The 41,037-nt window shown below is 46.0% G+C and carries 36 protein-coding genes, 4 tRNA genes and 1 pseudogene; 20 read left to right on the plus strand and 21 right to left on the minus strand.

Translation table 11 applies throughout. The annotated features are described in order from the left end of the window. Positions 1-63: 63 nt before the first annotated feature. Positions 64-414: an IS630 transposase-related protein gene (locus W234_RS14780; protein WP_025643618.1), complete on the plus strand. Its 351-nt coding sequence runs from the start codon at positions 64-66 to the stop codon at positions 412-414. Beyond that, positions 341-907 (plus strand): IS630 family transposase, encoded by a 567-nt coding sequence (locus tag W234_RS14490; protein ID WP_227501901.1) that lies wholly within the window; start codon positions 341-343, stop codon positions 905-907. The genes W234_RS14780 and W234_RS14490 overlap by 74 nt, the downstream gene beginning before the upstream one ends. Here W234_RS14490 and W234_RS14495 read toward each other — a convergent pair. Then, positions 894-1,070 carry a hypothetical protein gene (locus W234_RS14495; protein WP_156923955.1) on the minus strand — a complete coding sequence of 59 codons (177 nt, stop codon included), beginning with the start codon at positions 1,068-1,070 and terminating at the stop codon, positions 894-896. The two genes, W234_RS14490 and W234_RS14495, sit on opposite strands and share 14 nt — an antisense overlap. A gap of 79 nt (positions 1,071-1,149) precedes the next feature. Here W234_RS14495 and W234_RS0105370 point away from each other — a divergent pair, with 79 nt between their 5' ends. Further along, positions 1,150-2,184 carry a lipoate--protein ligase gene (locus W234_RS0105370; RefSeq protein ID WP_025645467.1) on the plus strand — a complete coding sequence of 345 codons (1,035 nt, stop codon included), beginning with the start codon at positions 1,150-1,152 and terminating at the stop codon, positions 2,182-2,184. Between the two features lie 47 nt (positions 2,185-2,231). Here W234_RS0105370 and W234_RS0105375 read toward each other — a convergent pair whose 3' ends face one another. Both W234_RS0105375 and W234_RS0105380 read right to left on the minus strand, forming a co-directional pair. Next, entirely contained in the window at positions 2,232-3,431 is a 1,200-nt protein-coding gene (locus tag W234_RS0105375; protein ID WP_025645469.1) for a serine hydrolase domain-containing protein, read from the minus strand. A 382-nt stretch (positions 3,432-3,813) separates the two neighbouring features. Beyond that, positions 3,814-5,970 carry an NADPH-dependent 2,4-dienoyl-CoA reductase gene (locus W234_RS0105380; protein ID WP_025645471.1) on the minus strand — a complete coding sequence of 719 codons (2,157 nt, stop codon included), beginning with the start codon at positions 5,968-5,970 and terminating at the stop codon, positions 3,814-3,816. A 328-nt stretch (positions 5,971-6,298) separates the two neighbouring features. On the opposite strand from W234_RS0105380, the gene W234_RS0105385 reads away from it, so the two are divergent. Further along, positions 6,299-7,963, plus strand: a complete 1,665-nt coding sequence (locus W234_RS0105385; RefSeq protein ID WP_025645473.1) for an AMP-binding protein — start codon at positions 6,299-6,301, stop codon at positions 7,961-7,963. 285 nt (positions 7,964-8,248) lie between these two features. On the opposite strand, the gene W234_RS0105390 is transcribed toward W234_RS0105385, so the two are convergent. From W234_RS0105390 to hemA, 4 genes are all read right to left on the minus strand, one after another. Continuing rightward, entirely contained in the window at positions 8,249-8,668 is a 420-nt protein-coding gene (locus tag W234_RS0105390; protein ID WP_025645477.1) for a DUF6691 family protein, read from the minus strand. Positions 8,669-8,724: 56 nt separating this feature from the next. After that, positions 8,725-9,162: a YeeE/YedE family protein gene (locus tag W234_RS0105395; RefSeq protein WP_037059074.1), complete on the minus strand. Its 438-nt coding sequence runs from the start codon at positions 9,160-9,162 to the stop codon at positions 8,725-8,727. Between the two features lie 172 nt (positions 9,163-9,334). Further along, positions 9,335-10,477: an aminotransferase class V-fold PLP-dependent enzyme gene (locus W234_RS0105400; protein WP_025645481.1), complete on the minus strand. Its 1,143-nt coding sequence runs from the start codon at positions 10,475-10,477 to the stop codon at positions 9,335-9,337. 462 nt (positions 10,478-10,939) lie between these two features. After that, positions 10,940-12,355 carry a glutamyl-tRNA reductase gene (gene hemA, locus W234_RS0105405; RefSeq protein WP_025645483.1) on the minus strand — a complete coding sequence of 472 codons (1,416 nt, stop codon included), beginning with the start codon at positions 12,353-12,355 and terminating at the stop codon, positions 10,940-10,942. A gap of 614 nt (positions 12,356-12,969) precedes the next feature. On the opposite strand from hemA, the gene W234_RS0105410 reads away from it, so the two are divergent. The 10 genes from W234_RS0105410 to W234_RS0105455 all read left to right on the plus strand — a co-directional run bounded on the left by W234_RS0105410 (position 12,970) and on the right by W234_RS0105455 (position 21,917). Beyond that, entirely contained in the window at positions 12,970-14,892 is a 1,923-nt protein-coding gene (locus W234_RS0105410; protein WP_025645485.1) for a tetratricopeptide repeat protein, read from the plus strand. Between the two features lie 97 nt (positions 14,893-14,989). Continuing rightward, on the plus strand, positions 14,990-15,655 hold the full coding sequence (gene lolB / locus W234_RS0105415; RefSeq protein ID WP_025645487.1) for a lipoprotein insertase outer membrane protein LolB: 666 nt from the start codon (positions 14,990-14,992) through the stop codon (positions 15,653-15,655). A gap of 16 nt (positions 15,656-15,671) precedes the next feature. Next, on the plus strand, positions 15,672-16,658 hold the full coding sequence (gene ispE / locus W234_RS0105420) for a 4-(cytidine 5'-diphospho)-2-C-methyl-D-erythritol kinase (RefSeq protein ID WP_025645489.1): 987 nt from the start codon (positions 15,672-15,674) through the stop codon (positions 16,656-16,658). A 275-nt stretch (positions 16,659-16,933) separates the two neighbouring features. After that, positions 16,934-17,009 (plus strand) — tRNA-Gln (locus W234_RS0105425). A 223-nt stretch (positions 17,010-17,232) separates the two neighbouring features. After that, positions 17,233-17,308 (plus strand) — tRNA-Gln (locus W234_RS0105430). 118 nt (positions 17,309-17,426) lie between these two features. Then, positions 17,427-18,374 carry a ribose-phosphate pyrophosphokinase gene (locus W234_RS0105435; RefSeq protein WP_025645491.1) on the plus strand — a complete coding sequence of 316 codons (948 nt, stop codon included), beginning with the start codon at positions 17,427-17,429 and terminating at the stop codon, positions 18,372-18,374. Between the two features lie 373 nt (positions 18,375-18,747). After that, on the plus strand, positions 18,748-19,455 hold the full coding sequence (locus W234_RS0105440) for a 50S ribosomal protein L25/general stress protein Ctc (RefSeq protein WP_025645492.1): 708 nt from the start codon (positions 18,748-18,750) through the stop codon (positions 19,453-19,455). Positions 19,456-19,645: 190 nt separating this feature from the next. Beyond that, positions 19,646-20,227 carry an aminoacyl-tRNA hydrolase gene (pth, locus tag W234_RS0105445; protein WP_025645494.1) on the plus strand — a complete coding sequence of 194 codons (582 nt, stop codon included), beginning with the start codon at positions 19,646-19,648 and terminating at the stop codon, positions 20,225-20,227. Between the two features lie 127 nt (positions 20,228-20,354). Next, positions 20,355-20,735 (plus strand): aspartate 1-decarboxylase, encoded by a 381-nt coding sequence (gene panD / locus W234_RS0105450; RefSeq protein WP_010196068.1) that lies wholly within the window; start codon positions 20,355-20,357, stop codon positions 20,733-20,735. Positions 20,736-20,948: 213 nt separating this feature from the next. Further along, positions 20,949-21,917: a calcium/sodium antiporter gene (locus W234_RS0105455; RefSeq protein WP_025645500.1), complete on the plus strand. Its 969-nt coding sequence runs from the start codon at positions 20,949-20,951 to the stop codon at positions 21,915-21,917. A 63-nt stretch (positions 21,918-21,980) separates the two neighbouring features. On the opposite strand, the gene W234_RS0105460 is transcribed toward W234_RS0105455, so the two are convergent. The 3 genes from W234_RS0105460 to W234_RS0105470 form a co-directional block, all read right to left on the minus strand. After that, the gene (locus tag W234_RS0105460) at positions 21,981-22,562 is read right to left on the minus strand and encodes an RDD family protein (protein ID WP_227501935.1); all 582 of its coding nucleotides are present in this window, start codon (positions 22,560-22,562) and stop codon (positions 21,981-21,983) included. A 256-nt stretch (positions 22,563-22,818) separates the two neighbouring features. Then, a tRNA-Arg gene (locus tag W234_RS0105465) sits at positions 22,819-22,895 on the minus strand. Between the two features lie 152 nt (positions 22,896-23,047). Then, positions 23,048-23,137, minus strand: a tRNA-Ser gene (locus W234_RS0105470). A gap of 174 nt (positions 23,138-23,311) precedes the next feature. Here W234_RS0105470 and W234_RS0105475 point away from each other — a divergent pair. Further along, positions 23,312-24,112: a hydroxymethylpyrimidine/phosphomethylpyrimidine kinase gene (locus W234_RS0105475; protein ID WP_025645504.1), complete on the plus strand. Its 801-nt coding sequence runs from the start codon at positions 23,312-23,314 to the stop codon at positions 24,110-24,112. Between the two features lie 99 nt (positions 24,113-24,211). Here the strand turns inward: W234_RS0105475 and W234_RS0105480 are convergent, their stop codons facing one another. The 5 genes from W234_RS0105480 to ppx all read right to left on the minus strand — a co-directional run bounded on the left by W234_RS0105480 (position 24,212) and on the right by ppx (position 30,518). Beyond that, entirely contained in the window at positions 24,212-24,781 is a 570-nt protein-coding gene (locus W234_RS0105480) for a YggT family protein (protein ID WP_025645506.1), read from the minus strand. 43 nt (positions 24,782-24,824) lie between these two features. Next, positions 24,825-25,673, minus strand: a complete 849-nt coding sequence (proC, locus tag W234_RS0105485) for a pyrroline-5-carboxylate reductase (protein ID WP_025645508.1) — start codon at positions 25,671-25,673, stop codon at positions 24,825-24,827. A gap of 128 nt (positions 25,674-25,801) precedes the next feature. Then, a complete protein-coding gene (tilS, locus tag W234_RS0105490) occupies positions 25,802-27,385 on the minus strand; it encodes a tRNA lysidine(34) synthetase TilS (protein WP_025645511.1) in 1,584 nt (527 codons plus the stop codon). A 536-nt stretch (positions 27,386-27,921) separates the two neighbouring features. Beyond that, positions 27,922-28,725: an acetyl-CoA carboxylase carboxyltransferase subunit alpha gene (locus W234_RS0105495; protein WP_025645513.1), complete on the minus strand. Its 804-nt coding sequence runs from the start codon at positions 28,723-28,725 to the stop codon at positions 27,922-27,924. 266 nt (positions 28,726-28,991) lie between these two features. Further along, complete coding sequence (gene ppx, locus W234_RS0105500) at positions 28,992-30,518, minus strand: exopolyphosphatase (protein WP_025645515.1); 1,527 nt, start codon at positions 30,516-30,518, stop codon at positions 28,992-28,994. Between the two features lie 465 nt (positions 30,519-30,983). Between ppx and W234_RS13705 the strand changes: the two genes are divergently transcribed. Next, positions 30,984-31,322 carry an Mpo1-like protein gene (locus tag W234_RS13705; RefSeq protein WP_051397448.1) on the plus strand — a complete coding sequence of 113 codons (339 nt, stop codon included), beginning with the start codon at positions 30,984-30,986 and terminating at the stop codon, positions 31,320-31,322. Positions 31,323-31,409: 87 nt separating this feature from the next. Here the strand turns inward: W234_RS13705 and hemL are convergent, their stop codons facing one another. Further along, positions 31,410-32,711 (minus strand): glutamate-1-semialdehyde 2,1-aminomutase, encoded by a 1,302-nt coding sequence (gene hemL, locus W234_RS0105510; RefSeq protein WP_025645520.1) that lies wholly within the window; start codon positions 32,709-32,711, stop codon positions 31,410-31,412. Between the two features lie 192 nt (positions 32,712-32,903). Here hemL and W234_RS14500 point away from each other — a divergent pair, with 192 nt between their 5' ends. After that, on the plus strand, positions 32,904-33,056 hold the full coding sequence (locus W234_RS14500) for a hypothetical protein (RefSeq protein ID WP_156923956.1): 153 nt from the start codon (positions 32,904-32,906) through the stop codon (positions 33,054-33,056). Between the two features lie 25 nt (positions 33,057-33,081). Here the strand turns inward: W234_RS14500 and W234_RS0105520 are convergent, their stop codons facing one another. After that, the gene (locus tag W234_RS0105520; protein ID WP_025645522.1) at positions 33,082-33,438 is read right to left on the minus strand and encodes a zinc ribbon domain-containing protein YjdM; all 357 of its coding nucleotides are present in this window, start codon (positions 33,436-33,438) and stop codon (positions 33,082-33,084) included. A gap of 285 nt (positions 33,439-33,723) precedes the next feature. Between W234_RS0105520 and W234_RS0105525 the strand changes: the two genes are divergently transcribed. Both W234_RS0105525 and W234_RS0105530 read left to right on the plus strand, forming a co-directional pair. Next, the gene (locus W234_RS0105525) at positions 33,724-34,488 is read left to right on the plus strand and encodes a YgfZ/GcvT domain-containing protein (protein WP_051397447.1); all 765 of its coding nucleotides are present in this window, start codon (positions 33,724-33,726) and stop codon (positions 34,486-34,488) included. A gap of 136 nt (positions 34,489-34,624) precedes the next feature. After that, entirely contained in the window at positions 34,625-35,950 is a 1,326-nt protein-coding gene (locus tag W234_RS0105530; protein ID WP_025645526.1) for a D-amino acid dehydrogenase, read from the plus strand. 147 nt (positions 35,951-36,097) lie between these two features. Here the strand turns inward: W234_RS0105530 and W234_RS0105535 are convergent, their stop codons facing one another. Then, positions 36,098-38,311, minus strand: a complete 2,214-nt coding sequence (locus tag W234_RS0105535) for a molybdopterin oxidoreductase family protein (RefSeq protein WP_025645528.1) — start codon at positions 38,309-38,311, stop codon at positions 36,098-36,100. 141 nt (positions 38,312-38,452) lie between these two features. Further along, entirely contained in the window at positions 38,453-39,241 is a 789-nt protein-coding gene (locus tag W234_RS0105540; RefSeq protein ID WP_156923957.1) for a TetR/AcrR family transcriptional regulator, read from the minus strand. A 582-nt stretch (positions 39,242-39,823) separates the two neighbouring features. On the opposite strand from W234_RS0105540, the gene W234_RS0105545 reads away from it, so the two are divergent. Continuing rightward, positions 39,824-40,027 (plus strand): CsbD family protein, encoded by a 204-nt coding sequence (locus W234_RS0105545; protein WP_025645532.1) that lies wholly within the window; start codon positions 39,824-39,826, stop codon positions 40,025-40,027. A 111-nt stretch (positions 40,028-40,138) separates the two neighbouring features. On the opposite strand, the pseudogene W234_RS0105550 reads toward W234_RS0105545, so the two are convergent. Together W234_RS0105550 and W234_RS0105555 are read right to left on the minus strand one after the other, a co-directional pair. Then, positions 40,139-40,522: pseudogene (locus tag W234_RS0105550) on the minus strand (transposase family protein); the annotation flags it as partial. An 8-nt stretch (positions 40,523-40,530) separates the two neighbouring features. Further along, entirely contained in the window at positions 40,531-40,971 is a 441-nt protein-coding gene (locus tag W234_RS0105555; RefSeq protein ID WP_025643546.1) for a transposase family protein, read from the minus strand. Positions 40,972-41,037: the final 66 nt, after the last annotated feature.

The following is a 41,037-nucleotide window of genomic DNA, read 5'->3' on the forward strand; positions in this document are numbered from 1 at the left end:
TATAGTCTAATCCAAATAAAACCGATACAATATTTATAACAATCTTAATTAATGAAATAAACAATGACTTATTCAATAGACTATCGCAAACAGGTACTTTCTAGCATCGCTGATGGCATGACCATACGAGAAGCTGCGCTGTTTTATGGACTTAGCACCAGCACCATTCACAGCTGGCAGCAGAACCTAACTCCTAAAACAACCAGAAATAAAGCACCAACTAAAATACCTGATGACGCATTGATTGAAGACGTAAAAACATATCCAGATGATTATAACTATGAAAGAGCTCGTCGCTTGAACTGTAGTAAGACTGGCATCTTTAATGCTTTAAAGCGTCTTGGTATCAGTCAAAAAAAAGACCTTAGAACATCCAAAAGCGTGTCCGATAAAAAGAGCAGTATTCCAGAATAAGCTTGATAGCTTTACGCAGCAAGGCTACCCCATTGTCTATATGGATGAAAGCGGCTTTGAGGCTGAAACCATTCGTTCTCATGGCTATGCACCGATTGGTACACCCTGTATCGATAGCTACAACTGGCAAGCAAAAAAGCGAACCAACGTCATCGGAGCTCTCTATGAAAAAATGCTTTTTGCGCTTGATTACTTTGAGCAGAACATCAATGGCACCATATTCTACGACTGGTGCAAACACACTTTAATTCCAAGTCTCAAGACTAAATGCGTGATTGTCATGGATAACGCTCGGTTTCATAAAAGCAAACGCATTCAAAAACTATTAAACAGACATGGCCATCGTATTCTTTGGCTGCCGCCGTACAGCCCTGATCTGAACCCTATTGAGAAAAAATGGGCACAGGCTAAGTTTCTGCGCCAAGGGTGGATGGAGAATAATCTCCCTAAACTGTTTTATGATATGGGCTGTATCGATTTTATAAAGACTTAACTATAGTGTCTTTTATCTTTTCATTATTCTCTAATGAATAATTTATTTGATTCAATATTGAGTTAATACCTCTTATCCAATTATTCTCATTCTCTTGAATTAGAATATCTCGTATTTGAGTAAAAAGGTCAGCTAATCTTGCTAATTTATCTAAGTCGCTCATGTTAGAATTCCTATAGATATTGAATAATATGTAAACATTATATGTGAAAGCCTACTACACATAATAAAAAGGACAAATAATGAAACTACGCATCCTAAAATCCGCCGTCACCAACCCGTGGTTTAACCTCGCCACCGAAGACTGGATATTTAATACCCTTAATCCTGAGTCGCACACGCTTTTCCTATGGCGCAATAGCGAGACCGTGGTCATCGGACGCTCGCAAAATCCGTGGGTAGAATGCAAAATCGATAAGATGGAAGCAGACGAGGTGTTTTTGGCACGGCGGCAAAGCGGCGGCGGCGCGGTGTTTCATGACTTAGGTAATACCAACTTTACCTTTTTGTCACCCAAGGCCGACTACGACCAAGATGCTAACTTCACTATTATCGTCAATGCGCTAAAAAAACTCGGTATCGATGCTGAGCAGTCCGGACGTAATGATATGCAAGTCGGCGATAAGAAAATATCGGGCAGCGCCTTTAAGCATGCATCTGACCGTAGCTTTCATCATGGGACACTACTCGTGAACGCTAACATGCAAAAACTCGGCGATTATCTCAATCCGCATCCGCTCAAATTGCAAGCCAAAGGCATTAAATCTGTTCGTGCGCGCGTGGCCAATCTGGTTGAGTTTAATGAAGATATCAATCACGAAACTTTATCCGATGCCATTATCGAAGCGTTCTGCGAATACTATCAAGACACTGATCATGGTGATACTGATTATAGTGGAACTGTGCCCGTAGAGGAATTAGACAGAGACACCCTAGCAAAAGAACCTTCGTTAAACGCCTATTACGAGCAGATGGCGGACTGGAACTGGCGCTTTGGTAAGACGCCGCAGTTTAGTCATCATATCGAGACCCGTTTTGACTGGGGTATTGTTGATTTGCATATGGATGTTCAGCAAGCTGTCATTACCGATGTCGTCATCTTCTCTGATGCGCTAAATGTGGAGCTGATCGACTTGTTGAAGCAGACTTTAACGGGCACTAAATACAATCGTAGTGAGGTAAAAGCTAAGCTTGCTGAGCTAGCCCAAGCACATGATGAATTAGCCGCGCAAGTTGGTGATGTGTCTGAGTGGTTGCTTGACGAAATGGAAGGCTAAAGGTGCTTCGGCTGTAAGCAAGACATAGTCTTGCAACCGCTGCTACTTTATTCTAAACCATCCAAAAAAGCCTTCACCTCCGTTACATACTGACCCAAATCAGGCTCCAAATTGAACCCCTTAATTGGCGTAGGTAAGCCTTTTTGCTTGCCAAGTCGTATGATAATCGCGTCCTCCTCGGGTAGCACGAGCACACGCTGACCTAAGTGTCCAAGCATCGCGTAATAAGGAATCGGGCTGTCCATATCCGTCCACACTGAATGCCCATATATTGGCGCTTGCCCTGCGGCAAAGGCATCGACATTGGGCGTAATCATGAGATCAACATGCGCTTTACTCAGTAGCTGCTCGCCCTGCCACGCGCCGCCATTTAGTAAGAGTTGCCCAAACTTAGCAAAATCGAGCGCGCTGGCGTTCAAGCAACAGTAGACTTTTTCTATATTTGCTGCACCATCGAGCGACCAGTAGGCATCGCCCTGCATACCTAAAGGCTGCCAAAACTTTTCCTCAAGATAGCTCGATACGGTATAGCCGTGAGGCTCTAGCGCTCGCGCCAAAGCAATGCCTAGCATTTGCGTATCGCCGGAGGAATATTCAAAATTTCCGCCGCACGGTTCGACAAAGTCGCGATTGACCATCTGCTTGACAAGATCATGACCGTAGTAGGACTCAGCGGTTGGGTTAATCGGAAAGTAATAATCCTCAGTCCAATCATAGCCTGAGGTCATCGCGGATAAATCTGCCAGCGTACAGTTTTGTGCATACTCGTTATTCGCGTATTCTGGCAGCCATGTGGTAATCGGCTCATTGACGCTATCGATATAGCCATCCTCCACCGCTTTGAGATAGAGCATAGTAGCGACGGTTTTTGCCATCGAAAAGCTATTGGTATGCGAGTCGCTTCCGTAGTCTTGCCAGTAGTTCTCATAGACCAGCTTACCATCTTTGATAATGGCGAAGGCGACAGTTTCATCGGTGTCTAAGGCATTTTGTAGGGTCGGCGTGAGGACAACTTGATCAAAATCAGGATGCTTTTGCCAAGTGATAGGCTCGCCTGCGCGAATGGTACGATTATCAAAATCGACATAATCATCGATATTAGCCGTGGCTTCACCTTTTAAATAAGTGAGCTGTAGACCGCGAAAAATATAGGCATTGCCGGTCACGACCAAGCCTAAACTGATAATAATCAGTAGCGCGATGATAGGTAAAACAATCCATTTAAATAGAGTCTTTAACACTACCATTATAAAATCCTTTTTCATGGCGTGGTTGGTGAATACGATTGCGTATCGTTGATAGGGTTTAATTTAGCATGGATGTGAAATTTTGGGAGGTGGATTTTTGAGTGGTGAGTTTAGAGTGTAGGCTACTTATGACATTTGAAAACAATATTAACTACGACCAATACTTGCAAGAAAACAGATCTTACCGCTAGCCCTGACAGACGCGGTATCCTGTCGTAGATGATGGTGCTGCGGACTCTGGCTAGGGGCGGTATCGAGGTAACAGGAGCGTCACTAGACAGATTAGTCCGCACGCCATCAGCAAGGCAGATACAAGCAGACGGCAGGAAATTGCTCCCCTACCGTCCTTTCAATTTAAAACTTTAATTCAAAAATTAAACTTTTAAATACTCGCCGCAACCTCAGCGCCATCACGAATGGCGCGTTTGGCGTCCAGCTCAGCAGCCAGCTTCGCCCCACCAATCAGATGATACTGTGCGTCTGGCGCATCACCAACGTTTGGCATCAGACTGGCGACCGACTCTTGACCGGCACAGACGACCACGCTATCGACACGGAGCAGCTGGCTTTGGCCTTGCGGATTGGTGACCCAAATGCCCTCGTTAGTGATTTTTTCGTACTGAACGCCTGCCACTTGAATGACGCCGTGTGATTTGATATGGGCGCGATGCACCCAGCCAGAGGTTTTATTGAGGCCTGCGCCTAAGCGGCCTTTGGTGCGCTGCATCAGATACACTTGGCGAATCGGCTTGATGCCTTCAGGACGGATTAAACCGCCATCGCTTTGATAGTTAGTATCGTTAGTGACGCCCCACTCCTCGCGCCACTCGCTAACAGACTGCGGCTCAGGGCGGTAGCTTGGGTCTTTTAAGGTCTCAGGGCCGAGCTCATCAAGCGGCTGACCATGGCGCGCGGTTAGATATTCGCTGACATCAAAGCCTATACCGCCAGCGCCGATGACTGCCACCGTCTCGCCGACTGATTTTTCACCAGAGAGTAATTCTGTGTAGCTGATCACTTGCGGTAGATCCGCGCCTTCTAACTTGCCTTCAAGGCTTCTTGGCACCACGCCTGTCGCGACAACCACATGCTGGAATTTCCCATCTTCAAGCATCGCTTTATCGACTTTGGTATTGAGTTTAATCTCAACGCCTAGGTGCTCAAGCTCATTGATATAGTAGCGAATGGTCTCAAAGAACTCTTCTTTACCTGGGATGACTTTGGCATAGTTGAACTGACCGCCTAAGATATCGCGCGCTTCAAATAGCGTGACCTCATGACCACGTAAGGCTGCGACATGAGCCGCTGACATACCAGCAACACCGCCGCCGATGACTGCGACTTTTTGTGGATTTTTGGTCTTTTTGTAGACCAGCTCAGTCTCGTAGCAGGCTTGCGGATTAACAAGGCAAGTCGAGCGTTTATTCTCAAAAGTATGATCAAGACAAGCTTGGTTACAGGCAATACACGTATTGATGCGATCGGCTTGACCTTTTTCGGCCTTGTTGACCCAGTGCGCGTCAGCGAGGAACGGACGCGCCATTTGGATCAGATCCGCTTGACCATTAGCGACGATATCCTCTGCCGTATCCGGCATATTGATACGGTTGGCCGCCATCATCGGGATACTGATATGTTTTTTGATCTCAGCGGTAAAGTCGACAAAAGCGGCGCGCGGTACGCTGGTGACAATCGTCGGGACGCGTGCTTCATGCCAGCCAATGCCAGTATTCATAATGGTCACGCCCGCTTCTTCTAACGCTTTGGCGACAGTGATGACCTCGTCCATAACATTGCCATCTTTGACCAAATCGATGACCGATAGACGGAACACAATAATAAAGTCTTCGCCAACGGCTTTGCGTACGGCTTTGACCACATCGACGGCAAACTTCATCCGGCCATTGATATCACCGCCGTATTGATCGCTGCGCTGATTGACATGGCGCGATAAAAACTGATTGAGTAAGTAGCCCTCAGAGCCCATGATCTCAACGCCATCATAACCCGCTTGCTTGGCCAGTTTGGCAGAGCGTGCGTAGTCCTCGACCGTCTGCTCAATATTTTTGATAGTCATTTTGCGCGGTTTAAACGGGGTAATCGGTGATTTGATTGGGCTTGAGGAGACGATAAACGGATGGTAGCCATAGCGACCACTATGCAAGATTTGCATGATGATTTTGCTATCGTGTTTGTGTACGGCGCGGGTGACGCGTTGATGGTTGATAACGTCCATTTTAGTATTCATGGTACCGCCAGCAGGGAGCAACCAGCCTTCGCGGTTAGGTGAGATGCCGCCGGTGATCATCATCGCCGCGCCGCCTTTGGCACGCTCTGCAAAATAAGCAGCAAGCTTGCCATAATTATAAAAACGGTCTTCAAGGCCGGTATGCATAGAGCCCATGACTAAGCGGTTTTTGAGTGTGGTAAAGCCTAAGTCTAGCGGCTCAAAAAGATGCGGGTAGTGCTCATTGCTTTGAGCAGTATTGATGGTGTTATTGCTACTGGCTTTGCGATTCTCAGTGCTGCTAGCGCTCATGTGACGATCCTTGTAAATTCAGGTTAATGAGGGGTTCATAGTGCAAAATAGCTAAACCTTATATGGCTGCTATCGTAACACAACCGCTTTGTCGTCAGCTATGCAGACAAACGACTGATGAGTGAACACAAGCTATTTATCATTTATATTTAACTCTATTCAGCGTTTCTCTTAAACGACTCTTACAAATACGACCGACTTTTGCGCTGTCTTTGGCTATAATGAATACGCTTTTAATTGAAATATTTGCTGAATTGGTAAAGCAAAACTATCATCAAAGTGTATTTAAATTATAGTAAAACCCGAAATAAGATAAAGGACTATCACTATGACTGATTTCCATACTGGCCTTGGTAAGAATCCTGCTAACTATCAACCACTTACCCCTATCGACTTTATCATTCGTAGCGCGCAAGTGTATCCTAACAAAGCCGCCATTATCTACGATGATCTTCAGCATAATAATCTCATCCAGAGTTGGAGCAAAACTTTTGAACGTTGCCGTCAGTTATCACATGGCCTGCGCAAACTGGGTATCGATAAAAACGACACCGTAGCCGTCATGCTGCCTAATACCCCTGCTATGGTCGAATGCGCCTTTGGGGTGCCGATGTCGGGCGGTGTGCTTTGTACGTTGAATACTCGGCTCGATATCAATGCCTTAACCTTTTGCGTGCAGCATTCTGAGGCCAAAGTGCTGATTATGGATAGCGAATTTGCGGATTTGGCGGAGATTATCGACGAGACTTTTCCTAATCTGATCGTCATTCATGCCACAGATGCAGCCATTGAGGTAGAAGATTTTGGCAAAATGACTTACGAGGAATTGATTGCCAGCTCAGATGATTTGGATAATTGGGAAAAACCTGAGGATGAATGGGAAGCTATCGCGCTCAACTATACTTCTGGCACGACTGGTAAGCCAAAGGGCGTGGTCTACCATCATCGCGGCGCGACGCTAAATGCACTATCTAATATCTTAGACTGGGATATGCCTAAGCATCCGACCTACTTGTGGACGCTGCCGCTATTTCATTGTAATGGCTGGTGCTTTCCGTGGACGATCGCCGAGCGCGCAGGCGTCAATGTCTGCTTACGCCAGATTGATGCCGAGCTGATTTTGCAATTAATCGCTAAGCACAAGGTCACTCATTACTGCGCGGCGCCTGTGGTGCATAATATGATAGCGGGCGGTAAACAAGAGTACAAAGACGCGATTGATCATAAGGTCAAAGGCTGGGTCGCTGGCGCGCCGCCATCAGAGACGATGCTGACGGCAATGGAGGCGATGGATTTTGATATCACCCATGTTTATGGCTTGACCGAAGTCTATGGACCCGTCACCGTCTGCGCTGAGCAGCCCGAATGGCAAGACATGGACGTCGCTGAACGCGCGCAAAAAAAATCGCGTCAAGGCGTGGTTTCACACTTAATGACAGGCTTTGAGGTCTTTAAACAAGGCACGACTCAGCCGGTTGAAGCCAATGGCGAGGAGATGGGCGAGTTGGCGCTGCGCGGTAACATGGTAATGAAAGGCTATCTAAAAAGCCGTAAAGCCACTGATGAAGCGCTAAAAGATGGCTGGTTTCGCACCGGTGACTTGGGGATCAAATACCCTGATGGCTATATCAAGATTATGGATAGGCTAAAAGACATCATCATCTCAGGCGGCGAGAATATCTCAAGTATCGAGGTCGAAAACGTCTTATACAAACTACCTGCCGTCCAAAGCTGCGCCGTCGTTGCCGCACCGCACGACAAATGGGGCGAAGTGCCCGTGGCCTTTATCGAGATTCACGAGGGCAGCACCTTACAGCGCGACACTGTCATGGCACACTGCAAGCAGCATTTAGCAGGCTTTAAAGTGCCCAAGTACATTATCTTTGCTGAAATTCCGAAGACCAGTACCGGTAAAATACAAAAGTTTGAGCTACGTCAAGCGGCCAAGTCATTAGCCCATGAGACACCAAAAGTCACCGCTAGCTCCGAGTAGCGCTATGCAGAATACTTATTGATGCTAAGTATTTATTAGTAATAAGTATTTATTAGGGCGTGTCCCTATTTTAAAAATGGTGATAAAAATGAGATAAATCGCAGGCAAACAAGGAAAATAGCGCAGGTAATATCAAGATATTGGCCAGCTATTTGACACCGTTTGCCAAAGATTTAGCCATTTTTAGCCCATTTAGTCATAAACGCTTGAATTAGGGACACGCCCTAATTGTCTTAGGCTGAGCTTTTTACTATCAACAGATTGCGATATTACCAAGCGCAACTATCAATTCATCTTTGGCTCAAGCCACTGAAATACCAGCATCCCAACTAGCATCGCAGGAATAAACACATAGGCCTGCCATTGCCCCATGCCTAATAGTACGACACCGGGCCCAGGACAAATACCGACAAGGCCCCAACCGATACCAAACAGCATCGCGCCGATGACAAGCTTGCTGGTAACCTTTGTTTTGGTCGGCATCTCAATCTCATCGCCTACCCAGCTCTTTCGCTGCCGCCGAGCCCATTGCACCCCAACGATAGCGACAGCAAGGCCGCCGCCCATCACTAAGGCCAGTGAGATATCCCACGCGCCAAAGACGTCTAAAAACCCTTGCACCTTAACCGGATCGGTCATACCCGATATCAGCAGTCCTAAGCCAAACAGCAGTCCTGTTAGTAAGCCGATGATATTTTTTAGCATAGTTCATTCTCACTATTTACTTTCTTTTTCTCAAAACCTCTAGCCATAACAGCCATTTAAATCAAGCCCAATACTTGCCGGCCGATAAACACGGTGATGATGCCAAACGCCATAAAAGTCGCTGTGGCTACCATTGAGCGCGGCGACAAGCGCGCATTACCGCAGATGCCGTGACCACTCGTGCAACCTGAGCCTAAGCGCGTACCAAAGCCGACCAACAACCCTGCTGCAATCAGCAGCGGTAAAGAGGTCGTAACCTCTATATCAGGTAGCGGTCTGAACACACTATAGAGTAAAGGCGAGAGAACTAAACCTGCAATAAACAGTACTTGCCACATCTCGACGCGCTTTGGCTTTAGCAGGCTTGAAGTAATACCGCTGATACCGGCTATACGGCCAATACCTAAGAGTAAGATAACCGTCGCTACGCCTAATATGAGGCCGCCTACCAATGAAATAGGCGTGAAAACTTGCCAATCTATTTGTATACCCATAATGAGAGATCCAAAAGCTACTTTGTTTTATATAAAAACATTATATATTAAAATATAATAAATAGCTAAAAAAATACTGAGCGACTGCATTAACAGGCTCAGTATATTTAAATGCTTGGGTTGTTGACGGTTATATTCTCCAATATGAAGCCTGTAAGCGCCAAAGTAGCTATTAAGCAGACTGCTCTGCTAATACTTGCTCAAGAGCGCTTTCAAAACGCTGAACCGCACCGTCGATATCAGTCAATTTATCCAGACCAAACAGACCTAAGCGGAAGGTTTTAAAATTGTCAGGCTCGCCAACTTTGAGCGGCACACCAGCGGCAATCTGTACGCCAGCCGCCGCAAACGCCGCACCTTTATGCATATCATCACGGTCGGTGTAGCATACCACCACGCCTGGTGCTTGGTAGCCTTCAGCTGCGACACTCTCGATGCCTTTAGCTTGTAGTACTTCGCGGACACGGTTACCTAGCTGCCACTGCGCATCGCATAGTTTATCAAAACCGATCTTTTTAGACTCTGTAATAGTATCGCGGAACTGGCGCAAGCTATCGGTTGGCATTGTCGCATGATAAGCGTGACCACCATTCTCATAAGCGCGCATAATCTCTAACCACTTCTTTAAGTCCAGACTAAAGCTATTAGATTCTGTATTTTCTACGCGCTGGACGGCCGCATCGCTCATCATCACAAGCCCGGCGCAAGGCGTACTACTCCAGCCTTTTTGCGGCGCACTGATCAACACGTCGATACCAAGCGCTTTCATATCGAGCCAGACACAACCTGAGGCGATACAGTCAATGACCAATAAGCCGCCAACGCTATGAGTGGCCTCGCTCAAAGCTTTGATATAGTCATTAGGCAAGATCATACCGGCTGAGGTTTCAACGTGCGGGGCAAATACCATGGCAGGCTTGGTCTCTTTAATTTTAGCGACCGCTTCATCGATATCGACCGGTGAAAAAGGCTTTAGCGCGTCGCTATCTTCGCGCTGGGCGTTTAATACCGTAGAGGATTTGGCAAGATTGCTTTTTTCTAAAATTTGCGTCCAGCGATAACTAAACATACCGTTGCGAATGATTAAGCAGTCTTGATCTTTGGCCAGCTGATTGGCTACCGCTTCCATGCCATAAGTACCCGAACCTGGAACAATAGCGACGGCGTCAGCGTTATAGACAGATTTTAGGTCGCTCGATAAGTCATTCATCACTTGCTGAAAGACTTCTGACATATGGTTAAGGGCACGGTCAGTATAGACCACTGAATACTCTAATAGACCGTTTGGATCGATATCTTGGCGTAATGCAGGCATGAGACACTCCTTGTTTTTAGATTATTTAGATTGTGTGGTTGAGATAACTGCGTTAATGAGACAGTCATTTAGACACTAATAAGGGCTGAGACGGTTAGGTTTCAACTCATAAAAGAGACAATTTAGAATAGACGATATAGCGCTTTATCCTAGCGCTATTGCCGTTGGTAGATATTACCAGAGGACTACAGGCCCAAGACACTACAGGTGAGCTATCTGGGTTTATGCAGGGCTTACTGTCATGTACAGAGCGCAAGCATAATATAGGCGATATCATTTGATATTATCACTGTTATGCCACACTGGCAATAGTCTGCTAGCGGTTCTATTGAGGGCTTACGTTAGCGTTTGTTCGCTTATTTCGCCCTAGTATTTCACTACAGTATTTCGCCCTAGTATTTAAGCTTAACATCTAGCCTTAACATCTAGCCTTAACTTATAGCCTTAGTATCTTGACCCTGTTTAGCCCTTATCGCGATAGGCATCATGTAACCCTGAGACCACAAAATCTAACAACTCGCTATCACCTTCACTGGCCGCTTTGCGCATTAATTTTGAGGGCGCATGAGACAATGTCTGCGTAAGGCGTCTGGAGAGCTCCGTGATGACTTCTTCAGCATTAACCTCACCATTCTCTAATCTAGCGATGGACTCAGAGAGGATTTTATCGACTTGCGTGTGCGTGCGATTACGATACTGTTCGATGTCACGGCCGACTTTGCGCACCGCAAAGCTCTGCTCCATCTCCACCACCAGCTGGCTGACGAGTAGCTCTGCATCGACGGCCGCTTGCCTACGCTGCTCAAGGTTACCGGCGATGACGTGCTGCAGATCATCGACAGAGTATAAATAGATATCATCCATCTGACTGATAGTAGAATCGATATCACGCGGTACGGCTAAGTCGATCATCAGCATCGGCTGATAACGGCGACGCTTAAGCGCCTGCATCGTCATGGTTTTATCAATCAGCACACTCATGCTGCCGCTACAGCTACTGACAATATCCGCCTCGCTGAGCAGCTGCGGTAAAGCGTCTAAGGGCTGTACCTCAACGCTACGCCCCGGCTGCTGCAGCTCGGCAGCTAAGGCCTCGGCGCGTTCTGGACTACGGTTACAGATAATGATGCGCCCAACCCCAAGCCCTGCGATATGCGTCGCGACTAAGCGATTCATCTCGCCTGCCGCCACGACTAACAGCGTGCGTTTCGCAAAATCATCAAATATCTGAGTGACTAATTTGGCTGCCGCAAAACCAAGCGACACCGCTTGCGCGCCAACATGAGTCTCGTTACGTACGCGTTTGGCCGCTGCAAATACTTGATCGACTATCCAGCCTAGCTCAGTATTGAGTACTTTTTCGTTTTGCGCGAGATGTACCGCTTGTTTTATTTGGCCTAATATTTGCGGCTCGCCCAATATCATCGAGTCAAGCCCCGCCGCGACTCTGAGCCAATGGGTTAAAGCGTGGACATCACGGTGCACATAAAGGTAGGGATCCACCTCGCTCAGCGGTAATTGTTTAAACTCAGCGAGCCAGTTTTTGATCTTTAGAATATGAGCGCTGACAGCCGCTGGTGAGACGCTAGCGCTACTAGTGTGAGACGCTTTACTGGTAGCAGCGACGCTCGCAGAAGCGCTCGTTGGCGTGACGTTTTTGATATTTGATGAAGTGGCTGGCGTGACTGTTTGCGGAATTGTCTGAGGAACTAGCGCATAGATTTCCGTGCGATTGCAGGTGGAGACAATAATGCTGCCATCAGTGAACTGCTCTAATTGCTCAAGCGCCGTATTTACATCAGCGCCCACAAGTGCCAAGCGCTCACGCAAAGCGACTGGTGCAGTTTTGTGATTGACCCCAATGACCACTAATCTCATTATTGATTGACCATAAGCATAACGTTTACTGACTGAGCTCAAACCAGTGAGTGGCGTCATGATAAAAAAGCAAAAGCAAGCCCATCACGCTTGGATATAAGCGCAGACTGGGAGGCCGCGTTGTTGATTTAAGCCAATTACCGAGCAGCCCGTAGCCGCTCACTGTAATGGTGATAATACAAAGCTAGCTATTGTACCATTGTTATCCGTTTTATTTAATACTACCCCATCATTACTCCGTTACTGCTCGGGCAGCTTATACTCTATCTGGGCTTATCAGAAAAATTCAACTCGGCAGCATACGTTATCCCTAGTCCTAATAATCAACAGTTTAGTTAATCAATAGCTCCGACAATAACGAGCCCTAACGCCTGCTATGATCCGCCTCTACTGCGATCCGTCGTCAATAACGATTTAAAGATTTATAACCTTAAAATGAATAAGTTAACGCGCGCGGCAGCTTAGGCGACGAGTTACTTTTTATTTGAGGGTTTGTGGTATTCTTATCATCAACATTCTATATATACGATAACAAGAGTACTATTGTTTAGGGTGAATCTAGGCTCGTATAATGTTTCGATAATGCGCGAACTTATAGGTAATGATCATCAGCTATGATGTTTTTTGGATTAGTATCACAAGCAAAACCTGAGCCGGACGCTGCTTTAAGTCTTGACTATCGAGAGCAGTCTCGTATTCATGTATTACTGCGCAGGGCGATGAGACGTCTGTGGCAACACCGAAAGCTTGCTTTAATGCTGGCGACTGGTTTGTGCCTGTCTACTTATACTCAAGCAAAAGTGCTCGATCCATTATTGAAGCTTTGGCAGCCTTATCAGACAACATTAGCATCCGTCGCTTCTGAGCCAGTCAGCGATAACGACCGCACTACTGAACGTCCTCAATCTCATGATGAGAGCGATTTTAAGAACACAGACAACATCAATGATGAGCCCAGTCTCTACGCTTTATTAGAGGCTGAATTTGCCGCCGATCGCAGCGATATTGAGCGGGGATTGAGCCTTTATAAGCAGCAAGCCTTTAAAAGAGATGCGACCGCAGTTTTCGAACGTGCCTTGAGTCTGTCATTGGCTTATGAAGCGGTTGATGAATCCTTAGTGTTTGCTAAAAGTTGGCAAGATCAGAACCCAGATCATGTGCCGGCTTGGTTTTATGTGGCGCATTTGGCGCTAAAAGCTCATGATTATGCGCTTGCAAGTGAGACTTTGAACCGTATTCTTCGCTATGACCCTCGTGCTGATTTAAGCGAGATCCTCATCGGTATTTATCCGAGTACCGATGAGGATCGGCGTGAGCTATTAGCCGCCTTGCAGCCTATCGACAGCGCGCAAAACGCTTCAATCTCTGTTCTAAAAGCTGGCCTACTTTATCAATTTGACGAACCCAGAGCCGCGCTTATTCATATCGAGCGCGCGCTGGCCAGCCAGCCTGACTACGTGCCTTATATCACCCTAAAAGCAGATATCTTACGCAAGATTGAACCGGCGCAAACGGTAGTCAATTACGTCAGCCAAGCGCGTTTACGCAATCCTGATAGCAAGAGTCTGTATCTCTATGAGATTCGCTACTTGTTAGACTTAAAACAAAGCGTATCGGCTTGGGAGCTACTGTTAGCGGCGCATGAGCGCTTCACCGAGGACCCTGAGATTACCTTACTGGCCGCGTTGGTCAGCTTAGATATTCAAGAATATTCCAGCGCCGATCAGCTTCTGAACACTTTAGCAAAAAGTCCGACTTATTTGGATCAAGCCTATTATTATTTAGGCATCAGTGCTGAGCGCCAACAGCGTTTTGAGCAAGCAAAAAGCTATCTAAAAAGTGTCATGCAAGAAGACTTAGTGCTGGCCGCACGTAAAAAAGTGGTGGAGCTTGAGCTATTAGCCGATAATAGCGAAGCCGCGATAGCCACCTTACGCAATCTGCGTGAGGATTTTGAGGTCTTCGCGCCTGATACCTTTGTGCTACAAGCAGATATTTTGTGGCAGCAAGGTAAAGCTGACGAAGCACTAGAGCTGTTGAGCCGTGCCAGTCGCAAGCATCCAAATAGCGAGGCGATACTATTTGCGCGGGTACAATTGCTCGATGATCGCAATGACTATGTGGTGAAGCGCACCTTGCTCAATCATTTGCAAAACCTCAATCCGGATAATTTATCGTACCAGCTTAGCTACGCACAGCTGTTATTAGCCAATGATCGCAACTCCACTCAAGGCTTAGAGCTGGCGCAAACGATTATTCAAATTCGCTATGATGATCCGCGTTATGATAATGAGCTGCACTTGCAAGCGCTGAATGTATTGGCTAGTAATGCCTTAGCCAATGATAACTTCACGCAAGTTATCGACTATCTACAAACACCTTATGAGGTACTGCCAACACTACGCTCAGGCGTGCTGTTGCTACGAGCCTATCAGGGGCTTGAGAATAACGAAAAGGTCGCCGAGCTGTTAGCCGATTTGCAACAGCGCTTTGCTTTTGGTCAACAAAACGTCAATGACCGTATTCAACTTTATTAGAGAACTCCATATTTGAGTAACATTCAAAGTTTAGACTGATAGCTCATTATTGTATTTTAAGCGACTCTCTTTGAGTTGCTTTTTTAAGGGAAAATTTATGTCGACATTTTTATCTACAGCGTTATCCATTCATAATAAAAATTCAAAAAAATCAGCCTTATTAGCGACCCTAGTTAGTGGCGCGTTATTGAGCACTGGCTGTCAGTCGATACCTAGCTCACAAGCTGACGCTACTACCACCCCTACCCTGCAAGCGCAGAAGCTTGAGAGTTTCACTATCAATGGTAAAATCGGTGTGACAATACCAACTGGGCCTTCTGCTTCTTCGGCTGATGGCAGCAATGCAAGCAAGCAAGGCGGTAGCGCTTTTTATACTTGGGGACAAGAAGATAATCGCTTCGCTATTGAGCTGATGGGTGCGTTAGGCATTGGCAAAACCAACATCGAATATGACGGCCAAACGGCAACTTTAGTCAGTGAAAAAACCGGCAGCCTGAGCGCCGAGGATCCAGAAGCATTACTGCAAAAAGCCACTGGCTGGCAAGCACCTATCTCGCAAATGCCTTACTGGATATCAGGACGCTCCGCACCCTCGGACACCGCGCCACAAGTTGATAGTCAAAACCGCCTTATAAGCTCAGTCAATGGCAACTGGAGCGCTAAGTTCGCCTATGACGGTAATAACAAGCTACCGAACAAAATTATCGCCACTCAGCCGCAAGGTCAAAAAGTAGTCATGACCATTAACCATCTAAATCAGTAATAAAATAGACGCTCCAATGACCCAGACCGTTACTAACTGCTCGCTAGCTGATAATAATAGCCTTACGCGCTTGTCACCGGCAAAAATTAATCTGTTTTTGCACATCACAGGTAAGCGGGCTGATGGCTATCATAATCTGCAAACTGTTTTTCGCTTGCTCGATTGGGGCGATTATTTGCAGTTTACTTTGACTGACATGATAGATACTCCTAACGCTGCGCAAGTGAATACAAGTATTGATCAGCAAGCGGCGGCGCTTACTCAGCAGTTAATCAGCCTTAAGGGCGCAGCTAGCATTACTGATAATGTAGCAGATAACCTAATCTTTAAAGCGGCAAAAGCGCTACTAGCTTATGTGATTTCGATAGCACAACTGCCTCACTCCTTGCACGCTATCAGCATTACCCTAGATAAGCACCTACCAATGGGCGCAGGATTAGGCGGTGGCTCTTCCAATGCTGCCACCACCCTACTCGCCTTAAACGAGCTTTGGCAACTTAACCTAAATCAAGATGAGCTGATTACAATAGCGACGACTATTGGCGCTGATGTACCGATATTTATCTTTGGGCAAGATGCTATCGCCATGGGCATTGGCGAAGAATTAACCAGCATTGACTTGCCAAATCAGCATTATCTGATTTTGACGCCAAACGCTCATGTCAATACTGCTGAGCTATTCGCTCATCCTAAGCTCAATCGTGATATCGCGCCTTTGTCTACCAAGACTATTACCCATCAAAGTCGTGATTATCTGTCAAACCTAAATTCGCCTTACCAGAATGTCTTTACGCCAGTAGTGATAAGTCTGGCTCCTGCGGTCGAAGAAGCTTTGAGTTATTTACAAGGCTTGGAGGCAGACACATTGGGCACAGCAAGGATGACCGGCTCAGGCAGCGCAGTGTTTTTACCTTTAGATGCAAGTGTGGCGGCTGATAAAGCGCTATTGAATCAATGGATTGCAAATGCGCCTTGTGCAGGTTATGTGGTTGAGAGTCTATAATTAAAAACAGCACAAAAAAATCAAGACATACGTAGGCTGCTGTTTTAACCCTAAAAAGCATTCAAAATCGTACTAGAGTTTTAACTTTTGAGTGAAACTTCTTAAATAGAACTTCGATATTTACTAAATTTGGACCACGATGGCTTGAGTTGCAGCACTATTAGTTGTTCGGAGTCTGTCATTATCTGCTAAGCTTTACTATTATAAATAATCCAAAGAAAAAGGCGAAAAGCCTTGCAAAATTTAAAAATTTACTTATAATAGGTCGCCACAATAGGGGTATAGCCAAGTTGGTAAGGCATCAGGTTTTGATCCTGACATCCGTTGGTTCGAGTCCAGCTACCCCTGCCATTTTTTGTTTGTCTTCATTGTTTATCATACGAGTACAGCATTGATACTCAGTCCTGGTCGCTAATGTGATCTTGATTTTAGTGATAGCAATTGACAACACCTTCGTATTTTCGGTATAGTTCGCAACGAACACCGTAAATCTCGGTCGTCACAAAGAGTGCAAGCTCGTAGCGATGACACGTTAGGTAAGCGTAGCGATAACAGCTACGATACCGAGCATTACAGGGGTATAGCCAAGTTGGTAAGGCATCAGGTTTTGATCCTGACATCCGTTGGTTCGAGTCCAGCTACCCCTGCCATTTTCTGTAATTGCGTTGTTTCATCTTCTGTAAATTTTTGATACCCACTCTTTTCTATATTTGAGCAGTTTGACACTGCTTAGCGGTCACTGCTTGAGTCACTCAATAGGACTTTGTCATGCCTTATTTGGCGATTTTTACGGGTAATGCCCACCCTGAACTTGCGAAAACCGTAGCCGACCATCTCCATATCCCTCTTGGGAAAGCTGACATCACCCGTTTTTCTGATGGCGAAATCGCTGTAGAGGTTAAAGAACACGTACGTGGTAAAGACGTGTTTATCATGCAGCCCACTTGCGCGCCGACCAATGACAATTTGATGGAAATCATGATGATGGCTGATGCACTGCGCCGCTCTAGTGCTGGCCGTATCACTGCTGTCATGCCCTACTTTGGTTATGCCCGTCAAGACCGTCGTCCACGCTCAGCCCGCGTGCCAATCTCAGCCAAAGTCGTCGCCGATATGCTCAACATCGTCAGCATTGATCGTGTCATGACAGTCGATTTGCACTCCGATCAAATTCAGGGTTTCTTTGATATTCCTGTCGATAATATCTACGGTACGCCAGTATTGTTGAACGAGTTACTCAAGCACGATTACGATAATATCATGGTGGTTTCACCCGACGTCGGCGGCGTCGTCCGTGCTCGCGCGATGGCGAAGCAATTAGGCGATGCTGATTTAGCGATTATCGATAAGCGCCGTGCCCGTGCTAACGAATCACAAGTGATGCATATCATCGGTGATGTCCGTGACCGTGACTGCGTCATCGTTGATGATATGGTCGATACCGCAGGTACGTTGTGCAAAGCGGCCGCTGCCCTCAAAGAAAGCGGCGCGCGCCGAGTGCTCGCTTATATCACGCATCCTGTCTTATCCGGTAATGCCTTGAAGAACATCAGCGATTCAGAGCTCGACGAGATCGTCGTGACCGACACTATCCCATTATCAGATGCGGCAAAAGCTTGCACTAAGATTCGTCAAGTCTCTATCGCGCCGATGCTTGCTGAGAGTCTGCGCCGTATCAATAACGAAGAGTCTATCAGCGCCATGTTTGATGCTTAAGACGGCTCGTTAGTTAGACTGGATTACTGATATCAAAGATTAGCGCTAAAGTAACCCTTTAGCGCTTTTTTTTGCTCTAAAATTACTATTCGTGACCTTCTGCCAAGGTTTTGAGATCTCAAGTGGAGCAGATCATCTTCTACTCTTTGCTTATCAATTTTTATAATCTTTTCAACCCTTTATTATTGCAGCAAAAACACGTATAATGCGCGCCTGTGCTGCTCATTGCTTATTATCTATAGTGTTACAGATTTACATGATAGATATAGGCAGTTCACTCAGCACTTTTTAGAGTATCCATTATCCAGTAGTAGACTGGTCGCAAGTTTTGACGCTGGTAGATACTTCACATACACTCTATAGGATTATATCCATGGCTATTGATCATTTTGCAATTAACGCGGTTGACCGCTCTGCTGAACAACAAGGTAAAGGTGCGAGCCGCCGCCTTCGTAAGCAGAACCTAGTACCTGCTATCATTTATGGTGGTAATGAGGAGCCAACGGCTATCTCTATCAAACTAAACGAGATGGTAAAGTCGCTTGAATACGAAGCGTTTTTCTCACAAGTTTTGACTATTACTACCGATAAAGGCGATGAGCACCAAGTCGTTATTAAAGACTTGCAGCGTCATCCTGCTAAAGGCTTTCCAATGCATGCTGACTTCCAGCGCATTGTTAAAGGCCAGAAAATCAACATGAATGTCCCTGTACATTTCTCAGGCCGTGAAGACGCACCTGGTACCAAAGAAGGCGGTATTCTATCAACGCTTGTCTCTGATATCGAAATCGTTGCGCTACCTTCACAGCTTCCTGAATACCTCGAAGTTGATGTATCAGGTATGGAGATCGGCGATCTGTTCCGTCTATCAGATATCGATCTGCCTGAAGGCGTGATCATCTTTGATCTTGATATGGAAGATGCACACGATCGCACTATCGTTAACATGTTGCCACCAACGCTTGAAGAAGTGGACGAAGATGCAGACGAAGTGGATGCTGATGAAGTACCAGCCACTGAGCAAGGCGGCGAAGGCGCTGAAGGCGAAGCGCAAGACGGCGACGATCAAGACGCTGAGTAATTATCCTTTTGTAAACCCCTACTTTGGTGATACGACGAGTAGGGTTGTTGCATAAAAAACAGCAGGCGATTAAGATCTCCTGCTGTTTTTGTGAGTATTATTTGAAAAGCGAGTAGTGCGTTATTCAAATAGTATTTGTTGTTAGGCTCTTTATATCGAGCTTATTTCTCTTTTTTAGGCAGAGTATGTTATGGCGATAAAACTCATCGTTGGTCTTGGCAATCCTGGTGAGCAGTATATGCTCACGCGGCATAATGCTGGGTTCTGGTTTGTGCAGCATATTGCTCATCAGTTCAATATTACTCTGAGTCCGGATAAGAAGTTCCATGGCATCACTGGCCGCGGGCAAGTGCACGGTCATGATGTACGTTTGCTACTGCCCCTCACCTTTATGAATAAATCGGGTCAATCGGTCGTACCGATGGTCAACTACTATAATATTGCCAATGACGAGCTACTTATCGCTCATGACGAGCTCGATATCGATGCCGGTAGCATTAAGCTCAAGACCGCTGGCGGCCATGGTGGACATAATGGCCTGCGTGATATTACCCCGCATATCGGTAACGACTTTCATCGTTTGCGCGTTGGTATTGGTCATCCGGGCCATAAGTCAAAAGTGACAGGGCATGTGCTCTCAAAGCCCGCTGCCAATGAGCAAATCGCTATTGAGAGTGCGTTAACCGCGGCTTTTGAAGCACTACCTTTACTGTTGGATGGCGATATCGAAAAGGCGCGCTCGCAAATCAATAGCTTTAAATTACCAGAATAATACTATAAAATTGCGCCAGCCTTTTATTTTGGCAAAATCATCCCCATTAACCTTTTGATTTCGCTCATTTAATCTGTTTTTAATATTCGTTTCGTTTTTAATATTCGTTTCACTAAGGAAGCACCTTATGCTACTTAATATGCTCAAATGCAAACTGCACCGTGCCCGTGTTACCCATGCCGAGCTACACTATGAAGGCTCATGTGGTATCGATGGCGACTTATTAGATCTTGCAGGCTTGCGCGAGAATGAATCGATTGATATCTATAATGTCACTAACGGTAAGCGCTTTCGCACTTATGCGATTCGCGCGGAAGCAGGCTCTGGTATCATCTCTTTGAATGGGGCCGCAGCGCACATGGCCGACTTAGGCGATATCGTCATCATCTGTGCCTACGCGCATTTTGATGAAGTAGAAGCGTCTACTTATCAGCCCAAGCTTGTGTACTGCAACGAAGATAACACCGTTAAAGACACTGCAAATATCATTCCGGTGCAAGTCGCTTAACGCGTCCGATACTATTAGATATTAGAGTCGATGTTATGGCAACTATCGATAATTTGTTGTTTCGCTTTATTGCTAGCTGACTATAATTAAAAACTGAGTCCCTTGAGGCTTAGTTTTTTTATGCGCTTTTGTTAGGGTAAGACACTGTGCAGCGCTGTTTTTAAGATAAAATACTTACCCTTAAAAGTTGACTCTATTTAAAGGATGACCCTAATGTGGTTGGCAATTGTTGCAGTAATCGTGGGCTTGGCTATTTTGGTTTGGAGCGCGGACGTTTTTATTGATGGCGCGGTGGTATTGGCCAATAAATTAAATGTGCCGAGCTTTTTGATCGGGGTGGTGATATTAGGCTTAGGAACCTCAGCTCCTGAGATGGTGGTCTCAGTATTAGCGGCGCTAGAAGGTAGCCCTGAGCTGGCTTTAGGTAATGCTTATGGCTCTAATATTATTAATATTGCGCTAGTGCTTGGCGCGACAGTACTTATAAGCCCAATCATTATCCGTAGCAGCATCATCAAACGAGATATGCCACTATTATTACTAGTGACAGCAGTGGCCGCGTGGCAGCTCAGTGATGGCGTCTTAGGTCATACCGACGGTCTGGTGCTCATTGTGCTGCTAGTGATGATATTGGCTATTCAGATCGTCTTAAGCCTACGAGAAGGCAATCATGAGCACGAAGACGATCCGACGCTAGAGAGCAGCGAGGAGACTAGCGCTATCCGCGGTATCGGTACGCTATTTTTAGGCCTGCTAGTACTGATATTGAGCTCACGTGCTATTGTGTGGGGCGCGGTAGAGCTGGCGACGTTTTGGGGCCTCAGTGAGCTGATTATTGGTCTGACGATTGTCGCTGTTGGCACATCCCTACCAGAGCTTGTTGCAAGCTTGTCAGCGGCGCGTAAGGGCGAGCACGATATGGCTTTGGGCAATATTATCGGCTCTAATATTTTTAATACCTTAGCCGTCGTCGGACTTGCTGCGCTTATTGCGCCAATCACTCCGAATGCCATTATCTTGTCACGCGATATATTGGCAATGGGACTGCTTACTATCTTGCTATTTGCAATGTGCTTATTTGCTTTTACCACTAAGCGCAATTTTGGCCGCAGCTCTGGCGCGACTTTAGTCTTATTCTTTATCGGCTATACTTTTTGGCTCATACAAACGGTTTCTGTCTAAGCGGTGACTATCAAAGCGGCTAATAAACCACTGCAAAAATGGGCATGAGCCATGAGCATAGTGCTAATTTTTACGATTTCTAATCACCCGCCATAAGCTCTCATTTTCAGTCTTTGGCATCTTTAAGGTGACAGTATTAGAGATCATATCTTGCACAGCCAGACCGCGGCGATTGAACAGACAAAAAGCATAGTTGAACACCAGTCCCAAAAAAGCGCTAGTCAGGATGATAGCGCGTGACCCGCCGATTAAGCTGCCGATAACGCCGAAGACGAGCGGCATTAAACTTGCCGCCATGATCCGCTTAAAAGACTGTCCCCAAGTGAGCAGATGGCCTGAGTCATTGACCGTTTTTAGTCGCCAAGTCTGCATCCCTAAAGTCTGACCACCGCGCCGCCAAAACAAACCATAAAAACCCACTAAGGTTAAGATAAACGATGGCGTCATCACTATATTTTGATACCAAACGGGTAGCGAGCGGGCTTGTGCGGACTCTGTACCCGTCTGCATAGTCAGTAGCGTGCCTATTACCGTCAGTACCGTGCCTACTAAGAAGAGCAAAGCCAGTATAAGCATGCCATCATAAACGATAGCGGCAAGCCTAGTGGTTGGTTTGGCGATAGTAGGCTCTTCCACTGCTGGCATAGCCGTAGTCGCTTGGCGGCGTGGCTTTTTTGTTTTGACAGTGGCTCTTTTTTTACTCTTTGGCATAGCTTAAGCTCATAGCAGACATCAAATGATAGCCTATTGTACCGTAATTAAAGGGTTTATCATAAAACTATGAGAGATATTAAGAACCATAGCGATAGAATCAACAAGCGCAAAAAAACCGCCAAATGTCAGAAGACAGGCGATTGATTTAGGATGTTCTTTATTACTTTTAATACATTGATAATGCAAATGGTGCGCCTGGAGAGATTCGAACTCCCGACCCCTTAGTTCGTAGCCAAGTGCTCTATCCAACTGAGCTACAGGCGCTTATTGCACATCATCTACTACGCAGTATATAACTTTTGTAGCAAATTAGGTTGGTCATTATATAGATAATTTTGACGTTGTCAATAACTTTGCTCATTTAAACAAGATTATTTTCACATTCAATCGATGTTATCTACAACAAACCGAATAAATGGCGGTGAAGGAGGGATTCGAACCCTCGATACGCTTACACGTATGGTTCCTTAGCAGGGAACTGGTTTCAGCCACTCACCCACTTCACCGGACAAGATAAGACTTCTATAAGATAGAATACAGTATCGATACTAACGATACGTCTTATGCTGTGGGCGAGTATTATAACAAAGCCAAAACGAATTGCAAGCCTTGCGGCCGTATTTGCTATAATTTAATTTTTATCTTATGGATTACTACACCAATAACTCTAAGGAAACCTTATGCGTCCAGTCGTCCTTTGTTTTTCAGGTTTAGACCCTTCTGGCGGAGCAGGCTTGCAAGCCGACATCGAAGCCATCGGGCAAGCAGGCGCTCATGCCACTGTCGCTTGCACCGCTATTACCGTCCAAAGCTCGCAGCAAGTCTTAGGCTTTGAGCCTTGTAACTCCGAATTAGTCAGAGATCAAGCGATGGCAGTGCTCAACGATTTGCCAGTTACAGCGATCAAATCCGGCATGCTTGGCACAACGGATAATATAAAAATGCTGACTCGGTTATTCGCTAATAAGGTGGTTAAAAAAAACATCCCCTTCGTGCTTGATCCAGTACTCGTCGCCAATAGTGGTGGCAGCTTAGGTGATGAGGCGACTTTGGTAGCGGCCTTTGAGCAGCTCCTACCCTACGCGACTTTAATTACGCCAAATACTCATGAGCTGCGCGCTTTAAGCGGTGAGCAGGACTTACATACCGGTGCAAAAAAACTCTGTGATAACGGCACGCATGCTGTACTCGTCAAAACCTCACATGACTTCGACAGCGGTGATATTGAACAGTATCTATATATAGCAGGTGAGATGGTACATAAAAGCGTGCTACCGCGCTTAGACGGTGAGTTTCATGGTTCTGGCTGCTCACTTGCCAGCTATATAGCTGGGCGCTTAGCGATGGGCGATGAGATAGTGGAAGCGGTAAAAGCGGCTGATACTTGGATTACTCAGACTTTAAAAGCGGCGGATGACCCTCATCCCGATAATGTGCAAGCGCAGCTGATACCTAATCGCTTTGTGAAAGCTGAAAGTTGACAGGTGCATAAATCTTGACTCTAATGATGACACAGCAAAAAGCCCTACACTCATGACAGATGATGTAGGGCTTTTAATATATTAAGGCATATTAGAAACTTAGCCTAGCATCGGCATCAAGCTCGCTGCGAGGGCTCCGACCATTATCTCCATCAAATAAATAGCAAAAAAAGCAATGATAGGTGATAGGTCAAGCATACCTAAATTCGGTGTAATACGGCGAAATGGTGCTAATATTGGCTCAGCCAAACGCATGATAATACCGATAATCGGATGCGAGGATTGGGTAAAGACTACAATCCAGCTAACCACAATAGAACCGATAATGAGATAACGACTCAATCTTAAAAAGTCTAAAATCAGACTGAGTGTACCCTGAAAAAATAGCGGAATCGGTGCAATCCCTCTTTGCATCAAGGCCGCCTTACCAGAGATGTCAATCAATCGAATCAAAAACATCAACACGATGGCGGCAACACTGATGCGTCCGCCCCCTAAAGTCGGAAAGATACGGCCAAACACATCAACGATATGGGTGGCTCTATAAGCCGGCGCAATCATAGGATCGCGCGCATCCATCCCCGCAAACTGTAGCATAAAGCGGATAAAGATCAGCAGCATCGCAAAGGTGGTGACCAAATCAAAAATCTGTAATAGTACGTTGTTCATTAAAGGCTACTCAAAGTGTCGACATAAAAATACTAGCGCGGTTTTATTTCATCTCTTCGCTAAGCGCTTGACTGCGATCATAACAAGCTTGCATCGCCTCGCCTATCTGACGACCGACCTCATCAGCTTGCATAGACTCAATCGCCGCTTGCGTAGTGCCATTTGGTGAAGTCACTTTGCGACGTAGCTCGGCCGGGGTGTCATCGCTACCCATCGCCATCTTCGCCGCGCCTAGCATCGTTTGCATAGCAAGGCTTGAGGCTTGTTCGTTATCTAGACCTAGCGCCACGCCGCGATCGATCATTGACTCTAGGAAGTAGAACATATAAGCAGGCGCTGAACCCGACACCGCTGTCACCGCATGTAGATGCTCTTCATCTTCCACCCACATAACCAGACCTGAGGCCTCCATAGCCGCTGTGGCCAGCTGCTTTTGCGGCTCACTGATGCTATCAGTTGCATATAGACCGGTTGCGCCCATCTGTATCATCGCCGGCGTATTAGGCATAGCACGGATGATATTTTGGTAGCCGCCAAGCATATTCGCTAAAAGCTCTGTTGATAGACCCGCAGCTACTGACATAACCAATTGCTTATCGAGCACATCAGTGAAGCCGCTAACGACCGCTTTCATCACTTGCGGCTTTACTGCAAGGACGACTAGATCCGCGTCTTTTACTGCAGTGGTAGCATCAGCGGTTGGATCGACTGTTTTAAGACCTTTTGCGCCCAGCTGCTGACGGATATCAGCGCTTGGGTCGGCAACAGTAATCATCTCAGGCTTGACACCGCAGCCAACCAGACCACTGATTAGCGCCTGCGCCATATTACCGCCACCGATAAAGCTTATTTTTTTATTATTGAGAACTGAGTTATTATTTTGTTGTGACATCATAGTCTCCTAATAGCAATTTCTAATATAACTTTGTTAGAAATAGTCAAAAGTATTCAAAGTGATAGCGCTAAAATGGGGTCTAGTTTAGCATACTGCCATTATTGTCGTTTGATAAATTCGCAGGCTTAGGGTTTGCGCACTTTTTGCAAAGCATTAACACAAGCTTCGCTTAACAAAGTTAATGTATCGGCAAGGTTGTTAGAAGATAAATCGCTTTTTAACGTCCAGCTCTGAAACGGTGACAAAAGCAGCAATGGCACCTCTACTTTTGTATCAGCACTATTCTCATTGCTCATATCCGTATCTGTTACAACTGCACTGACCACCACTAAGCTACTGCGCAGCCATACAGGAATGGCCAGCGTTTGATAGAGCTTCTTACCCGCTTGTGCTCGGCCCATTGTCGTGGTTTGTACTTTACGCAGTCGATCTAATGGCGTTATCTTAAGACTGGTTTCATTATCTATAAGCTCTTGGTATAGCTCCCTATCCGCCCTAATATCCGCTTTAGTCAGATCAATTTGTAGCTGCCAAAGATAGCCTGTATCTCTACTTTTACGAATATCAACAGCTAAACTTTTTGACAAATCATAGCGGTGCTCAAGCGTCGCTGATGCCAGCCAATCGACAAAGTCGCGGCTTAAACGATACAGCTGCTGACGAAAGCGATAGATGCGGTAGTGTTGCAAGTGTGCGTGCCAGTCAAGCTCGGTTTGATGATCGTTATCTTGCCGCTGAGTAAGCGCATAGACATCATCGATTAACTGCTTGCTCGGCGGTAGCGGCTCATCTTGCGCTAGCCAATAGTACAGTAGCTGCTTTTGTCTTGGCGTCGATAAGTCATGCAGCTTATCGATAGCTAATACCCGCTGAGCGCTAGCAAACTCAAGCGACTTAATAGCTGTCGTCTGCAGATCTTGCTCAGCTTGCGCCTCTACTATCGCTTGCGCTTCACTAAGCAGTTGCGCGCTACGAGCAACGTTGCCTATGACATTCGCATTATAACTAACAAGTTTGGGCATAATATCACGGCGTAAACCGCTACGCACATTATCACCGCTCGCGTTGGTCGGATCGTCGATATAAGGCAGCTGCAGCTGCTTAGCATAATCGCTAATCGCAGCGCGCGTCACCGTCAGCCAAGGCCGCCATAGTGCATAATGCTGGCCTTGCCGGCTTTGATGTTGATGTAGGTGCTCGCGCCAAGGCTGCATGGCAGCTAGACCTTTAATCCCTGCGCCTTGAATCAGGCGCATCAGTACGGTCTCCGCTTGGTCATCAGCATGATGCGCGAGCATTAACACGTCACCTTGATTGATATACTCTCGCATGACGCGATAGCGAGCTTGCCGCGCGGCTTGTTCATCTTGGCCTTGCACTTGAGCCTTTAAAATAGTACAAGAAAGCTGCTGAGCGGCGGCCCAATCAGCAACATGGCTGGCCCAAATTGAACTATCAACTTGCAAGCCATGATCGACATGTAACAGCTGCGGCAAAAAAGGCAGCCTGTCTTGCTGATAAAGCTGTACACATAGCGCAGCTAGGGCCAAAGAATCGCGGCCACCGCTACACGCGAGCCAAATTCGCCGGCCCAGTAGCTGATGATGATAATCCGCTAGACTCCTTAACACTGCCGCTGCCAACTGCGCATCGATAGCTAAGTCGGCTATAGGTTTGATTGGATAAGGCTTAATAGCGCTATTAGTCATAGTTATTCTTACTATAGTCAATCAATATTAAAAGTGGTACAAGGCAGACGAGTGCAAGTACTACAGTAGTAGGCTAAACGAGTCTAACGCTGTAACACTTTAATAGTGGTTCGACTATATCTATCGTCTGAAACTCGCCCTGACTATAATAATCAGGCAGCAAAAAAAACGCACTAATAATTAGTACGTTTTAGTTTATGGCGTGTTGAACATTCACAAATGCGCACTGCTGATCGCTAAAATAGTTCTAGTCGTCGTTAAAATTGCAGGTAATGCTTATTGCATTGGCTAGATTTTCACAACGACTAGGGCGATTTTAGCATCAGCCTTCACGACAACAACAGGGACAGGACTATTTTTTGCCGCTTTATTGATAAAAATAGACGCTTAGAACGACTAAACTTACCATTTTTATCTGCAAATCGCCTAAAAAATAGTCTCTGTCAGTGCCATGGTCGAATGTTCAACACGCCCTCGCATTAAGTCAGTTTATTAAGCTAAAAGCGCACTGCTCATCAAAGCCTTTTAGAACAAAACTAGCCAGGCAACATCACTTCTGAATCAAATGATTTTAGCTTTTGATAACGCTGCTCACAGCGCTCATCAGCATCCATATCAACTATCTCAGCCAGTTGCTCTTCTAACAACGTCTTTAACGCCTCCATTACCGGCTGCGGCTGCACATGCGCGCCCTCGCCTTCATCGATGACAGCATCAATCAAGCCCATTTGGTAAAGATTAACGGCGTTTAGTTTTAAGGCTTCGCTGGCATCTTGCGCTTTTTCAGCGGTTTTCCAAAGAATAGAAGCACAGCCTTCAGGAGAGATGACTGAATAGATACTGTTTTGTAGCATATTGACTCTATCGCCAACCCCAATCGCTAGTGCCCCGCCTGAACCACCCTCGCCTATAATAGTGACGATGATAGGTGCTTTGAGGCTAGTAAACACAGCGATACTCTCAGCGATCGCTTGCGCTTGGCCGCGCTCCTCAGCGCCGATACCAGGGTACGCGCCTTGGGTATCGACAAAGCTCATAAGCGGAATGTTAAAGCGCTCAGCCATCTTTGCCAACCGAATCATCTTGCGATAACCCTCAGGATTGGCCATACCGAAGTTATGAGCAATGCGCTCGCGGGTACTACGGCCCCGGTGCTGACCGATGACCATCACAGGCTGACCATTAAAACGGGCCAAACCGCCCAAAATCGCTTTGTCATCGGCAAAAGCGCGGTCACCATGCAGCTCATCAAACTCTGTAAATAGCTGATTGACATAGTCCATAAACAGTGGACGTTTTGCGTGTCGTGCCAGCTGTACGCTGTCCCAAACAGTACTCATAGACTTATCCTTATGGGTTTTATAAAAAATATCAGTACAAGTGTAAACTCAATTAAACTATAGTAGCACACCTTGAGCGTTATGGCAGTGTCGATATAGTCGATTCGCTCTAAAAATAGTGTAGCGCTGCTGGGATGCTCTTTTTAAAACATAAGTTGCGCAGCATCGAAGGAACGCAGCACGCAAGTAAAATTTATACCAGTAGCGTCTCTAAATTTATAACACTTTTATTTCGAACTGACTGTATCTTTGCTTTTTAGATAAAATTAGTTTTCGATCACGCTCAGCTCAATACCCCATTTTGCGAACTGCTCGATATCAGCATGAAGATCAGAGTACAAAAAGGCATAATGCTTTTTATCAGTGCTCACAGTGATCTGCCAATGTGTATCATCTAGAATGACCAGCTCCATCAAAGGTAGCTCATACTCGCTGCGGCTATGATGCGCAGAGACAGCAAGCCTCAAGAGCAAACACAAATACAGCAGCTGCTCGCCGCCAAGTTGGCAAGTCTGCTCAAGCATATCACTTTTTAGCTTACGTCTATGACTGAGCACCAGCTGCGCCATCCGTTTTTGATCGACCTGTGAGAAACCCGGAATGTCAGAGTTCCCCAACAGATAGGCACTGTGGCGATGATAGTTGCTATGACTAATCGCCAGTCCTATCTCATGTAAGTAGGCCGCACGTCTTAGCAGATCACCGTCATCATTGCTGAGCTGCAAGTCATCTTGCACTTGCCTGAAGAGATGACGACTGGTTCTGACCACTTGCCGGGCTTGTTTCTTGTCCACTGAATAGCGCTTAATCAAGGCCAGTACGCTACGGTCACGCACATCTTCGCTTGCAAAGCGGCCGAGCATATCGTACATGACGCCCTCACGCAGCGCCCCATCAGAGTATGCCAGAGTCTCTATGCCGAGCACTTTCATTAAGGCTCGCAGTACCGCGACCCCAGCTGGAAACACCGCTTTTCGGTGCTCTTTAACGCCCTCAAGCTCAATATCTTTGACATCGCCAATAGAGATCAGTAGTTTTTCTAATTTTTTGACCCCTTCGTAAGTGATGCACTCTTGCTCATTGGCCCAGCCTTTGGACACTAAGACATTACGCACCGCCTTGATGGTACCACTTGAGCCGATAACGCTCGTCCATCCTGCCTTTTGGTATTGACCGCTGATAGCGAGCACTTCCTTGCGCGCCGCTGCGATAGCAGTCGTAAAAGCTTTATCCGTGATTTGTCCATCAGCGAAGAATTTTTTGGTAAAGGCCACACAGCCCATCTGCAAACTCTCTGTCAATAACGGCTCAAACCCTGTACCGATAATAAATTCAGTCGAGCCGCCGCCAATATCTATCACTAAGCGTTTATCGCTACTAGCATTAGTGTGCGACACGCCTAAATGAATCAGCCGCGCCTCTTCACGTCCGGCGATAATCTCAATGGGATTGGGCAAAATCTCATTGGCGCGAGCAATGAAGTCATCGGCATTTTTGGCTTGGCGCAGAGCGTTGGTCGCGACAATACGCACTCGCTCTGGCGATACCGAGTCTAAGCGCGCGGTAAAACGGCTCAGACAATCAAGTCCTCGGCGCACCGCTTCGGCGCTGAGGATGTTATGCTCATCGAGTCCCGCTGCCAGCTGCACTTTTTCAGACATAGAGACGACTTTACGTACCTCGCCATGATCGAGCCGGCCAATAGCTAAGTGAAAACTATTGGAACCGATATCTATCGCTGCCATAAGCTCGTTTTCGGCAAGGGGCGGGTTTTCAAGGTAATTAGTGGGCATAAAGTGGCGTTACCGTAACTGTGGATGAAATAAAAAGTTTGAGATAAGTGCTAATATTAAGTTAGCATCATAAAGATTAGCAAACGCTAAATAGCGCTATCAGTAAAAGTGCTTATTAAAGCATTTATGCCAAATCCTAGCAAACAACGTGAGCCTTTACCGAAAGGTTGTGTAAAACTGACTTTTAAGTAATCCGTGATGCTAGTATTGCGGAGCACAGCTTGCTACATTAAAACTTAGTAATATTTTTTATAAAACAAGGACTTAAGCACAACTACTCATGTTTATAGGCTATTAAATAAAGCCCAAATCAAGATTGTAGTTCAGATAATTTTAGCAAAGGAAGCTACTATGACTATTCGACATAATACCCAAAACGATACCCAAACTACTACTGCGCAAACTACTCATGATAGTAACGCCGCTCGCACTGATCAGCATCTAGCTAATCAAAATCGTCAAGAAATGACAGAAACTAAGCAAAAGGCGCAACAAAACTTCTATGACTTTTATTTAGAAGAGCATCAAAACATGGCCTGTCGCCGTCTGCACTTTGCAGGTAGTAGTTTTGGTCTATTAGGGCTAGCAAAGTCTATCCAAACCCGCTCGCCCAAACCTTTACTCAAAGGTATTGCTGCAGGCTACGGCTGCGCTTGGGTCGGTCATTTTTTCTTTGAAAAAAACAAACCGGCCTCTTTTAAGTTTCCGCTAAAAAGCTTTGTCAGCGATTTTCGTATGTATACTGACGTCTTGCGCGGCAATCTAAGTTTAAGGGATATTAAGTACGATAAACGCGCAAAGTAGCTACTGCAGTTAGCATCATATATGAGACATAAAAAAAGCCAACACTTTTGACGATGTTGGCTTTTTCTTAGCTTTAAGATATTGCGTTTAGGCCTTTGCTATCTCTGCAAAGATCTCATCGGCCGCCTGTATCGATTTATCCAAATCATCGCTGCTATGCTTAATCGACATAAACCCTGCTTCATACGCAGAAGGCGCTAAGTAGATACCGCGATCGAGCATACCGTGGAAGAAAGTATTGAATTTATCCATATCGCAAGCGGTCACATCATCAAAATTGTGCGGCGTTGGGGTCTGACTGTCTTTAACAAAGAAAATACCGAACATGCCGCCTAGCTTGTTAGTACGCAAGTGTATACCGTGCTTATCAGCTGCCGCTTGAATACCATCGACTAGCTTATCAACTTTAGCCGCGAGCTCATCATAAAATCCAGCAACCGTCAAATCTTCAAACATAGCGATACCCGCGCGCATCGCTAGCGGATTACCTGATAACGTACCCGCTTGATAGACACCGCCCATCGGCGCGATACATTCCATAATCTCACGCTTACCGCCAAAAGCGCCAACAGGCAAGCCTGCACCAATGATTTTACCAAAGCATGTCAAATCAGGCTGAATGTTAAAGTGCCCTTGCGCACCGCCAAGACCAACGCGAAAGCCGGTCATGACTTCATCAAAGATCAGCACCGCGCCATGAGCCGTGCACTCTTGGCGTAGAGTATCGTGGAAGGCTTGCTCAGGGATGACCATATTCATATTGCCTGCGATCGGCTCCACGATAACGCATGCAATAGTGTCGCCCCACTTCTCAAAGCAGGCTTTGATCGCTTGTGGATCATTATAAGGCAAAGTAATCGTGTGCTTAGCAAAGTCAGCAGGTACGCCCTTTGAGGTTGGCTCACCGATATCGAGCATACCAGAGCCGGCCTTGACCAATAAGCTATCAGAGTGGCCGTGATAGCAGCCCTCGAACTTAACGATATTGTCACGGCCCGTATAGCCGCGTGCTAGGCGAATAGCGCTCATCGTCGCCTCAGTACCAGAGCTGGTCATACGTACCATCTCAACACTTGGCACGATCTCGCAGATTTTATCAGCAACCGTCGTCTCAAACGGAGTTGGCGTCCCAAAGCTTAGCCCATCATCGGCGGCTTTTTTGACCGCGTCAATCACTTTAGGATGCGCATGCCCTAAAATCATTGGCCCCCATGAGCCAATATAATCGATATAAGCGTTATCTTCAGTGTCATAAATCTTGCTGCCAGAGGCCTTGTGCATAAACACTGGCGTACCGCCCACCCCAGCAAAAGCGCGAACCGGCGAGTTGACGCCGCCTGGAATGTGCTTGCGGGCTTGGGCAAAGAGTTGTTCGTTTTTAGTACTCATAATTTTAGTACTCATAATTAGTCTCTATTATTGTATTGAAGTTTATTTTTAGTCTTGCTTGGTTTTGGCTTACTTAAAACAGTCGAACGAAAAGATTTTAGATAAAAGGTTTTAGATAATTTATTTCCTATCAGACTCGCTAACAGGAAGTATAAATAAATGTAAACATAAATCGATAATGGGTTGGGCGCTATGTCTGCCAATGCCGGAACGCCTTGGAGCGATGATGAGGATCAGCAGTTAGCCAAATCTTTCGATAACGGCAGCTCTATCAGCGTACTAATGACAGAGCATGGGCGCACTAGAGACTCAATTAACTCGCGACTAGTGAGCTTGGGAAAGTAACCGGCTAGCTGACTTTATATTCGCCTTAAGCTTTTTTCACCACTGACGATTTGAGCTTCATTTGCCCAAAGCCATCCACTTTACAGTCAATATCGTGACCATCTACCGGATCATCAAGCAAGCGAATACTTTTGACTTTTGTGCCGACTTTAATGGAGGTTGACGCGCCTTTGACTTTTAAATCACGAATGACCGTTACCGCATCACCATCTTGCAGCTCATTACCGACAGCGTCACGTACGATGCTGTCTTCCTCAGCTTGATTCTGAGCCGCATCCGCTTCGGCGGCTGTCCACTCATGAGCGCACATCGGGCACACCAGTAGCGCGCCATCTTCGTAGGTATAATCTGCATCACATTTGGGGCAATTGGGTAAGCTCATAGTTGTCTCATTAGTCATTATTATTGGCGATATGACCGCCACTATACTGGGCGTATTATCAATAAAGTATAAAACCATCTCTGTATTGCTCATTGTAGCGTAAGTCGCTATCTTTGACCAATGAGCGCCTGTATTGCTTTGGCTTGAAAATCACTAATAACACCCAATGTAAAAGATAATCATGATGTTTTTTGCGCTCAGTTTTATGCTACTCTGCTGAGACCTTTTAGCTGTTCATTAGAATAATTCAAACCTCATCAATCAAAAACTATAATAGGAATACCAATGAGTGACGCAACGTCCATATCTGATCAAAATCAGCTGCCCGCCTTTGTCCAACTGACCCTGCAAGGTGAAGATGCAGAAAAGTTTTTGCAAGGCCAGATTACCTCTGATGTGACTAAGCTTGGGCTAAGCTTCCAGCCGACCGCACTGAGTAATTTAAAAGGACGTATAGAGTTCGGGCTTTGGATAAAAAAACAGGACGAAAATCAGTTTGATGTCGTTCTAAGTAGCGACTGCGCTGAAGCCTTGCAAACTCATCTCAATAAGTTTGGTGCTTTTTCTAAATTTGAGACCAGTGCACCAACGCCGATTTATCCTTGCATAGTGGCGGATGAGCCTACCTTTAGTCATAAAGACGAGCATAATACTGCCGAGGAGACGCAAGCTTGGATGCAGACCAGCATCGCTACAGGTAACTACTGGATAGTAGCGGCGACGCAAGGTCAATTCCAACCCCAAGAGCTGCGCCTACATCAGCGCGGCGGTATGGACTATGATAAAGGCTGCTATTTGGGTCAAGAAGTTATCGCGCGTATTTACTTTAAAGCAGCGCCAAAAGCTTTTCTGCATTATGTAAAAGGTACAGGCGATACGCCAGCAGCAGGTGAAAAGCTGGGTAAGATACAAGTCGTTAATGCGATAGCGGCAGGCGATAATGGTTTTGAAGCTTTGGTCGTTGCGCGTCCAGAGCAGTTAGCAGATAGTGAGATGACTATTTTGGATCTGCCAGCTGCCTTGCAGGCTGATGTGGCGCGTCCGCAGTAGCTGACTTTGTAGCCGGCTTTCAATAGACCCGACTTACAGTCGATCTGCTATAAAACGTCGCGCCTTATTTTTAGTGACTACTATACTTTTATACTCTGATATACTCTGACGACAGTCGACTAGAGACTTTTTACTTATGAGCCATATTGCGGTACTCGGAGCAGGCGTAGTAGGCGTGACAACTGCTTGGTATTTACAAAAGGCGGGCTATCAAGTTACCGTTATTGAGCGCGAGTCGGCCGCTGGGATGCAGACGTCATTTGCCAATGGCGGGCAAATCTCAGTTTCTCACGCCACCCCTTGGGCTAACCCTAAAACGCCAATCAAGGCACTCAAATGGTTGTTTCGTGAAGATGCGCCACTTCTTTATCGTCTGCGTGCGGATAAAGCGCAGCTAAAATGGGCGATGCAGTTCTTAAAGGAGTGCCGCGCGGATCGCGCCGATGCCAATCTAGTGCAAATGCTCCATCTAGGGCTTTATTCACGCGCAGCGCTACAGCAACTCAGACGTAGCATCGATATCGAATACGAGCAGCAAACACGCGGTATCATGCACTTTTATACGAGCCAAGCAGAGTTCGATGCCGCCGTTGCACCGACCGAACGTATGCAAGAGCTTGGCTGCGAGCGTCATTTTATCGATGTCAATACTGCTGCAAGCCTAGAGCCTGCGCTATACCCTATCGCGCACAAGCTCATTGGCGCAACTTATACTAGCCGTGATGAGTCTGGTAATGCCCATCTATTTACTCAGCGATTAGCGGCCAAGTGTAAGCAAGCAGGCGTCAGCTTTCTATACGATACTGATATTGTGGCTTTGAATACCAATGCGCACTCGCCTCGTCCTCATGTGCATAGTATTACTATTCGTCCTGCCGGCCAGAACGCGCAGACTTTTAGCGCCGATAGCTTCGTGATCGCACTAGGTAGTTATAGTGTGCCTTTAACCAAACCTTTAAATATTGATCTGCCGATATTTCCGGCCAAAGGTTATTCTGCCACTTACCGCGTCAATCCGCGCGCGCCGCATTTAGCGCCTTTTGTTAGCCTGATCGATGATGAGTACAAGCTAGTGATGTCGCGACTTGGCGATAAGCTACGCGTGGCTGGTACCGCTGAGTTTAATGGCTATAACATGGATCTGAATATGACTCGCTGCAAAGCCATTACTGAGCGCGTACAGCAGATTTTTCCAAAAGGCATTATCGCTAGTTCGGCTAAGTACTGGACAGGACTGCGGCCTATGACGCCATCGAATGTACCGCTAATAGGCCGCGCGCACTTAGGTCAAGTCCGTCACGGTAGTCAAAATAGCGCGGCAACCTTTGATAATTTATGGCTGAACACCGGACACGGGACTTTAGGCTGGACACACGCTTGCGGCTCGGCTAAAGCCATTAGCCTGCTGATACAGAATGAGATGCCAAAGGTGCAGTTTGATTTTGTGGGCATCGATAAGTAATCGTATTCTGCAAGTGCTAAGTTAAAAATGCCAGAACAACACAAATAAAAAAGACGCCTATTTAAAATAAGCGTCTTTTTTTGATTTAGTGCCAGTTTGTCATTTAATAGGAGTAGCGTTTAACAGGAGTAGCGTGCTACATACCTCTTAAGCCACGACTTTATCATTAACTGTCGCCTCATTATCCTCTCTGGCAAACGCAACCGCTTGCAGAGTGACCGGCACGCCATTGACTGCTGCATTACCGCTTAGCTCATCGATAAGCGTATCATCGGTCAAATCATTGACACTGACACCTGCATTCGCCTGAGCAATTTTTTGTTTGACGCCTTTACGGCCGTGACCGAAGCCATGCGGAATACTTACCACACCTGGCATCAGCTCATCGGTGACCTCAGCGTTGATAGTGACCTCACCGACACGCGAGGTGACTTTGACCGCTTGACCGTCTTCGATGTTATGAGCCTTTGCAGTATCAGGGTGCAACATCAGTGTACAGCGCGACTTACCTTTGGTGAGACGATGACTGTTATGTAGCCAAGAGTTATTACTGCGCACATGACGACGCCCAATGAGTAAGATCTGGCTCTCATCATAGCTTGCCATCATCTCCTCCACCCGCGCAAGATCGGCTTGATAAAAATCAACATTGAGATTGATTTGCTGATCTTTATGCTTGATGGCTTCTGGCAGCATCGGCTTTAGTGGCCCTAAATCCATGCCGTGAGGGTATTTTTTGAGCTTTTTCAGACTCATTCCATAATAAGGACCACGCTTTAGGCCTTGGTCAAGTATAAACTCTGGCCCCAGCTTTTGGATCAGTTTGCGCTCAGCTTTGAGGGGTAAAGGCGCATTCTTATCCAAACGCTCAGCTAGCTCTATATAGATTTGCCAATCATGCTTAGCGTCTTTGGGCTTAGTAAATAGCACAGGCGAGTATTTAGCCACGTTGTGGGTAGCAAAGCCATTAAAGGTGACATCATAATGATCGCGCTCAAGCGCTGAGACTGGCGGTAAGATGATATTGGCGTGGCGGCTGGTCTCCGTCACATAATAGTCAAAGCATACCATAAACTCCAAACTCTCAAACGCTTGATCTAGCTTTTCGCCATTGGGTGTACTGAGCACCGGATTACCCGCCACACACAAAAAGCCTTTGAGCTGCCCTTCGCCCTCGACTAACATCTCATCTGCCATCGCTGCTACCGGATACTCACCGTTGAAGTCAGGTAGATTACTGACGCGGCTGTGACGTTTACCCAAATAGCCAGGACCCGTGTTTTGCACTACGTTGACGGCAGGGTTTGGGAACATCAGGCCGCCGACCTCATCCAAGCGCCCTGTGACGATATTGATAATCATCACTATATATTGACTTAATAAGCCAAACTCTTGCACCGAGACGCCCATACGGCTATAGCACACTGAGCTTTCAGCCTCACAAAACTCTTTGACCAACCGCTTAATTTCATCAGCGGCGATGCCAGTAATCGGCGCGACGGATTCTGCGCTATAACCTTTAGCGAAGTCTGCCATGCGCTCAATCTCCGGAGCGAGGTCAGCGGCTCTATTATTGACACGTGCCTTTTTGGCGTAGCCTTGCGCATAAATCTCATTGAGCATCGCAAGGAGCAGTAACACATCAGTCGCCGGACGGATAAAGTGATGCTCGCTGGCGATATCAGCCGTCTCGGTACGTCTTGGATCGATGACCACTACTTTGCCATCGCGAGCTTTGATATCTTTTAGCTTTTGGCGCATGTTCGCGGCGGTCATGATACTGCCGTTAGAGGCTAGCGGATTGCCACCGATGATCAGCATGTGCTGAGTACGATTGACATCAGGCACAGGGATACGCAGCATGTGACCGAACAGATGCAGGCTAATAATGTGATGCGGCAGCTGATCGATAGAAGTGGCTGAGAAGCGAGTGCGAGTCTTGATGCTGCCCAATAGATGCTTAATGGTGAGCATACCGCCTAAGTTGTGCACGTTAGGGTTACCTAGATAGACGCCAAAAGCGTTGTTGCCATACTTTTTTTGTATGGACTGTATGCCGGCCGCGACTTTGTCTAACGCCTCATCCCAACTGATCTTTTTCCAGCCATCAGCGGTGCGCTCGACAGGATGGCGCAGGCGATCAGGATCTTCGTGCAAATCTTGCAAAGCGGTGGCTTTTGGGCAGATATAGCCTTTGGAGAATGGATCGTCCTTATCGCCCTTGATAGACAGCACCTTTTCGCCATCATGCTTGACGACGATACCGCACATCGCTTCACACAAGTTGCAGGTTCTAAAGTGAGTTTGTTCACCTGCTGTACTTGCGTCTTTGCTTTTATTTTCACGGATACTTTTAATCATAGTTTAACTTCCTTGTCGTTGACTCTTATTCCAGTGTAAGACCGCTAGAATGTACTGGGTTAAAATATTGCTAGATACGAGCTTAGGTTTTACATCCAGCCTTAAACTTTGTTTTTTAAACGCTATCTTTAAACGCTATCTTTAAACGCTGTGTTTTTGCCAAAAACGGATGAATAAAGCATTTAAGTTTTGACATAAGATGGTGATGGCTTGACCTCGAGTATAGCGCTGCTGGTGACAGCCTAGTATCAGCTCATGGACTTGCGCTGAGGCAATATCGACACACAAATTCACTTCAGAAGCCTCAAAATCACAGTCAGATAACGTCAGACCTTCGACAAATATCTGCGTCCACTCTTGTTGTATCTCATTGATTAAATGACTCAAACCGCTGCTTGTAGACAGCTGATTTTCTGTACTGAGTTCTATACTGGGTTTTGTACTGAGTTCTATACTGAGTTCTAAGCTGGGTTTTGTACTGAGTTTTGTAGTGGGGCCACAGCGCAGACGATCCTCGTTTAAGCGCTGAAATAAGTCGATATTAATAAAGGCGGCATCAAAGATGTGGTTAAGACATTGCTCACAGCGCTGGTTGAACTGAGTCTCACTGAGCCAAGCATAGTCTTTAATCATTTTTATCCAAGCGGCGCGCATGGGCGAGAGATAATTATCCTTTAGCCGTGCGCTTAGCTGCTGTTGCAGCTCATCTAAGCTTGCAAAATGATTATAAAAACTTGGCTGCGCAATCCCTGCGCCTTTGGCGACTTTATTCATACTCATGCCTGCGCTGCCTTCACTGCTATATAGACGCAAAGCGCTTTTCATTATCGCGTTACGCGTTTGTGCCTTGGCAAGCTTGCGTGGTGATGCAGTGCTCGCTTTTGCAAACCCGTCTTTTTTATCACCTATATCATCGATTATTTGTGTCACTTTCACGCTTAGCCTTTTATTAAACCACTTTATGCTTATGTTTAGACTATAAGGTTATAGTCATTTGCACGGGCTGTCTATAATTTAATTATCATGAATAACAGATTACTAAGATAAGCTAGCAGTGCCTTGAGTGAAGCTGTTAGAGAGAAATCATGACGATCTAGAAAGAATAACCGTCTAACTAGAAAGAATAACCGTCTAACGAGATTATTTTGCAGAATAAGAAGTTGTATATTAAGACGCTTTTTAAAGTACTAGAACTTACGAGTACTAAATATCATAGTCAACAAATAGAACAGCCGTACGGTTACTTTTAATTTTGCTTACTCTTACAAAGGTTACATACTCATAATAAATTTGCGGCCTTTATTATTGTTGAGTAACACTAAAAACACCGTTAATACAGACAGCGCGAGTCATAATTTATATAGTAAGAATCACTAGTTATTGATGCATCGCTTAATAGCGATCTATTGAATGCTAGAGAATATAAACTCATTAATCGGCTATATTATAAAAATAGGTAAATAGAAGGACTTTTATTTTACTGAATGAGCCGCTAGTACAAGGATAATCACTATGAATGAACATACTCTAAAAGGCGAATGGAACCAAATGAAAGGTTCAGTAAAACAAAAATGGGGCGAGTTGACCAATGATGACCTCGACCAAATCGAAGGTAGCCGTGATAAGCTAGTCGGCCGTGTACAAGAACGTTATGGCCATAGCAAAGAGGATGCCGAGCGTGACGTGGACAACTGGCGCCGTGAAAACAACTATTAATAGTTGCAAGATAGAATAGATATTTTTATCTTTACCGTATTGGCTGATGGTCGATACGGTTTTTAGTATGTCGGTGTTAACTCTCATTGCTCATTAGACCTCTTGCAAAAGTCATAATTTAAGCTCGGAATTAATGATACCAGCAAACAGCTTCATTCTAAGATCATAGCGCTGACGACGGTTGCGATATTTATGAGCCACGATTTTAAACAACTTGATTAAGCCTATTTTGTGCTCAACCACAATACGGAACTTTGCCAGATAGTGATTGGCCTGTTTGCATATCTCTAATAACTGACCACCACGAGGTTTCTTAAATGGCGTGAAAGTTTGCTCATGTAACTTTGCTAACCCTTGATAACCACTATCGGCTAGTAGCTTGGCGTCACAAGGTAACCAGTCAGGACAAGTATCTTTATACAGCTTAAAATCGTGGATTGACCCTTTACAGGTTTGCACATCAAGTATCAAACCAGTTTGCCAATGAACGATAACCTGCGCTTTTAAGGTGTGTTGTTTTTTCTTACCGCTGTAGTAGTCTCTTTGGTTTTTTTTGGACGCTCAATAGGGGTTTCGGTAGCATCAACAATGACGACTGACCAATTGATGTCGTCATCGACACGACTAGGCAGCTTTTTAGGTAATTCAAACTTGCCAGAGTCAATCAGTGTGTCTTCTACTTTACGAATGATACGGCTAGCAGAAGACTCATGAATACCAAAGTCCATACTGATATGATAAAGCGTGCGGTATTCACGCCAATAAGTCAGGGCTAGTAGTATCTGCTCCTTAAGACTGAGCACACTTGGTCTACCTGATTTGGTCTTAGATGCTTCATGCTCTTGCATGGCATCAAGCATGTCATAAAAGGTGGCTTTATGAATGCCAGTGTAGCGTTTAAAACCAGCGTCACTTTGTTTGAGTAGCTTATCTATGTTTGGCATGGTTCTTAGACAACGATGAATGTTCTTCTTATTTTAATTCCCTCTGCTACTTTTGCAAGAGGTCTA

The sequence above is a fragment of the Psychrobacter sp. TB15 genome, from assembly GCF_000511655.1.
Taxonomy (GTDB): Bacteria; Pseudomonadota; Gammaproteobacteria; order Pseudomonadales; family Moraxellaceae; genus Psychrobacter; species Psychrobacter submarinus.

Coding starts and splice junctions, on each gene's coding strand:
- W234_RS14780 (WP_025643618.1), top strand. CDS start 64: ATGACTTATTCAATAGACTATCGCAAACAGGTACTTTCTAGCATCGCT.
- W234_RS14495 (WP_156923955.1), bottom strand. CDS start 1,070: ATGAGCGACTTAGATAAATTAGCAAGATTAGCTGACCTTTTTACTCAA.
- W234_RS0105370 (WP_025645467.1), top strand. CDS start 1,150: ATGAAACTACGCATCCTAAAATCCGCCGTCACCAACCCGTGGTTTAAC.
- W234_RS0105375 (WP_025645469.1), bottom strand. CDS start 3,431: ATGGTAGTGTTAAAGACTCTATTTAAATGGATTGTTTTACCTATCATC.
- W234_RS0105380 (WP_025645471.1), bottom strand. CDS start 5,970: ATGAGCGCTAGCAGCACTGAGAATCGCAAAGCCAGTAGCAATAACACC.
- W234_RS0105385 (WP_025645473.1), top strand. CDS start 6,299: ATGACTGATTTCCATACTGGCCTTGGTAAGAATCCTGCTAACTATCAA.
- W234_RS0105390 (WP_025645477.1), bottom strand. CDS start 8,668: ATGCTAAAAAATATCATCGGCTTACTAACAGGACTGCTGTTTGGCTTA.
- W234_RS0105395 (WP_037059074.1), bottom strand. CDS start 9,162: ATGGGTATACAAATAGATTGGCAAGTTTTCACGCCTATTTCATTGGTA.
- W234_RS0105400 (WP_025645481.1), bottom strand. CDS start 10,477: ATGCCTGCATTACGCCAAGATATCGATCCAAACGGTCTATTAGAGTAT.
- hemA (WP_025645483.1), bottom strand. CDS start 12,355: ATGAGATTAGTGGTCATTGGGGTCAATCACAAAACTGCACCAGTCGCT.
- W234_RS0105410 (WP_025645485.1), top strand. CDS start 12,970: ATGATGTTTTTTGGATTAGTATCACAAGCAAAACCTGAGCCGGACGCT.
- lolB (WP_025645487.1), top strand. CDS start 14,990: ATGTCGACATTTTTATCTACAGCGTTATCCATTCATAATAAAAATTCA.
- ispE (WP_025645489.1), top strand. CDS start 15,672: ATGACCCAGACCGTTACTAACTGCTCGCTAGCTGATAATAATAGCCTT.
- W234_RS0105435 (WP_025645491.1), top strand. CDS start 17,427: ATGCCTTATTTGGCGATTTTTACGGGTAATGCCCACCCTGAACTTGCG.
- W234_RS0105440 (WP_025645492.1), top strand. CDS start 18,748: ATGGCTATTGATCATTTTGCAATTAACGCGGTTGACCGCTCTGCTGAA.
- pth (WP_025645494.1), top strand. CDS start 19,646: ATGGCGATAAAACTCATCGTTGGTCTTGGCAATCCTGGTGAGCAGTAT.
- panD (WP_010196068.1), top strand. CDS start 20,355: ATGCTACTTAATATGCTCAAATGCAAACTGCACCGTGCCCGTGTTACC.
- W234_RS0105455 (WP_025645500.1), top strand. CDS start 20,949: ATGTGGTTGGCAATTGTTGCAGTAATCGTGGGCTTGGCTATTTTGGTT.
- W234_RS0105460 (WP_227501935.1), bottom strand. CDS start 22,562: ATGCCAGCAGTGGAAGAGCCTACTATCGCCAAACCAACCACTAGGCTT.
- W234_RS0105475 (WP_025645504.1), top strand. CDS start 23,312: ATGCGTCCAGTCGTCCTTTGTTTTTCAGGTTTAGACCCTTCTGGCGGA.
- W234_RS0105480 (WP_025645506.1), bottom strand. CDS start 24,781: ATGAACAACGTACTATTACAGATTTTTGATTTGGTCACCACCTTTGCG.
- proC (WP_025645508.1), bottom strand. CDS start 25,673: ATGTCACAACAAAATAATAACTCAGTTCTCAATAATAAAAAAATAAGC.
- tilS (WP_025645511.1), bottom strand. CDS start 27,385: ATGACTAATAGCGCTATTAAGCCTTATCCAATCAAACCTATAGCCGAC.
- W234_RS0105495 (WP_025645513.1), bottom strand. CDS start 28,725: ATGAGTACTGTTTGGGACAGCGTACAGCTGGCACGACACGCAAAACGT.
- ppx (WP_025645515.1), bottom strand. CDS start 30,518: ATGCCCACTAATTACCTTGAAAACCCGCCCCTTGCCGAAAACGAGCTT.
- W234_RS13705 (WP_051397448.1), top strand. CDS start 30,984: ATGACAGAAACTAAGCAAAAGGCGCAACAAAACTTCTATGACTTTTAT.
- hemL (WP_025645520.1), bottom strand. CDS start 32,711: ATGAGTACTAAAAACGAACAACTCTTTGCCCAAGCCCGCAAGCACATT.
- W234_RS14500 (WP_156923956.1), top strand. CDS start 32,904: ATGTCTGCCAATGCCGGAACGCCTTGGAGCGATGATGAGGATCAGCAG.
- W234_RS0105520 (WP_025645522.1), bottom strand. CDS start 33,438: ATGAGCTTACCCAATTGCCCCAAATGTGATGCAGATTATACCTACGAA.
- W234_RS0105525 (WP_051397447.1), top strand. CDS start 33,724: ATGAGTGACGCAACGTCCATATCTGATCAAAATCAGCTGCCCGCCTTT.
- W234_RS0105530 (WP_025645526.1), top strand. CDS start 34,625: ATGAGCCATATTGCGGTACTCGGAGCAGGCGTAGTAGGCGTGACAACT.
- W234_RS0105535 (WP_025645528.1), bottom strand. CDS start 38,311: ATGATTAAAAGTATCCGTGAAAATAAAAGCAAAGACGCAAGTACAGCA.
- W234_RS0105545 (WP_025645532.1), top strand. CDS start 39,824: ATGAATGAACATACTCTAAAAGGCGAATGGAACCAAATGAAAGGTTCA.
- W234_RS0105555 (WP_025643546.1), bottom strand. CDS start 40,971: ATGCCAAACATAGATAAGCTACTCAAACAAAGTGACGCTGGTTTTAAA.